Origin of the sequence: Edaphobacillus lindanitolerans (assembly GCF_900156305.1) — a bacterium.
GTDB classification, from domain to species: domain Bacteria; phylum Bacillota; class Bacilli; order Bacillales_A; family Planococcaceae; genus Bhargavaea; species Bhargavaea lindanitolerans.
Genome location: NZ_FTPL01000001.1, coordinates 288,358 through 344,992, shown reverse-complemented (window position 1 = coordinate 344,992; position 56,635 = coordinate 288,358). Strand labels below are relative to the sequence as shown.

Sequence of the window (56,635 nt, the reverse complement as noted above, 5' to 3'; positions counted from 1 at the left end):
TGTGTCGCCGATCGTCAGGAGGCAGAGGATGTTATACAGGTCGGACAGCTCCACTTCGATGTTCGCCTGTTCCCTCAGCCATACTTCCGCCTGGCTGCCCGTGATGGACAGATCCTTGACGCTGATGAGCAGCTTCGTCGGATCGGTATCATGTGAAGCCGAGCTGTGGATCAGTTCCTGACCGGGACACCAGAGCCCCGGAATCTTGTTGATGCGCTTCCGGGTGTCGCGGGCGAGCCGGATCGTTCCGTCGAGCAGTTCCCGGCCGTCCACCGCAAGCTGCCTGCGTGCACAGTCGATGGAGGCGAGGATCGGATAGGAAGTGGAAGTCGTCGTCAGCATGGAGAAGATCGACTGGACGCGCTTGCGGCTGACGAGGCCTTCTTTCAGATTGAGGACCGAGCCCTGCGTCATGGCCCCGCCGAGCTTGTGGACGGAGGTGGCGGCCAGATCCGCGCCGGCCGCCATCGCGGAAACCGGGAGCCGGTCATGGAAATGGATATGGACGCCGTGCGCTTCATCGACCAGTACGGGCACGCCGTATGAATGGGTGATTTCCACGATCCGTTCCAGGTCCGCGCATACCCCGTAGTAGGTCGGATTGATGACGAGGAGGCCTTTTGCATCCGGATGGGCGGCGAGCGCCTTTTCTGCAGCTTCTGCAGAAATTCCGTGGGAGATCCCAAGATCCGGATCCACTTCCGGATGGATGAACACAGGAATCGCTCCGGCGAAGACAATGGCGGACATGATGGATTTATGGACATTCCGCGGCACGATGATCTTGTCGCCCGGCTCGCAGACGCTCAGGATCATCGTCATGATCGCCCCGCTCGTCCCCTGCACGGAAAAGAAGGTGTAATCGGCGCCGAAAGCCTCGGCGGCCAATGCCTGGGCCTCCTGGATGGGGCCTTTCGGGGCATGCAGGTCGTCGAGGGGCGAGATGTTGATCATGTCAATCGACAGGATGTTGTCTCCCGCAAACTCACGGAAAGCGGGATCCATGCCCCGGCCTTTTTTGTGCCCGGGTATATGAAACTGGACCGGGTTCCGGTCCCGATGTTTTAACAACGCTTGAAATAACGGAGTGTCGTGCTGGGACAATCGTCTGCCTCCTCATGGTGATGCGAGATTCAAGGGGAATTATAGCACCGCCCGAACCCGTTGTCATCGACAAATTGCACGGCGGTTCAACTTCCGCGGCGAGTGCGATATGATGGGGGAAAGGGGGAATGTTCATGGATTGGAACACAAGGGTGTCCGGACTGCTCGGGATTCGGTATCCGATTGTCCAGGGGGGACTGGCATATCTGGCCTACTCGGATCTCGCGGCGGCCGTCTCGGAGGCGGGGGGCCTCGGCCAGATTACGGCAATGAGCCTGCCTGGGCCGGATGAGCTCAGGGAGGAGATCCGGAAAGTCAGGCGGATGACGGACAAGCCGTTCGGTGTCAACTACGCCATCGGCCAGCACGGCAGGCCATACGAGCACATGCTCGAAGTGGCGGTCGAGGAGAACGTCCCCGTCGTCACGATGACGGGCGGGAACCCGGCGCCCATACTTGAACGGCTCGCCGGGACAGGCATCAGAAAGCTCGTGCTCGTGGCGGCAGTCCGCCAGGCCCAAAAAGCGGAAAGTCTCGGAGCGGACGCGGTCATGGTCGTCGGCCAGGAGGGGGGCGGGCACCTGGGAAGGGACGATGTCGGCACGATGGTGCTTATCCCGAGAGTTGCCGACAGCGTGAACATCCCGGTCATCGCCTCCGGGGGCATCGGCGACGGCCGCGGATGGATGGCCGCACTGGCGCTCGGCGCGGAAGGAATCGAGATGGGCACCCGGTTCATCGCCACCAAGGAATGCGTCCATGCTTCGGACGTGTATAAAAACGCCCTGCTTGAGGCAAAAGAAACGGGAACGGCCGTCATCAAGCGCCGGATCGGAACCCCTGCACGGGCACTGTCCAATGAATGGACCGACAAAATCCTCCGGACCGAGGAGGAGACCCCGACCTACGAGGCGCTCAAGGACCTGATCAGCGGCGAGGCGAACCGGCGCTATATCCATGACGGCGACACGGCCCGCGGATACGGCTGGGCCGGGCAGGTGGCCGGCCTCATCGAAGACGTACCGAGCGTGGAAGGCCTGATCGGGCGAATGGTGGAAGAAGCGGAGGGAATCCGCACAAGATGGTGCCCGGGCACAAATTGAGGAGGCGGTCAAAGTGGAATATTCTTATCCGCTCGAACCAGACTGGACGACCGAAGAGATCATCGGCGCGGTGAAATTCTTTGAGTCTGTCGAGAAAGCGTACGAAAAAGGAATCAGGCGGGACGAACTGATGGACGCCTACCGGAGATTCAAGGAAATAGAACCGTCGAAGGCAGGAGAAAAACGGATTTTCAACGAATTCGAAGAAGTCAGCGGCTATGCGCCCTGGCCGGTCATCCGGCAGCTGAAGGACGCTCCGGATGACCGGATCATAAAAGGAGCGGGGGCATGATGCCCGCCGCTCCTTTCATTTCCGTCCGGTGAGTGACCGGTAGACCGGCAACAGCCGGTCGAACGTATCTTCCGCCAAAGCAAGGAATTCTTTTTCGCTCATTCGCACCGCTTCTTCACGGGGGATGTGCCTGCCCACGAGGAATTCCCCTTTTTTCACGGTCTTGAGCCGCTCCAGCAGCCGGATGACTTCATCCCCGCCGTCCTCATGGACCGGAGAAGCTTCCGGGGACATGTGGTCGCCCGAAACGATGAACTGCCCAGGCAGGCTGTCAAACAGCTCCGTATCTTCCAGCAGCCGGTCCGCCATCATCTCTTTCCCCGGCAATTCATAGACGAGGGCCAGGATGACGAACACTTTGGAGCCGAACAGGCCGATCTGGAAATGCGGCAGCGACTTGTAGCCGCGGCTGCTCGTCGACCAAGCGACCCAGGTGTCCTTCGGCGGATTCACCTTCCTCCTTGCATGCCTGGCCACGTGGGGATGGAACTCTTCGCCGAGCACCGAGGAGAAGTAATGTTCAAAATGGCCGCCGAGTGCTTCCAGCTTCGGACGGACCGTAGAAATCAGCGCTTCCATCCGCGGTTCCAGGCCTTCTATGGAAAATACCTCGAAGTCTTTTTCATCCCATTTCATTCCGTTCATGGGTCCACTCCTTTCCTTCTACACGTTTATTGTAGCAAAAAACGGGGAACAATCTTTGCAACAGGGCATCTCACCAGCCGGACCCGAAAGCGGCTGCATAGATTACAGTGAGGTGACCGAAAATTCCGTGAAAGGGTGCATACACCATGAAACAAGTCATCCACGTAATCCGCAAGGCAGACGTTGAAAAGCAGTACGTGAATATGCTGACGCTTGAACTGGACTATGAACTCGCGACCCTCTATGATGCGATGAGCCAGTCGGATTCGGAACAGCAGGAAAAGAGCAAAAAACGTCTAAAGGAGATCCACACCGAGCTGGAGAAATACGATGCATTTGCTGCAAATTGAATCAGTCAGTGAGCGGGGGGATCCGGATTCATCCGAGTGTTTGATTGGATGAAGCGGATCCCCTTTCGGTATAATCGACAATGATGCGCGTGTGATCGGAGAACGTGCCGGAAGGGGGAGCCAAGTGGACTGGGGAATGATTGACCGGTATTCCAAGTCACTGATCAAGGAGGCGGGACACAGGATCCGCGTGTCGTTTGCCCGTGAGATACACATCGACACGAAAGATGACGCCAACGACCTGGTGACCGACATCGACAGGGACATTGAGCAATTTTTCATTTCAAGGATCCGCAGGGACTTCCCTGATCACCGGATTCTCGGAGAAGAAGGCTTCGGTGACAAGGTGGAGACAAACGACGGGGTCATCTGGATTCTCGACCCGATTGACGGGACGATGAATTTCGTCCATCAGAAACGGAATTTCGCGATTTCCCTCGGCGTCTACGCAGACGGCATCGGGATGCTCGGATACATCTATGATGTGATGGCCGACGATTTTTATCACGCGGTCCGCGGCGGCGGGGCATATCGGAATGACGAGCGGCTTCCGCAGCTGGAGCCCACGCCGCTAGCCGAGGCGGTCATCGGCGTGAACGCCAGCTGGGTGTGCCCGAACCGTTATGTCGACCATGAGCCGGTCATCCGGCTCGTGCAAGACTGCCGCGGCACCCGTTCGTACGGATCGGCGGCGATCGAGCTTGCCCATGTGGCTGCCGGCCGCCTGGATGCCTATCTTTCCATGAGGCTTGCACCGTGGGACATTGCCGGCGGCTCCGTCATCGTCGGCGAAGTCGGGGCAGTGACGACGGACCTCCGGGGAGAGGAGCACGACATGCTGACGAAAGGGACGTTCATCGCTGCCCGGCCGGGACTGCATGAGACGATCCTCGGCGATTATGTCAGATTGAAAGAATGAAAAAGAGCGAGCGCAGCGGACCTCTCAGCCGGTCCGTGCGCCGCTCTTTTTTGCGAGCTGCCGATCTTATAATAGTCCCTTCTCGCGCATCGCTTTTTTCGTCTTGAAGCCGAAGCCCATGACGGCGAACAGAAGCACGATGGCCCCGATGAAGCCGAGGATGCTTTTCGCACCGATCGCAAAGCCGATGGCGATCATCGATGCCAGTGCGGCAAGGGCGTAAAGGACAAAAACCCATTTGACTTTATTCATGGCCTACCCTCCGGAAAACGGACATTGCCGTATTTAAAAGATGACAAACGGCCATCATGTGTTATAATAACACAGTTATAAATCCGGCAACAGAAAAGTGAGTGAAAATATGACAACGCTTCGTCAAGATATACGCAACATCGCCATTATTGCACACGTTGACCACGGGAAAACGACATTGGTCGACCAGCTTTTGAAACAATCCGGCATCTTCCGGTCCAATGAACATGTCGATGAGCGTGCCATGGACTCCAATGACATCGAGCGGGAGCGGGGCATCACGATCCTCGCAAAAAATACAGCCGTCCAGTACCAGGACGTGAAGATCAACATCCTGGACACGCCCGGACACGCCGATTTCGGCGGGGAAGTCGAACGGATCCTCAAGATGGTCGACGGTGTGCTCCTCGTTGTCGACTCTTATGAAGGCTGCATGCCGCAGACCCGCTTCGTACTGAAAAAAGCGCTTGAGCAGAATCTCAAGCCGATCGTTGTCGTGAACAAAATCGACAAGGACGCCGCACGTCCGGCGGAAGTCGTCGATGAAGTTCTCGAACTCTTCATCGAACTCGATGCAAACGACGAACAGCTTGAATTCCCGATCATCTATACTTCCGGCATCAACGGGACGGCGAGCCTCTCCCCGGATCCGGCAGACCAGGAAGAGAACATGCAGGTGCTGTTCGAATCCGTTCTGGAACATATCCCGGCACCGGTCGACAACCGCGACGAGCCGCTTCAGTTCCAGGTTTCCCTTCTTGACTACAGCGACTACGTCGGCCGGATCGGCATCGGCCGGGTTTTCCGCGGCAGCATGCACGTCGGCCAGCAGGTCGTGCTCATGAAGAACGACGGCACGCAGAAGAATTTCCGGATCACGAAAATGTCCGGATTCCTCGGCCTGAAGCGTGTGGAGATCCAGGAAGCCTTCGCGGGCGACCTCGTTGCCGTTTCCGGGTTCGAAGACATCGATGTCGGCGAAACGGTCTGCCCGGTCGATCATCCGGAAGCTCTTCCGGTGCTCCACGTGGACGAGCCGACGCTCCAGATGACGTTCCTCGTCAACAACAGCCCGTTCGCGGGACGCGAAGGGAAATGGATCACTGCCCGAAAAGTCGAGGAGCGTCTCGAACAGCAACTCCAGACGGACGTTTCCCTCCGTGTGGATCCGACAGACTCTCCGGACGCCTGGATCGTCTCCGGCCGCGGTGAGCTCCACCTCTCGATCCTGATCGAGAACATGCGCCGTGAAGGCTTCGAGCTCCAGGTTTCCAAGCCGGAAGTCATTGTCCGTGACATCGACGGTGTCCGGTGCGAACCGATCGAACGGGTCCAGATCGACACGCCTGAGCAGTACACGGGCTCCGTCATCGAATCCCTCGGCGAGCGGAAGGGCGAAATGCTCGACATGGTCAACAACGGCAACGGCCAGGTCCGGCTCGTCTTCAACGTGCCGGCACGCGGACTCATCGGCTATACGACCGAGTTCATGACGATGACCCACGGCTACGGGATCCTGAACCATACGTTCGACTCCTACCAGCCGATGTCGAAAGGCCGCGTAGGCGGCCGCCGGCAGGGCGTCCTCGTCTCGATGGATAACGGCACGGCGACCACCTATGGTATAATGCAGGTGGAAGACCGCGGCACCATCTTTGTCGAGGCGGGAACCGAAGTGTATGCCGGTATGATCGTCGGCGAGCACAGCCGGGAAAATGACCTCACCGTCAATGTTACGAAAATGAAGCAGCAGACGAACGTCCGTTCCGCAACGAAGGATCAGACCGCATCGATGAAGAAACCGCGCATCATGTCTCTTGAGGAAGCACTGGAATATCTCAATGACGACGAATATTGCGAAGTCACGCCGGAATCGATCCGCCTGCGCAAAAAGCTCCTCGACAAGAACGAACGGGAGCGGAGCGCCAAGAAAAAGAAAATGGCTGAATCCGAGGCGTAATCGCATCCGAAAGGAAGATCCGTCTTGAAAGATTCGAAAGTGTACGAGGCGATGTCGCCCATCGCCCGTGCAATTTATGAAGGGATGCCCACGACCGATTCAGCGGGCTATGTCCTGCTGCTGGTCGTGTTCGCCCTGTCCGCCTTCGTTTATCACCTCGGATTTGCGAAGAAGCTGAAGTTCTGGCAGAATGCCGTCATCTATGCATTTCTGTTTGTCGGCTGCCTGGTCCTCACCTTCCTGGCATTTTTCCTTCCGATCGTCGAAGGCCTGATTGTGGCGGCGCTCATCCTCATCATCTATAAGGTCCGGAGAATCTCCGACCGCAAACACGAACAGGGAAAATCCACGTCCGCATGAGACGTGGATTTTTCTTTTTGCAGGGACCGAAGTTGTGTTCCGCAGGCCCGGGCGGCACCTTAAAGCGGGACCGGATGAGATTCCGCTGCGGACAGGGGGTCCGCACCCGCTTGGCACCATTTCGGACCCGCTTCGCACCATTTCGGACCCGCTTCGCCGCTTTTCAAACCCGCTTCTCCGGCCCCAACAATTTCTGACCCCGCTTAAGTCTATTTTGCACCCGCTCGGCCGTTTTTCGAACCTGCATCCCGGTGTCGTCCCCAGTCAGATACAACCGCGGGATCCCCCATCTGCGTGCGCCCACTGAGAAATAAAAAGAGCCGGCACCCTGGAAAAGCAGTGCCGGCTCTTGATGTTTTTCCCGCGGCCTTACGGGCGCAGCTTTTTGGATGGAGCCGTGACGGAGGGACGGATCAAAATCGCTCTTCCGTGCTGGCGGATGTCCTGCGGAACCGGAATTTCCCGGTCGCCATCCGCTGTGCGGTCCGTGCCGAGATGCGTTCATGGCATTCCGGGCACATATACGTATGGATCGGACGGTTCCTCAGCTGTTTGGCCTCCGGGCAATCATCCGGCAGTTCGCCTTCGCGGTCGCAGAGAACACACTTCACTAGCATGGCGGCGCCTCCTCAGACGATGGTGATCGATTGGACGGCTTTGATCGGATTGTCGAGGTTTGAACCGTCCGGGAACAAAAGCCAGGCAGGGCCGTCCTCTTTTAGCGGCTGGCCCGTCACGGAAAATTGGAAGATCAGCGAACCGGCTTCTTCGACGGGGAAGCGGTGTTCTTCGCCGCCGGCAGTTCCGAAGACGACTTCCTTTGCGTCTTCGCGGATGCCCGCATTTTTCAGGAAGGGGTCGAGGACGATGCCGAATGTGCCGTTCAGCAACTCGGTCTTCTTGAACTTCCGTTCCGTCTTGAGTGTCGGGGGATAGGTCGCCCCCTCCATGATTTCACGGGACCAGTGTTTGGATGTGGCTTTGACATAGTCGCCGAGTTCATCCTTTTCCTCCCGTCCCTCCGTGAAATAAGTGGTCAGGTCAATCTTCCGGTCATCGAAGATCCACGTGCCGGGGTCGAGCGTTATCGTATAATCCACATTTCCCTTAATCGGAATGATCATTGGTATTCCTCCTCTAAAATGTCGCATGTCCAGTATACAGTTTTAATGATGCCGACAAAAGGGGATTGTCCGGCAAACTTGGTTGACCGCTTGCATTTTGTCCGTTGAAAAGATACACTTTAGAAGATATACGATAGAAGATAACCTGCTGATGGGGGCGGTTTCATGGATACTAATGTGCAACCGGCGGCGTATCATGAAAAGGCATTGGAACTTCTTCAGGCGGACGCGGAAAAGATCGCTCAGCTGATCAAAGTCCAGATGGACCACTTGACGATGCCGCAATGCCCTCTTTATGAAGAAGTGCTGGATACACAGATGTTCGGACTTTCCCGGGAGATCGAGTTCGCTGCGAAGCTCGGACTGATCGACAGGGAGCAGGGCCGGGAGATCCTGGCTTCGCTTGAAAGGGAATTGTCTGTCCTGCATGATGCATATACGAAGAAATAAGGCAAAAAACTCAAACACATACAGCGGTTTGAGTTTTTTGTTTAATGAAAGATTGGAGTTTTTCAATGCGTGAATATATAAGACGGTATGCCAGGAATTTCGACTTCCCGCTCTTTTTCACCTGGCTTGTCCTATGCCTGTTCGGGCTCGTCATGATTTACAGTGCAAGCATGGTCTGGGCGGTCAACCGCTACGGATGGGAAGCGGACCATTTTTACAGAAAGCAGCTCCAGAACCTGCTGGTCGCCGTACCGGCCCTGTTCGTCGGCGCCTTCATCCCGTACCGGCACTACAAGCGCACCGGATTCATGGTGCTGTCCCTGGCGGTGACGGGCCTGATGCTCATCGTCGTCCATTTTATCGGATTCGGGGATGATGTCGGGGCCAGGAGCTGGATGAAGGTCGGGCCGATCAACGTGCAGCCGTCCGAAATCGCGAAAATTACATTCATCCTGTACTTTGCGGGTGTCTTCTCCAAGAAATTCGAAAAGGGCACGATCAACGACTTCAACAATTCGGTCATGCCGCCGGTCTTCCTGCTGGCTCTGGCGCTGTTTTCGATTTTGACCGAGACGGACCTCGGAGCGACGATCATCCTGTTTGTCATCGGCGTCTCCGTCATGGCTGCGAGCGGCATGAAGCCGAAGGTCTTTCTTAAATTCTCCGGGCTTGTCACGTTGGCGGTCGGCATCTGCGTGGGCGTGATGCTCCTCGCCGGGAAAAAAGTCCTGACGGATGGCCGCCTGAGCCGGATCACCACTTTCCTCGATCCGTTCAATGACCCGCTCGGAGACGGCTTCCAGCTCATCAACGGCTACCTTGCCATCGGCGCCGGCGGTCTCAAGGGGCTCGGGCTCGGCGAGTCCGTGCAGAAGATGGGCTATCTGCCGGAGCCCCAGACAGACTTCATCATGGCGATCATTTCGGAGGAACTGGGGGTGTTCGGGGTCGCGATCGTCCTCGGCGGCCTCGGGTTCATCGTGCTCCGTGCCATCGTGGTTGCACTGAAGACGAAAGATCCCCAGGCGCGCATGATCGCGGCGGGCATCGGGAGCCTGTTCGGATTCCAGACGTTCGTCAACCTCGGGGGGATGACCGGGCTCATGCCGCTTACGGGGGTTCCGCTTCCCTTTATTAGCTATGGCGGAACTTCTCTAATCCTGCTATCCTTTTCTTTAGGGATACTGCTAAATGTATCCATGTTCGTCAAGAGCGAATCAAGACTGAAGTGAAGGAGATGGGGAAATGGGGAAAATCCAGAAAATCCTTGTGGCAAACCGGGGGGAGATTGCCATCCGGATCTTCCGGGCTTGCACGGAGCTGAAGATCCGGACGGTCGGAATCTATTCTGCGGAGGACAACGGTTCCTTCCACCGCTACAAGGCGGATGAGGCCTATCTCGTCGGCAAGGGGAAAAAACCGATCGATGCCTATCTGGATATCGAAGGCATCATATCAATCGCGAAGGACTCGGGGGCGGATGCCATCCACCCGGGGTACGGGTTCCTCGCGGAAAACCTGGAATTTGCCAGGCGCTGTGAAGAAGAAGGGATCATCTTCATCGGGCCGCGCTCTTCCCATCTGGATATGTTCGGTGACAAGGTCAAGGCGCGCGAACAGGCGATCCTTGCCGGACTGCCGGTCATCCCGGGAAGTGACGGCCCTCTTTCTTCACTTCAAGAAGTCGAAACATTCGGCGAAACACACGGCTATCCGATCATCATCAAAGCGGCACTCGGCGGCGGGGGACGCGGCATGCGGGTTGTCCGGTCCGCAGAGGAGACGGCGGAAGCCTTTGAGCGCGCCCAGTCGGAGGCAAAGGCGGCATTCGGATCATCCGAAGTCTATGTCGAGAAGTTCCTCGACAAGCCGAAGCACATCGAAGTCCAGGTCCTGGCCGATACATACGGCGAAGTCGTCCATCTGTACGAACGTGACTGCTCGATCCAGCGCCGCCACCAGAAAGTGGTCGAAATTGCGCCGTCCACCGCGATTGATGACGGACTCCGGATGGACATCTGCAACGCCGCTGTCCGGCTTATGAAAAAGGCGGACTACGTCAATGCCGGCACAGTGGAATTCCTCGTTGACGGCGACCGGTTTTACTTCATCGAAGTGAACCCGCGCATCCAAGTGGAGCACACGATCACGGAAATGGTGACCGGCATCGACATCGTCCATGCCCAGATCCATATCGCGGAAGGCAGGGCCCTCCACGATCCGGAGACCGGCATTCCCTCACAGGACAGCATCCCGCTCTTCGGCTATGCCATCCAGTCGCGCGTGACGACGGAGGATCCGCTCAATCATTTCATGCCGGATACGGGCAAGCTGATGGTCTACCGCTCCGGCGGGGGCTTCGGGGTCCGGCTCGATGCGGGGAACGGGTTCCAGGGGGCGGTCATCACACCGCACTATGATTCCCTTCTCGTCAAAGTGTCCACATGGGGGATGACTTTCCGTGAAGCCGCGGCCAAGATGGACCGGAACCTGCAGGAATTCCGGATCCGCGGGATCAAGACAAACATCCCGTTCCTGGAAAATGTCGTCAAGCATCCCGACTTCCTGAGCGGGAACTACAATACGGCGTTCATCGATGAAACACCGGAACTTTTCCTCTTCCCTGCACGCAAGGACCGGGGGACAAAGCTGCTCAGTTACCTCGGGAATGTGACGGTGAACGGTTTCCCGGGCATCGGCAAGGCGAAGAAACCGGTGTTCCATTCGCCGAGGAAGCCGGCCGCCGATCTGTCCCTCCCGCCTGCGCACGGCACGAAACAGATCCTTGACGAAAGGGGCGCCGAGGGGCTTTCGGACTGGATCCTGAAACAGGAGGACGTGCTGCTCACCGACACGACGTTCCGGGACGCACACCAGTCTCTGCTGGCCACCCGGGTCAGGACGCATGACCTGCTGGAAATCGCGGATGAAACGGCGAGGCTCATGCCGGATCTCTTCTCGCTGGAAATGTGGGGCGGCGCGACATTCGACGTCAGCTACCGCTTCCTCGGGGAAAGCCCGTGGGACCGCCTGCTGAAACTGAGGGAGAAGGTCCCGAACGTGCTGTTCCAGATGCTGTTCCGCGGCTCGAACGCCGTCGGCTATAAAAACTATCCCGATAATGTGATCCGGGAATTCATCAAAAAATCTTCGGATGCGGGAATTGACGTGTTTCGGATCTTCGACAGCCTGAACTGGATCAAGGCGATGGAAGTCGCGATCGACCAGACGCGCCTGTCCGGCAAAGTCGCGGAGGCGGCCATCTGCTATGCAGGGGATATTCTGGACGACGGACGGGACAAGTATACGGTCTCCTATTACAAGGAGATGGCAAAAGCCCTTGAAGATTCCGGTGCTCACATCCTGGCCATCAAGGACATGGCCGGATTGCTGAAACCGGAGGCCGCCTACCGCCTTGTCTCGGAACTCAAGGACACCGTGTCGGTTCCCATCCATCTGCACACCCACGATACGAGCGGAAACGGGATCTACCTGTATGCACGCGCCATCGATGCCGGCGTCGACATCGTGGACACCGCCCTCGGCGCCATGTCGGGCCTGACTTCGCAGCCGAGTGCATCCGCGCTTTACCATGCGGTGGAAGGGGGCAGCCGCCGGATCCGCACGGATGTCGGCTCTCTCGAAAAACTGTCCCACTACTGGGAAGACGTCAGAAAAATGTACGGCCACTTCGAAAGCGGGATGGTCAGCCCGCACAGCGAGATCTATTTTCATGAAATGCCGGGTGGCCAGTACAGCAACCTGCAGCAGCAGGCAAAGGCGGTCGGGCTCGGCGAGCGCTGGGATGAGGTCAAGGAAATGTATGCACGCGTCAACATGCTGTTCGGCGATGTCGTCAAAGTGACCCCGTCATCGAAGGTCGTCGGGGACATGGCGCTGTTCATGGTGCAGAACAACCTGGACGAGCAGTCGGTCATCGAGCGGGGCCGGTCAATCGATTTCCCGGATTCGGTCATCGAATTTTTCCGCGGGGACATCGGTCAGCCGTACGGCGGATTCCCGGAGGAGCTGCAGGAAGTCATCCTGAAAGGCCGGGAGCCGATCACGGTTCGCCCGGGCGAACTGCTGGAGCCATACGATTTCGAGAAGGCGCGGGAAGAACTGTTCAACCGACTCGGACGTCCCGTCTCAAGCCATGAGCTGCTTGCACACGCACTCTATCCGAAAGTCTTTGAAGATTACAGCACCCAGCACGAAAAGTTCGGGGATGTCTCGGTGATTGATACGCCGGCCTTCCTCTATGGATTGCGGATCGGTGAAGAGATCGAAGTGGAGATCGAGAAAGGGAAGACACTCATCGTCAAGCTTGTGTCGATCGGGGAAGTACAGTCTGACGGTACCCGGATCCTCTACTTTGAGCTGAACGGCCAGCCGCGGGAGATTTCGGTGACGGACGCATCCGCAGAAGTGGATACCGTCCAGAGGAGAAAGGCGGAAAAAGGCAACGCACGGCAGATCGGCGCAACGATGCCGGGGACCGTCCTGAAGGTCGCCGTCGACCGGGGAAGCCGGGTCAAGCGCGGGGAGCACCTCCTCATCACGGAAGCGATGAAGATGGAGACGACCGTCCAGGCACCATTTGACGGGACCGTCGAGGAAATCCTCGTATCGGCGGGAGATGCCATTTCCACGGGTGACCTGCTGATAGAGATGAAGGAAGACTGAACAGCCGCAAGTTTATTTGCACAGAGGAGTTTTTATGAGGCAAAAACAGGGAAGCTGACAAGAGAACGTCAGCTTCCTTTTTCTGTGTGCTGAGAAACCTTACAATTAAATGGCCGATCTCTTCAGTCTGCACGGTTAAGCCGGCGGCCGGAAGAGAAGACTGGGAGACATGTGTTCGGCCCTTTTCGGGCACTGCGATCATTGTCCGCATTGATTCTGTCCGCGTCCTGAGTGCAAGAGGAACGCACCGCGGCCGTGTTGTGGTCCGTCAAAAGTGCCGAAGATAAAAAAGAAGAAGCTGTCCGGTGATGGACAGCTTCTTCCGGGTATTGCACCGGTCATACTTCCGGGCGTCCCCCGTCCCGCATCTGCCTGTGCCTGCTTCTGGATACGAGCAGGACCATATAGCAGAGGAGGCCGAAGAGGAGGGAGATGATGAGTGAGTGAACAAGTGCGGCGGCCAGGTTCAGGCGCGTGAATACGACTGTCGCACCGGTCGTGGCCTGTGCAAGGACCAGGATGAATGCGGCGAGCCAGCCCCGGCTGACGACTTTCTGGTCCTGATAGTTTCTCCATGCATGGAAGGCGATATAGCCGATCCAGACGATGATCAGGAAAGCGGCCGCCCTGTGGCTCATCTGCACCCACTCATGCATGTTCGTCGGGAGGCCGATGTCGTTGTTCCGGCAGAACGGCCAGTCCCGGCATACGAGGCCGGAATCCGTGTGCCGGACGAGGGCCCCCGTGTATACAACGGCGTAGGAGTAGAGTGTCACGCCGAGCGTATGCCATTTCAGTTTCGGACCGATCCGGACTTTGTCGGCGTCAAACTTCCTGTCGACTTCAAAAATGAGAAGTGTAAGGAGGAAAACTGCGGCAAAGGATATGAGCGAAATGCCGAAGTGGAGGGCCAGGATGAAATCTCCCTGTCCCCACTTGACCTGGGCAGCCCCGATGAGTGCCTGGAGGATGAGGAAGAAGAGCGCCATAAATGACAGGAACTTTGTTTCCCGGATATGGCCGAGCGCCTTCCATGACCAGACGGAGAGGATGACGATGAGAATTCCGACCGCTCCGGTCACGAGCCTGTGTGAAAACTCGATCAGCACTTCAGCGGTGATTTCGGTCGGGATGAGCTGGCCGTTGCATCCGGGCCAGTGCCTGCCGCATCCCATTCCGCTGTCCGTCTTCGTCACGAGGGCACCGCCGAGCAGGATGGCGAGCATGCCGATCGTTGAAGCGACGGCGATCCATTTTAAATTCTTGCTGTAACGCATGATGACACCTTCTTTATGTGTTCTGACCCGCCCCGGAGACGGTGTCCGCTTTTTTGATGATATCGGAAATGGAATGCAAATACAACGCCGGGCCTGCGGCCTTCCCGGACAAGTGGGACCATTTCACAATTTGTTCATAAAAAAGCCCTATTGGCTTCACAAAAGAAAAATTGAAATGCTTTACTATAGATATGTTGTGAATTTATGACCGACGTTCCGCTTCCATTCGACAAATTTGGGTTAAGTATAGAATTGGGCCTGAATTTCCGATATAGTAAACGTTAGCGGGTGTTGCCGGCAGTATGAAAGGAGGGGTTTCATGACAAACAGTCGCACAATCACGGCCGATCAGGCGGAGACGGAATCCGCCACTTTCCTAAAAGATTTTCTGGCACTTATCAAGATCGGCATCGTTAATTCGAACGTGATTACGGTGTTCACGGGCTTCTTCCTTGCCGTACAGTTCTCCGGCAGGCACTTTCTGCATGAATTGGATTTGATGATCTACGCGGTTTTCGGTTCCGCACTGATCGTGGCGGGAGCAGCTGCGATGAATAATCTGATCGACCGCGACATCGACCCGATCATGTCCCGGACCAAGTCCCGGCCGACGGTGACCGGCCGCTTCAAAGCGACGTCGGTTTTCACCATGTCGGTCGCGTTCATGCTGGCGGGGGAGATTCTCCTGTTCTCGGCTTCCACGAACGCAGGTCTGTGGGGCCTCGCCGGGATTTTTGCTTATGTCGTCCTTTACTCGATGTGGTCAAAAAGGCGTCATGCCGCAAACACGGTCGTCGGGGCCATTTCGGGGGCAATCCCGCCTCTGATCGGCTGGGCGGCCGCAGAGCCGTCTCTCGGCATGGGCGCCTGGGCGCTGTTCCTCATTATGTTCGTATGGCAGCCGCCCCATTTTTACGCGATCGCCATGAGAAGGACAGAGGAATACCGGGCAGCCGGCATTCCGATGCTCCCGGTAGTGAAGGGCTTTAAACGTACAAAGCGTTCGATGCTCGGCTGGGTGCTGGTGCTCTTCCCGCTGCCGTTCCTGCTTCCGCAGCTCGGCACGGCATTCTTGATCCTCGCCACCTTGCTGAACCTGGGCTGGCTATTCATAGCCCTGAAAGGATTCAAAACAGGCGATGAGATCAAGTGGGCAACCCGGATGTTCGTCTATTCCCTGAATTACATGACGATCCTGTTCGTCTCGATGATCATCTTCTCGGTCATCGCATGATCCCGGAATTCTTTCTTATCAAGAATTCATCATAAAAGGGCATCACGGTCCTCATACTTAAAAAACAACTATGAAAGAGAGGTTTGGTTAATCGATGATGAAAGGACTTAAGAAATGGCGCTTTCCGGCAATGCTTGCCGCACTCGCACTCGTCCTGTCGGGATGCGGTGAAAATTACCTCTCGACACTGAGGCCGGCGGGCGAAGTGGGCCGCGAGCAGTTCAACTTGCTCATCCTCACTTCCTTGATCATGTTGCTCGTCATCCTGGTCGTCGTGGTCATCTACGTGGCGGCGCTCGTGAAATTCCGCCGTTCCCGTCTTGGCGAAGACCATATGCCGCAAGATGTCGAAGGCAGCCACAAGCTCGAGTTCATCTGGACGGCCATCCCGATCGTCCTCCTGCTGATCATCGCAATCCCTACAGTTTACTATACGTACAAGCTCGGGGACGTATCGGCAATGGAGAAAGCGGATGAAGAGGGCAACCCTGAACACCTCGTTGTCGATGTGACAGCGAAATTGTACTGGTGGGAGTTCGAATATCCGGAATACGGAATCGTGACTGCCCAGGAGCTCGTCGTGCCGACAGACGAAAAAGTGTACTTCAACCTGAAAGCCGCAGACGTCAAGCACTCCTTCTGGATCCCTGCCATCGGCGGCAAGATGGATACGAACGTGGACAACCTCAACAAGTTCTACCTCGTCTTTGATGAAGAGTCCAAAGACCTGAAAGACGGCGTGTTCTACGGTAAATGTGCGGAGCTTTGCGGACCGTCCCACGCGCTCATGGACTTCAAGGTCAAGACGATGAACCGTGATGACTTCGATGGCTGGGTCGCAGCAATGAAAGATACGGAGAACCAAGTGGCCGACAAAGATTCCTCTGACGCAGGCGAAGCCGCATTTGCCCAGAGCTGCATCGGCTGCCATGCCACATCTGCAGTAGGCTCCACCGGTGCCGCAGGTCCAAACATGGCAACTTTCGGTGACCGTAACCGTGTTGCGGGCTACCTTGACCATAACAAGGAAAACATCGTCAACTGGGTCCAAGATCCTCAAAAATACAAGCCGGGCAACCTGATGCCTGCTTTCGACAGCCTTTCGGATGAAGATCTGGATGCGATTGCGGATTATCTGCTCGGACTGAAAGTCGAAGAGTAAGGTAAAGGAGGCTACAACTGTGACAACTGCTGCGAATACAGTCGCACAAAAGAAAGGGTTCGGCGCCACGCTGTGGGACTGGTTGACGACAGTCGACCATAAAAAGATCGGCATCCTTTACCTGATCGGGGGCGGATTCTTCTTCGTCCTCGGCGGGATCGAGGCTCTCATGATCCGCCTGCAGCTTCTCGTGCCGAACAACGACTTTGTAAGTGCAGGTTTCTTCAACGAACTGATTACGATGCACGGTACGACCATGATCTTCCTGGCGGCGATGCCATTGCTGTTCGGCTTCATGAACGCCATCGTGCCGCTGCAGATCGGGGCGCGCGACGTTGCGTTCCCGTTCATCAACTCTCTTGGTTTCTGGATGTTCTTCTTCGGCGGCCTCTTCCTGAACCTCAGCTGGTTCATCGATGCGGCACCTGATGCCGGCTGGACATCGTATGCATCCCTCTCGCTCGCTTCCACGGGCCACGGGATTGACTTCTATGCGATCGGTCTCCAGATTGCCGGGGGCGGCACGCTCATGGCGGGGATCAACTTCCTCGTCACGATCATCAACATGCGTGCACCGGGGATGACCTACATGCGGATGCCGCTCTTCACATGGACGACATTCGTCGCTTCGGCACTCATCCTGTTCGCATTCCCTCCGCTGACGGTCGGCCTGTTCTTCCTGACATTCGACCGGATGTTCGGCGGTAACTTCTTTGATGTGGACTACGGCGGGAACACGATCATCTGGGAGCATATCTTCTGGATCTTCGGGCACCCTGAAGTTTACATTCTCGTTCTTCCTTCGTTCGGGATCTTCTCGGAGATCTTCACGATCTTCTCCCGGAAGCGCCTGTTCGGTTATTCGGCAATGGTCTTCGCGACCGTGCTGATCGGGTTCCTCGGCTTCATGGTATGGGCCCACCACATGTTCACGGTGGGCCTCGGGCCGACCGCCAACGCAATCTTCGCGGTTGCCACGATGGCGATCGCCGTTCCGACAGGGGTCAAGATTTTCAACTGGCTCCTTACGATGTGGGGCGGAAGCATCCGCGTCACGACCCCGATGCTGTACGCGCTCGGGTTCATCCCGTCGTTCGTCATGGGCGGTGTCACAGGGGTCCAGCAGGGTGCTGCGCCGCTTGACTATCAGCTCCATGACTCGTACTTCATCGTCGCCCACTTCCACTACGTCATCGTCGGCGGTGTGGTCCTGGCCATCCTGGCAGCGACTCATCTTTACTGGCCGAAGATGTTCGGTACAATGCTGAGCGAGAAACTCGGCAAGGTAACGTTCTGGTTCTTCTTCATCGGGTTCCACATGACGTTCTTCCTTCAGCATTTCCTCGGTCTCATGGGGATGCCGCGCCGTGTCTGGACGTATAATGCGGACCAGGGCTGGGATCTGTTCAACATGATCAGCTCGGCGGGTGCGCTTCTCATGGCGATCGGCGTCATCGTCATGGTGATCAACATCATCATGACAACAGCGAAAAACGAGCGCGTCGGCAACGACCCTTGGGAAGACGGCCGCACACTCGAGTGGGCGATCCCTTCGCCGCCGCCGTTCTACAATTTCGCGCAAACGCCGCTTGTACGCGGTCTTGACACGTACTGGATCGAAAAGCAGGACGGCAACAAAAAAGGCTACATTCCGGCTGAACCGCTTTCCGACATCCATATGCCGCATGGCTCGTTCATCCCGTTCGTCATGTCGCTCGGCCTGTTCATCGCCGGGTTCGGCGCCATGTTCCGCGTCGAACACAGCTGGGGACTACCGGTTCTCATCGCCGGCCTTGTGCTGACATTCCTGTCGATGTCCCTGCGTTCCGTCAAGGATGACCTTGGCTTCTACGTGACGAAAGAAGAAATCCTCCGCACTGAAAGGGGGAGCAAATAATGGATCTGAACACTAAATTCACGCCGAAGTCGTGGCCTGACCATCCGGAAACGGCGACGATGGAAGCAAAAAACAAGTTCGTGGGCTTCTGGCTCTTCCTCGGCGGGGAGACCATCCTGTTCGCAACATTGTTCGCGACTTACCTGGCCCTTCGGAATTCGGTTCCGAGCGGCAACGATTTCTCGACCCAGACACTGTTTGAGCTTCCGCTCGTCTTTGTCATGACGATGCTGCTCCTCACTTCGTCCCTGACAAGTGTCTATGCGATGTACCACATGAAGAACTACAACTTCAAGGCCATGCAGGTCTGGCTCGCCATCACCGGCTTCCTGGGCCTCGGCTTCCTCGGCTTTGAGGTATATGAGTTCCACCACTATATCAGCCTCGGCTTCACTTACGGCAACAGTGCGTTCAGTTCGGCGTTCTATACGCTCGTCGGAACACACGGACTGCACGTGGCGATCGGCCTTGTCTGGCTCTCGCTGCTCATCCTGCGCAATGCGCGACGCGGTCTGAATCTGTACAACGCGACGAAGTACTATACGTTCTCGCTGTACTGGCACTTCATCGACGTCGTCTGGGTATTCATCTTCACGGTAGTCTACCTGATGGGAGTGGTCGGTTAAGATGGCACACGATATCGAGATCATTGAAAAGACGCCGGCAGAATATAACTACAAGAAACGGAATGCCGACCGCGCCATGCGCGGCCAGCTGATGATGTTCGCGCTCATGATCTTCATGACGCTCATCTCCTTCACGGCAGTCCAGGCAGGTTTTTCGCCGCTGTTCGTCATTCCGGTCATCTTGCTTCTTGCAGCAGTCCAGGTCGGCCTGCAGCTGTATTACTTCATGCACATGAAAGAAGAGGGCCACGGCCTTCCGGCCATGTTCATGTACACGGGTGTGCTGATCGCATTCCTGACGGTCCTGACGTTCGTCACCATCGTCTGGTGGTAAGCACCGGAAACGCCATGAGAGCTTTTGCTCCATGGCGTTTTTGTATGTCCCGGCGATGAATGTGTCATACTTCGTTCATTGATATGGCCACAGGCTCCACTTATAATAAAAGGAGTCAATCTAAAAGGAGCGATCGCAATGGTGCCTATCAGCATTTTTGGCTTTGTGGCTCTTTGGAGTCCGTATTTCTTTGCATCTCTCGTTGCATTGTTCCTGCTCTATCTTCTGATCACCGTCAAATGGCGGGACCGTTTCTCGGGCAGTGAACCGCTCAAGAGAAGCGAACTCATATCGTTTTCGGTCGGCATGATTCTCGTCTACGCGACAAAGGGTTCGCCCGTGGATCTGCTCGGACATATCCTGTTCACGATGCATATGGTCCAGATGGCCATTCTCCTGCTTGTCGCCGCACCATTCCTGATCATGGGGATTCCGGGATGGATCTGGAAAAAGGTGTTCAGCGTTCCGGTGCTCGGATCGGTGCTCCGTGTCATGACGAAGCCGGTCATCAGCCTGCTTTTGTTCAGTGCCATGTTCTCCGTGTATCACCTGCCGCTCATCCTGGATACGATCAAGCTGAGCCTGCCGCTGCACGCCGTGTTCACGATCACCCTGTTCATCTCGGCGCTGTTCCTCTGGTGGCCGATCGTCAACACCATCGGCGTTACGGCAAAGCTGCAGGGTCTTCATAAGGTCGCCTACATCATTGCGAGCGCCATCCTCATCACGCCGGCCTGTGCACTCATCATCTTCGTGGATACGCCCGTGTATGCAACATACCAGAGCGGGGAGTCCTGGCTGCAGGCAATGGCGCTCTGCGTGCCGGCCTCCACGCTCGGCACATTGGCCAGTGCAGGATTGTCAGGTCCTGAAGTCTTTACCAAAATGCCGATCTTGTACGATCAGCAACTCGGCGGTGTCATCATGAAAGTGCTGCAGGAGATCATCTACGGGGTCGTCCTCGGCCGGATCTTCATCAACTGGTTCCGACATGAGCGCGACAATGCCGATGAACTAACCAAAAAACAATTGCTGGAACGGGAACGGCTTTCGATGTATAGCTGATCCCGGCAAGCCATAGGGGGAAAACTTCCGATGACCGTTCCGTTTCTGCCCACACTCAGCACCTTCTTTATCGTGCTCAGCGCCGTTCTCGTCGCGGTGGGCTGGTGGCTGATCCGCCAAAGAAGAATAGAAGCACACAAAAAAACCATGCTTGCGGCGGGAGTGTCCGCGCTCCTGTTCTTCATCATCTACCTCTCGCGGACCGTCTTTATCGGCAACACATCTTTCGGGGGACCGGACAGCCTGAAGATCTACTACACGGTCTTTCTGGTCTTCCATATCTTCCTTGCCACGGTCGGTGCCGTGTTCGGCCTCGTGTCCATCTGGACGGGCCTGAAAGAGGTTCTTCCGAGACACCGGAAAATCGGGCCGGTCACGAGCATCATCTGGTTCTTTACCGCCATCACCGGTGTCGCGGTGTATCTGCTGCTTTATGTGTTTTATAAAGGCGGAGAGACCACTTCCGTTTTCCGGGCCATCCTCGGATATTGACAGGATAGGAAAATGAATCATCAAGCAAGGCCGCCGGAGAACATCTCCGGCGGCCTTGTTTTTTCTGTCCGTCCGCCTGACGGAGCAGACTCGGCGCAAAATCCTGTCCCCAAAAAGAATGGCGCCTGGCTGGCATCTGTGCGAATGAAAAGCCCGCAGACGGCGGACCGTCTGCGGGCAGGGATGTAAAATCAGACTTTAAAGTTGAACCGGATGATCCCGGCTTCCTTTGCGGCATTGAACAGGATGACGACAAGGGGCCCTGCAAACAGGCCGAGGAACCCGAACAGCTTCAGACCGAGGAACATGGCGATCAGGGTGGCGAGAGGGGACAGGCCGATCTGCGATCCCATCACTTTCGGCTCGACGGTCCTGCGGACGATGAGGAGGATGACGGCGAGAATGGCAAGCTTTGTCCCCTCCGCGACGTCGCCGCTCGCAAATTGATAAATGGACCACGGGGCCAGTATGATGATCGACCCGAGAATCGGAATGATGTCGATGATCCAGATGACGAGCGACATGACCACGGCGTACTGAGGCGTGATGATGAGCAGGCCGACGAACGTGATGGCGAGGATGATGAAGGAAACGAGCACCTGCGCCTTCATGAAGCCGAAGATCACCGAGTTGATCCGGTCGAGCAGGAGCCTGACCTTTTCGCCCGTTGCATCCGACATGTACTTGAACATCATCAGGCGCAGGGCCGGAAGTTCGAGCATGAACATGAACAGGGCGATCAGGTAAACGATCAGGCTGACGAGGAAGTTCGGGATCCCGGTCAGCAGGCCGGTGATCGTATCATAGTTGACGAATGAGAGGAGGGAATCCCTCAGAGATTCGATGAGCCGGTTCATCTCATTCTGAATCGCCTCGACCGCCTCCAGCGGCATTCCCTCTGTGTAATTGAACAGCTTGTCCTGCATGTCGATCCAAACGCCCGTCGCATTGTTGAATTTCTCGGGGGCGGATTTGGTGAACTCGATCAGCTTGCCGAACAGCCGGGTGATGCTGAAGTAAAACAAGAGGACCAGCAGCCCCATAAAGGAAATGAATGTGGTGATGACAGTCGTCTTCCGGCTCCACTTGAACCGGATCATCACAATCTTGACGAGCGGCTCAAGGAAGATGGCCGTGATCAGGGCGAACAGGAGGGGAAGTGAGACGGGCAAAATGAAAACGGCAAACACGATTGCAGCCGCGATGAGGAAAAAGAGTGTGATTGTACGGCGGTTGAGCCATCTGGACATGCAGCAGTCGCTCCCGGAAACATGATATGTCCATTATATCCAACAGCCAACTGTTTGAATAGGCGATTCTTTATGAAAAATGCAAGGAAGAATACCGATATCAATAAAAAACGGCCCGCCTCCGATTGGAGACGGGCCGTTGCGGTGCCTTATTTGGTCAGGTTATACGGCTTGAGGTCCTCCTGGACTTCAAGAAGTGTTTTCGTGCAGCTCTTGACGAGGGAATCCGGGAATACTTCATCTTCCCCGTATTCCACGCCGTGCGGGTAGTAATGCTTGCCAAGCACCGGCTTTTTCAGGTGCATCGTCGCGTGGCCGGAGCCGACATCCCCATCGGTCGTGTAGCCGAAGACGCGGAGATAATAAGTGCCTTCCTTGAGGACGATCTTTTTATCGTAGCTGACGCGTTCGTAGTCCCACTGTTCGGCGCGGATCAGCCCGTGCTTGTGCATGATTTCGTCCAGAAGCGTGAGTTCGGCTGTCACGCCTTCGATCCCGGTGTTCTCAAAGTACATGATTCATTTGCCTCCTTTGGGCCGGTCTGCCCTTGTCCCTATACCCTCTTATGATAGAACAAGTGCCAATCGGTTGCAATGACAACATTGTGTCCGCGGATCGCCGACTGGTATAATGGACCTAAACCAATCGGATCAAGGAGTTTTTGCATTGAAATTTGCGCTTCGTGTCATCTTCGTTCTCCTGATCGTCGCAGGATTCATCCTGTTCACTTCAAGGGGGCCGAGCGAGAATGAGATGCTTGTGTCACCGGTCGGCCCGAATACCGCACTTCCGCAGGACACGGCCGTGCCGGGCAGCCAGAAGACGCTGGCCCGTCCGGAGTCGGGTCTGTCCGTCTTTGTCGGAGGCCCGTCCAAATCGCTGGCGGATGAATACGGCAAGCCGGACCGGATCGAGCCGTCCGCCTACGGTTTCGAATGGTGGATATACAGCGAGCCGGTGGAAGAATATTTGATGGCGGGCGTCAAAGACGGGAAGATCAATCAGATCTTCACCGCAGGCAAGGAAAGGGACGTCGCTCCCTTTTCAATCGGCCAGCCCGTCGAGGATATTCACAGGTCCACGATCCTTGAGTCGGAAGTGAATGTGGAAATCGGGACGAACCAATACGTGTTTACCCTGAACGGCGACGATATGCAGGAACGCATGCTGGTTTCGTATGACGGGCTTTACGCGCAGCTGTATGCCGACATGGATACCGGAACGCTGTTCGCGGTCCGGTTCATCTCGCCCGAAACGATCGTGCTTCAGCAGCCCTATGAAATGACGTACAGCGGCGACCTGCTGATGCCGCCTGCCTTGTCGTCTTCCCTCCAGAAGGCGGTCGACCGGGCGAACGGACAGCAGGTGATGGACCTGGCGAATTTATATCGGAAGAGAAGCGGCCTTCCGGAGCTGGATGAAGATCCGGGCGCCGACGCGGTCGCCCGCACACGGGCCATCACGGCGAAAAAAGCGGGGACCCAGCAGAAAGAAGAACTGCCGCCCCTCTCGGATGACCTGGAACTGGCACAGATCAGCTACAGCAAGGCGGGAGAGAACAAAGCGGCGGATTATGTAGATGCCCCTGCCACTCTCCATGGTTGGATCAACTCTCCGGAGCACCGCGAACTCCTCAGAAAGCCGGGATACAACCGGCAGGGGGCGGGTGTATCTGGAAGCAGTTATTCTCATATCCTGTTTGAGCAGCCTGATCCGGCAGGTTCTGCAAATTAAAAAGATCAGGGGAGGATCCAAGTCCCCTGATCGCACCCGGAATAACTTCGGATATGAAGCGGCACTTGCGCCCTGGCGGCGTACAGTGCCGCTTTTTTCTGTATGACGGGCCGGCGAACCGAGAGCAGGGGAACCAGTTCCGAGTATGACATGGAGCCGATCATCTCCGCATCGGGGTCCTGGCCGGGATCTGCAGTCATAATGCCCGGGACATCCTTGAAAAATTCTGCTGCATCCGCATCCAGCGCCTTCGCCAGCACGACTGCGGTGAGATCGCTGCCTCCACGGCCGGTTGTGCGGATCAACCCGTCCGCCCCCATCCCGAGAAAGCCGGGCACGACTCCGACGCTCGCGTCACCAAGGGAGGCGAGCAGGCGATGAGGGTCCGCCCGGAGTCCTGCCGCGCCGAACGGGCCCTCGGACGTGATGCCGGAACGCGTGCCGTACAGCAACTCGTTCCGGATGCCCGCAGCCGCCAGTTCGGCCGACAGCACAGCGGAGGAAAGCAGCTCTCCGCATGCAGCCGCCACATCCGAGGCGTGGGGGGTTTCCTTCAGCGCGGAGCTGACGCAGAGCAGGCTGTCGGTTGAATGGGGATCCCCCGCCCGCCCCATTGCAGACACGACCGCGATGACCCGGCCATGTTCCTGTATGCCCCTGATGATGTGCCGGATGCAGTGCTTCCTCGCGGCACTGTCCCTGACCGCGATCCCCCCGAATTTTTGGATGATCATCGTCCGGTGCCACCTTCTTTCCGCGTGTCAAACATGATTTGGTCCACATACGATAAATGGACTCCAACTTAATGTATTCGTCCGAAGAGAAAATGTTCGGGAAGGGGCTGTGCATGATCTTATTATGCGAGCTGCTAAAAAACTGGCCATGCCTCGCTGCAGGGGGCAATATCCGTACGGAAATACACGGAGTGACGGACCACTCCGCGGAAGTGATCCCCGGTTCACTCTTCATCGCCAGGAATGGCAAGGCGTCCAGAGGGGCGGACCATATCCCTGAGGCCATCCGGAAAGGCGCCGTGGCGGTGGTGACAGACATCCCGGATCCGCCGGACTTGCCGGCAACCGTTGCCTCCATCTCCGTGCCGGATGCGGCGGACTTCCTCGCTTACGCCTGTTCGGCTTTCCACGGGCATCCGTCGGAGGAATTGACGGTCATCGCGGTTACCGGCACGAACGGAAAGACGACTGTGACCCATTTCATCGGACAGATCATGAAGGAAGCCGGCATCAAAACGGCGGTGCTCGGGACGCTTGGACTGTGGATTGACGGGAAGAAGACCGATTATCCGCTGCCTCCGCTGACGACCGTCCCGCCAGCCCATTTCCACAGGGCACTCAGGTATTGCGCAGACGCCGGCGTCACGCATGTGGCGCTGGAAGCGTCGTCACTCGGGCTGGAAGGGGGCCGGCTCAGACATTGCCGCATCCGTCAGGGGATCTTCCTCAATATCGGAAAAGACCATTACGGGGAACATGGCGGAAAAGAGGCCTATCTGAAGGCGAAGGCCCTGCTGCTGAAGCTGGCGGACGGGATGATCGTCAACAAGGATGATCCGGCTGTGCTCGGGCTGTGCGAGGGGACGGTGCCTCTTCGTACCTTTGGAGGGACTCCGGGCGGGCCGGACCATTTTTGGATCTGCGAAGCGGGGGACAGGAACTGGATCGCCGGCTGGGAAGGCGGGGAAGCGGCGCTGCGGGCATCCGTCGACGGCAGACATAACCGGCTGAATGCGGCGGCTGCATTTGCGGCGGCTGTCTCTGCGGGCCTCGATCCGCTGAAATGTGCCGGAACGTTGGAGCGGCTTCGGCTGCCTCCGGGGAGGATGCAGGAGATCAGCCGAAACGGCGTCCGGGTCGTCATTGATTATGCGCATACGCCCGATGCGCTCGAGGCGGTCCTGGAAGCGCTTGTGCGGACCGTTTCGGGGCGGGTCATTACGGTTTTCGGATGCGGGGGGGACCGTGACAAGGAAAAGCGGCCTGAGATGGGGGAGATCGCCGCCTTTTATTCTTCTTCAGTCTGGGTGACGTCGGACAATCCGAGAAGCGAGGACCCGGAGCTCATCATCCGGGATATCTTCTCGGGAATCGGGGAGGAGACGGCACGGTACCATGCTGAGCCGGACCGGGATGCGGCGATCCGGAAAGCGATAGAAGAAGCCGCTCCCGGGGATGTCGTCCTCATCGCGGGAAAAGGGCATGAATCCGGACAGACGGCGGCTGGGGTGACGCGGGCGTTTTCTGATGAGGAAGCGGCCGGGCGGCATCTCGGCAGGATCCATGGAAGCCGTCTTGAAGAAACTGGTGCAGACCCGGTGCAATCCGCTGACGGAATCTGGTATGATGGAGGAGAAATGGAGTGATGCCGATGATGATGACCGACGAATGGCTCCGCGTCATCGATGAATCAGAACTGCTCAGCCGGATGATCGCTTCTTCTGAACAAGCGACCGCCTACCGGCTTGCCCATAAAGATGTGTACACAGATCCGCAGCTGCTGGAGGAAATCCGTGAATTCACCGGACTGAAGGAACGGTATGAAGAAGTCCAGCGGTTCGGCCGCTATCACCCGGATTATTCCACGGTGATGAAGCAGATCCGCGTGAAGAAACGGGAACTGGACCTGAATGACAAGATCGCCTCTCTCAAAGTGGCGGAGAATGACCTGCAGGACCTCCTGGATGAGGTAAGCCTCATTGTCGGGAAGACCGTTTCCGAATCCGTGAAGGTGCCGGTCAGCAATCCGTTCTTCTCCAAGGATTCATCCTGCGGCGGCGGGTGCGGATCAGGCGGTGCCTGTTCCTGCAGTGCCTGACGAAGGGAACTTGAATAGTGCACGCCATCAAAACAGGCCAGCCCGGCTGCGAAACCAGGGGCTGGCCTGTTTTATATTTCTCCGTCGGGAAATTCGGCAGAGACGGCTTCGATGGCGATGTCCGGCCGGTCGGTGATGATGCCCTTCGCTCCTGCACGGATAAGGCGGGTCATTTCCGTCCGGTCGTTGATCGTCCAGTAATGCACGGGAATGTTGCGCCGGCCGAGGAACCGGATGAACGGACCGAGATCAAGCGGGAATACTCCTGAGCTGACCGGTATCTGGACCACATCGGCTCCGGGCTGATACAGATGACCGAAGCCGCTTGCAAACGCAAGGTAGGCCCGGCGGACTTCCTGCTCCCCGGCCCCGAGTGCGACCTGGTTCCGTGCGTACAGATTAAATCGGTCGATCTGGCTGTCGAAGAAACTCGTCACGACGACCCGGCTGTGTGCACCGGATTCGTCGATCACTTTCCATAACTTTGAAGGCACAATCCCGCCTTCATACGTATCCGGGGCATCCTTCATGTCAATATTAACTAGCATATGCGGGAATTCATCCAGCAATTCCTTGAGTGTGACGGCACCGCCGCATCGCCCCCTGAATGGATAGGTCCCGTCGCTGATGGAAAACTGGTGTCCGAAGTCCGCTTTCCGGAGTTCCGCTAGCGTGTAGTCGCCCGGCTTCCCCCGGAGGTCCGTCGTCCGGCTGAGGTCTCCGTCATGGAAGATGATGATCTCCTCGTCTTTCGTCAGGTATACATCGACCTCAAACCCGTGGACGCCCAGCTCTGCCGATGTCCTGAAGGCGGTCATCGTATTTTCGGGTGCCAGGCCGGCGCCGCCCCGGTGGGCAAGCACGATCGGCCGGTCATAATCGAGTGCAGGCAGCAGATTTCTGGTCTGCGGCCTGGCGATGAGTCTGGAGCCGGCCCAGGCTGCCGCTCCGGCTGCTGCTACGGTCAAGGCAACTTTCTTTTTCTTATCCATGGTGGCCTCCCTTGTATCCGGTTACACGAATTATAAAACAACGGGGCTCCGGTGTCAGCAGGAGCCGGTTGCCCGATTTTTCTGGTGTGTGGTATTCTGTATGGTAGGAAATGAGGGATTTCAATGATTGATCGGCGCGGTATCATCGTCTATCTGTCTCATCTGAAGCAGGCAAAGTCGCTGAGGAAATATGGGCATATCCAATACATCTCCAAGCGGATGAAGTACGCCGTGCTCTACTGCAACATGGAAGACGCGGACCGGACGGCCGCCAAGCTGGAGAAGCTTCCCTACGTCAAGTCCGTCTCCCTCTCGATGAAGCCGTTCATCAAGACGGAATATGAGAATGCCAAACCTGACAAGGCGAAGGAATACGATTACAAAGGCGGCATCTGACGCCGGGCCCGGAGCATCAGTTCCGGTGCGGGAAGAAGCCGGTTGGCACGGAGGACTCCGGTCAGATGGCGGTAATACTCTTCCGGGCTTCCGAACACGGACGACGGACGGACCTTGAGCGTGACCGGACCGGCGCCGGCCTCGTCAAGGGCGTCTGTGAACATGCGCTGCCGTGCGCTCCCCGCCCTGATCCCTTCCCGGCAGATGTAGACCGGCATGAAATGGCCGCCGCCGGCAGGGAACAGGGCGACCGCCAGCGAAACGGCTTCTTCCGCGGCATCCTTCTCCAGGATGAATGCCCGGCAGATCCGGCTGCGGTTCGTCCGGATGAGTTCGCACAGTTCGAAAACATCGCCGAACCCTTCGCCGAGTTCGATAAAGCGTTGGGTATCCATGAAAATAAATGCAACCCCTTTCTCTTGCCCATCCTACCACAGGGCGGGGAATCAGGGGAAGGAGTGTGAGCACGGTGAGAGTCATTTCCGGCGAAAGAAAAGGGACCCAGCTCAAGACGGCGACGGGCATGGGGACCCGCCCCACCTCGGACAAGGTGAAGGAGTCGCTGTTCAACATGATCGGCCCCTACTTCAGCGGAGGGACCGTCCTTGATCTGTTCGGCGGAAGCGGCGGGTTGGCGATCGAGGCGCTGAGCCGGGGGATGGACAGGGCGGTCATTGTCGAGAAGGACGGACGGGCGCTTTCCGCCATCCGGGACAACCTTGAGAAATGCAGGTACACGGATCGCGCGGAACTTCACCGGTCCGATGCGGCAAGGGCAGTCCGTGCACTGATCAAGAAGGGGGAGGCGGTCGACCTTCTGTTCCTCGATCCCCCCTATGCAAAAAATACATATTACGGCCTGGCGGGGGAGCTTGAAGAGGCCGGCCTCATCCGCGGGGACGGCCTGATCGTCTGCGAGCATGACAAGACGGTCGACCTGCCGGAGCGGTACGGCTCTTTCCAAAAAAAGAAAGAGCAGACGTACGGAAGCACCGTCATCACGATTTTCAGCAGGAGCGGAGAGGGGAAGGACAATGGGTAAGCTGGGGGTAGTGCCGGGCAGTTTCGATCCGGTCACTTACGGTCATCTTGACATCATCAAACGGGCATCCCGGGTATTTGCGGAGATCCGCGTCGTCGTGCTCAACAATTCATCGAAGAATCCGCTGTTCACCGTGGACGAGCGGATGGACCTGATCCGGAAGGTCACACGTGACCTTCCGAACGTGAAGGTCGAATCGTTTTCCGGTCTGCTCGTCGACTACGCCAAGTCGGTGGGGGCGACTGCGATCGTCCGCGGGCTGCGGGCCGTCTCAGATTTTGAATACGAGATGCAGATCACTTCAATGAACCGGGTGCTCGAGGAAGAGATTGAAACATTCTTCATCATGACGAAGAACCAGTATTCATTCCTGAGCTCGAGCATCGTCAAGGAAGTCGCAAAATACGGGGCCGATACAAGCGAGCTTGTCCCGGCGGAAGTCGGATCCGCGCTCCGGAGAAAGTTTGCGATCGAAGAAGCGGCATCCGCCGAGGAATGAACCACACATTCGGGCATACTGAAAAGGCAGATGGACCGGGTACCTTACAGGCCCCGGACTTCTGCCTTTTTTTCGGGAGGTCATTGAGCTTCTCCGGCGGGCCGGTGCCGGCCGGAAATGAAACTGTGGACGGACCGGTTCAAGCGACCAGTACAAAGAGGAGAGGCACGGCGACCACATGGATGAGCCGTGCTGCGACATACGGCCGCAATCCGATGCCGGCTCCCCTGGCGATGACTGCCACCTGCAGGTGTATGCTAAGCCCGTTCATCGAAAGGATCAGAGCCGTGACTGCCCCGTGTGCCGGAAGGCCGGCCAGCGCATCCGCAGCCATCCGGAGCCCCGCCGTCATCTCAAACACGGGGTAGACCGCCAGGCCTGCGCCCGTGCTGCCCATCCCGGTGATGGACGAGAGAAGTTCCGCCGCCACGGTCCCGACTGCCGAGAAGAAGATGACCGACGTCGCCACCAGGACGATCGTCTGGGAACTCTCCTTCAGGCTGGCCGTCAGCGGAGAAGCCCGGACTTTATGGACAGGCGGGTCCGGCGTCCTGCCTGCCGGGCGTGACCGGAAATAAAGCGTGCCGGCGACGAGGAGGACGAGATTGACGCTATGGATGACCCCCATGAGCAGCCAGCCTTCCTTCGCATCCCCGAACAGTTCATGTCCGACGAACCCGACAAGGAGCATGGAACTCGGCGCATGGCAGACGGCTGTCAGGAACCCTCCTTCCGATCTGGACAGGCGTCCGTCCTTGACGAGATGGGCGACCGACGCGGCGCCGACCGGAAAGCCCCCGAATGCACCGAGAACATAGGTCTTCCAGTAAGTGCCCGTCCGGCCTTTCGGCTCACGGCCGGGAAGGCGGAGCAGCCATTGGGTGAGGATCAGGTAAGGAAGAAGATACGGGAGAAGGGCGCCGGCAAACAGTTCGATGCCAAATTCTGCGCCTTCGCGTGCAAGTGCGGGCCGGAAGAGGAACAGGAGGATCATGCACCAGATCATGGCGGTGTTCAACATGGGCATCGGATTGAATCGGCTCCCTCATTTGGTATGGATCGTTTCCCGGTGCTACACTTAAGATGTATATGCCGGCCGGTTGGAGGCTATTTTGGGAGGTAGCTGGATGAAGAGAGGAAAAGGAACCGCCGCGCTCATTGCGGTGCTGCTCATCGCAGCAGCGGCGTTCATGCCGATGGATATGTATATCTCCAAGCCGGGAGGCGCCTACGATCTCACACCGCTCGTGACGGTCCAGGGCGGTGACGAGGACGACAAGGGGACGATGAGCCTGATGACCATCGCCCTGTCCAAGGCCACACCCCTTACCTATGTGTTCGCCAATTTCATGGACAGCCGGAAAATCATGAAGGCTGGCCAGGTGAGGCAGGACGGGGAAACCGAACAGGAATATGAAGTCCGGCAGAAAAAGATGATGGGTGACTCACAGTTCAACGCCATCCTTGTCGCATATCAAAAAGCGCAGAAACCGGTGGATGTTGCATTTGAAGGGGTCCTGGTCATGAGGGTCCTTGAAAAGGCGGCGGCGTCCGGGATCCTGGAACCCGGCGACATCATCACGGGATTGGACGGCGAGACGCTCCGGTCAGCCGAAGAGTTTTCGGATTCGCTCTCGTCGCTTGGGGAAGGCGAAAAAGTAAGGCTTGCCGTCCGGAGGGACGGAGAGCGCCTCGAGGAAGAAGTGGGCCTCGCCCCGATTCCCGGAGGGGACGGCCGGCTCGGGCTCGGCATCTCATTTACCGAGGAGAGATCAATCGAGACGGACCCTGAAGTTGAAATCCATACAGAAGATATCGGCGGCCCTTCCGCAGGCCTCATGTTCACACTTGAGATCATGGACCGCCTGCTTGATGAGGATCTGACGAAGGGTTACCAAGTCGGCGGCACGGGTGAAATGAACGAAGACGGGACGGTCGGCCGGATCGGCGGCATTGATTTCAAGATCATGGCCGCGGACAGGGACGGGATCGAGGTGTTCTTTGCCCCGGATGACGAAATCACCGATGCGATGAGGAAAGTCAGCCCGGGCATCCGGTCAAACTATGAGGAAGCGGCCGAAACGGCAAAAAAAATCGGCACGGACATGAAAGTCGTGCCGGTCAAGACGGTGGATGATGCACTGGAATACTTGCGCGAGCTGAAGCAAAAGAAATAGACGGCGGCTCAATCCCCGATGAGGATCGGCGGCGTCCGGTAATCGCTGCCCGGCCCGCGGCCGCCGATGCCGAGCCAATAAATATCGGCGGCCCGGATGTCTGCCCTGAGCATCGGATCATCCGATGCCGCCGCCCTTGTGACAAGCGGCAGGCCGAGCGTTTTCTTGTTTTCATTGAGATACTGCCGGCCGTCCGGTGTCATCCCGAGCAGGCGGAGATAGCGGGGACTCCGGAGCGAACGGTAGTCCTCCCATTCCATGCCGCAGAGGATATGGGTGAGGAGGCGCTGGATGCGGGTCCATGTGTACCGTTTCGTCTTCAGCCGCTCCATGAAGCCGGGGAACGAGGCAGCTTCTGCGGCCGCGCCGAAGATCCTGTTCTCGAATCCTTCCGACATCTCGGCGATGCGCGCAAGTTTTCCGGAGCCTTCCCGGATGATCGAATAGCGGAGGAGCGGCCAGAATTCATCCCAGCTGCCGAACGGCCTGCCGGCTTCGCGCCATCTCTGCAGGGCGGCTGCCGTCGCGGGCGGGACGGCCCCGGTGATGCCGTCCATCGTGCCGGCGGAAAGGACAACACGCCGGATGCCCGTCGCGCTCATGATCCCCGTTCCTGCATCCGGCGCGAGATCATGATGTCCCGAACCGCTGCGCCCGATCGTATATGCCTTCATGCCGGTCCCGAGCTCGCGGGAAGCCCGGAGGTAATGATAGCCGAGAATGTTGTTCGGCCGAGTCAGGTCGGCGGCAGGCACCCCGTCCGGCTGCGGCAGTGCGGAATAGGCCCCGCTGAGCGCAGCCGGATAGCTCATGCCGGTGCGGACAAGGCGCCGGACGTCCGATTCGTAGCGGTCCCGGTGCTTTCCGATCAGGTCCGCTGCCTGTTCAAAGGCGAGGATGTCCCCGTCTTCGGATCCAAAACAGAACGAGCTGCAGCCGGCAGCCGATAAAATGGTAACGGCCCCTTCCGCAAACTCGGACGCCTGGGCCGTAGCGAACCGGTACGGCAGTTCAAAGACGAGATCGGCGCCTGATCGAAGCGCCAATTCCGCCCGTTCCCACTTGCCGAGAAAGGCGGGTTCCCCCCGCTGCAGGAAATTCCCGCTCATGGCGGCGATGATGACATCGGCTCCGGTTGCCTTCCGGGTCTCCCGCAGATGGTGGACATGGCCGTTGTGAAGAGGATTATATTCGACCACGACGCCTGCAGCTTTCATGTGCCCCACTCCTTTGATACAATATAGACGTATTATAGCGTTCAGTACGGGAAAAACCCAGCGGCCGTTGCCGGCGGGTGACAAGAAAATATCTTGACATCGTATTTTGGGCATTATATAATCTACTTTGTTGTCTTGAGGTGATTCCTGATGAAATGGACCATCCGGCAATTGCTGAAACACCGGCAGGGTGGGATGCAGATAGACGGTACAGCCGATCTGTCTGCGGTCAAAGAGCGGAACCCTGAAATCCGCGGGATCTCCCCGGTCAGGGTGACGGGTTCCTGTTCAGTCGGCTCCGGCAGCATGACTTGCCGATTCCGGCTCGAAGGGACGATGACGCTTCCCGAGTCCAGAACCTGGGAAGACATCGACTTCCCGTTCGAGATCGAGACGGACGAGCAGTTTGTCTGGGAAGGCTACGTGGCGTCCGATGACGACTCGGTCCATGAAGTGACCGGGGAAGTCGTCGATCCGACACCTGTCTTTGAGGAACTCGTCCTGCTGGAAGTACCGATTCAGATCCTTTCTGATGAGGCGGCCAAACCGATGGAAGGGAAAGGCTGGGCCTTCTCTTCCGAAGAGGAATTCACCGCCAAGCGTGAAGAAGAAAAACCGAAAGTTGATCCGAGACTCGCAGGGCTGGCAGATTTACTCGGCCGGTCCGAAGATGAATCGGAAGACGAATAGAACCGTAAGGAGGTGCCCCGCATGGCAGTACCGAAAAGAAGAACATCCAAAACGGCCAAGCGCCAACGCCGCACTCACTTCAAGCTCCAGGTGCCAGGCATGGTTGCTTGCGATAACTGCGGTGAACCGAAACTCGCTCACCGTGTTTGCAAAGAATGCGGACATTACAAAGGGAAACAAGTCGTCGGCGAATAATTCCGACGCTGCAAAGGCGACCGGGCCCATGAGGCCGAGGTTGCCTTTTTCCGTTTTTCAGAAGAAAACAGAAGGGGGATTGCAGGGATGGTGCATCATGTTGAACATGTGGGGGGCGGAGCGGTATTTACGATCGACCGGCAGGAAAAGCGGAATGCGGTTAACGATGAATTAATGGAAGCGTTGTCTGCAGCCGTCGATCTTGCGGCAAGCGACGGGACGCTCCGGTTCTTTGCCGTGACGGGTGCGGGGGACGCCGCTTTCTGCTCCGGAGGGGATCTGTCGGAATTCCATCTGCTGAAGACGGCAGAGGAAGCGGCACCGATGCTCGGCAAGATGGCGGATATCCTCTTGCGGATGAGCCGGCTTCCGATGCCGGTCATCGCGCTCGTCAACGGACACGCGGTGGGCGGCGGCTGCGAAATCGCAACGGCCTGTGATTACCGGCTTGTGCGGAATACCGCCCGTTGCGGTTACATACAAGGGACGCTCGCCATTACGACCGGTTGGGGAGGGGCCTCCCACCTGTTCGTGAAGACGGGGAACCATGCAGGGGCGCTCCGCATGCTGACAGAGTCAAAAGTGCACACAGCCCAGGCGCTTCTGGAAACCGGCTGGGCGACCGAAACGTTTGACGGGGACCCCGAAGCTGCGCTCAACCGCTTCACAGAACGGCTCGGTGCCATCCACCCTACCGTGCTCCGTGCATATAAGCAGGCGGCAGTCCGGAAATGGGATGCCCTGGGCCTTGAATCGATGATCCGGGAAGAAGTGGCCGAATGTGCGCGGCTTTGGGCCGCGGATGCACACCACGAGGCGGTTGACCGGTTCCTGAACAAGAAAAAATGAAGTCTATTTCCCCCGCGCTCCGCATATAGTTTTCAAAACGGGGGTGGTAGAGTGACGGGGAACACACGAAAAGACAGATGGACGGCGGAAGATGACCGGGTTCTCGCGGAGACGGTGATCGCATCCGTCAGGAACGGCGGCACCCAGCTGGAGGCATTCGAAGATGCGGCAGGGAAGCTGGGCCGGACGAAACAGGCATGCGGCTTCCGCTGGAACAAAAATCTGCGCAGGTATTATGAAGGCGAGCTCGAAGCCGCCAGGAAAAAGCCCGAGCATCACCTGAAATCTCATCTGAAGCAGGCGATGACCGGTTTTGATGAACTGTCGGAATCTTATCTTGCACTCAAGAAAGAGCATGAACTGCTCGCAAGGGAGCATCACAGGCTGCTTGCCTGGCTGTCAAAGGGAGTCACGTTCATTGAGAAAAAAGAATCTTGAGCCCGGGCGGGGCCGACCCGCTCTGCGCGGATCATTGGCTTGAAGAGGCCGGAAGAACGGATTCCCCTTCTTCACGGCCTGTTTCCGCGTCTTTTTTCGCCCCGCACTTGAAAACGGTTTCAATCTTCATATAGACTAATAGGGAAAGGGGTCAAATTTTGTTACACGGAGGGGAACCGCATGGAGAAGATATTGATCGCAAACCGCGGCGAAATCGCATCCCGGATCATCCGGACGTGCAAAAGGCTCGGCATCCGGACAATCGCCGTCCACTCGGAGGCGGACGCCGGACTGCCATTCACGAAAGAAGCCGACGAGGCGTTCCTCATCGGTCCCGGACCTGTTCCGCAGTCCTACCTCAAAGGGGACGAGATCATCGCGCTTGCTTTGAAGGAAGGGGCGGACGCCATCCATCCGGGCTACGGGCTGCTGTCCGAGAACGCGGAATTTGCCCGCAAGGTCTCAGAAGCCGGACTGGCCTTCATCGGGCCCAAACCCGATGTGATCGAGAAAATGGGGGATAAGATCGCATCGAGGAAGACGATGATCAAAGCGGGTGTCCCGGTCGTCCCGGGCACGGACGAGGGGGTCTCGTCGCTTGAGGAAGCGCTGGAGGCTGCAGAGAAGATCGGCTATCCGGTCATGATGAAGGCGAGCGCCGGAGGGGGCGGCATCGGCATGATCCGCTGCGAAAGTGAGCAAGCGCTCAGTCGGAACTTCGAGTCGGTCAAAAAACGGGCCAAATCCTACTTCGGCGATGACCGCGTGTTCCTGGAGAAGTTCATCGATGATGCCCGCCATATCGAAGCACAGATTTTCGGCGATGAAGAGGGGAACATCGTCCATCTGTTCGAACGCAACTGCTCGGTGCAGCGCAGGAATCAGAAAGTGATCGAGGAATCCCCTTCTCCGTGCTTCCCCGACGCCGCGCGCGAGCGGCTGCTCAAGGCCGCCGTGGAAGCCGGCAGGGCCGTCGGCTATACGAATGCCGGAACGGTCGAGTTCATCGTGGGGCCGGACCATGAGTTTTACTTCCTCGAGATGAACACCCGCCTGCAGGTGGAGCACCCGGTGACGGAAGAAGTGACCGGACTTGACCTCGTCGAATGGCAGCTCCGCATCGCATCCGGCGAACCGCTCCCGGTGAAAGAGCAGCAGAAGATCAGCACAACGGGGCATGCGATTGAATACAGGATCTATGCGGAGGATCCCGACAGATTCCTCCCGTCTCCTGGCAAGATCGCTTCGCTCAGGCTGCCCGAAGGCAAAGGGGTAAGGATCGATGCCGGTTACGCCGAGGGGGATTCGGTGACGCCGTATTATGATCCGATGATCGCGAAAGTGATCATCACGGGAGACAGCCGGGAAGAGGCAATCAGAAGGTCGGAGGCTTTCTTTGCGGAAGCTTCTGCGGAGGGCCCCAAGACGAACCTTCCGCTGTTCGCCCGGTTCACCGCCTCGGAATTGTTCCGGGCCGGTGATTACGCTACGAATGTGCTGGACAAATGGAAAGAGACCGAAAAGGAGGAAATCAAATGAACGAATTGAAATCCACGATGGCCGGAACGGTGTTCACCGTAGACGTGACGGCGGGAGACGAAGTGGCACAGGGCCAGGCGGTCATCGTCCTCGAATCAATGAAGATGGAAATCCCGGTTGAAGCGGAAAAAGGCGGCAAGGTTAAGGAAGTGCGGGTGGACGTGGGCGACTTCGTCAACGAGGGCGACGTGATCCTGACATTCGAATAATCCCGTTCTGCGGGACCGGTCCGGTTCCGCTGCTTGCCGGCTGACCGGCAAGCAGGGAAGCGGAAAACACAGGGAGGGGAACGGAAATGACGGTTAAACCGACAGGCGACGGCCGGCTTGAAGAAAAGCTCGAGCAGATTTTCGCGGGGGGCCAGCCGAAGTATCACGAGAAACTGAAGGAACAAAATAAGATGTTCGTCCGGGATCGTCTCAAACTTCTGTTTGACGGGGGAGAATATACGGAAGACGCCCGTTTCGCCAATGCGGAGGCGGGAGACCTTCCTGCGGACGGTGTCGTCACGGCCACCGGCAGAATCGGCGGCAGGACGGTGTGCGTCATGGCTAATGACTCGACGGTGAAAGCAGGCTCATGGGGAGCCCGGACGGTCGAAAAGATCATTCGCATCCAGGAGACGGCGGAGCAGTTGCGTGTCCCGCTGCTGTATCTTGTCGACTCGGCAGGCGCCCGGATCACGGACCAGCTGGACATGTTCCCGAACCGCCGGGGAGCGGGCAGGATTTTCCACAACCAGGTCCGCCTGTCCGGCGTCATCCCGCAGATCTGCCTGCTCTTTGGCCCGTCCGCGGCAGGCGGTGCGTACATTCCCGCATTCTGCGACATTGTCATCATGGTTGACGGCAACGCCTCGATGTATCTTGGGTCGCCGCGGATGGCGGCCGAAGTCATCGGAGAGAAGGTGACGCTTGAAGAGATGGGCGGGGCCCGGATGCACTGCACCGTCTCCGGCTGCGGTGATCTCCTTGCAGCAGATGAAAAGGAAGCGATCGAGGCGGCGAAGCGATACCTCGGTTATTTCCCCCAGAACTTCGGGGAAAAGCCGTCGATGGCCGAATCCGTGGAGCCGAAGGAAGGACGTCCGCTCGGCGAGATCGTGCCGCAAAACCAGAATGCGCCGTTTGACATGTACGAGGCGATCGACACCCTGATCGACGAAGGGACCTTCTTTGAAATCAAAAAACTATTCGCTCCCGAGCTGATCACCGGACTGGCCAGGATCGAGGGCCGGACGGTCGGCATCATCGCAAACCAGCCAAAAGCGAAGGGGGGCGTCCTGTTCGTCGACTCGGCGGACAAGGGAGCCAAGTTCATCTCGCTGTGCGATGCATTTTCGATTCCGCTCCTGTTCCTTGCCGATGTGCCGGGCTTCATGATCGGGACGAAGGTTGAACGGGCGGGGATCATCCGCCACGGGGCCAAATTCCTGTCGGCGATGAGCTCCGCCACCGTCCCGAAAATTTCCGTCGTCGTCAGAAAAGCATACGGCGCCGGCCTCTATGCAATGGCGGGACCTGCATTCGAACCTGATGCATGCATCGCACTCCCGTCGGCACAAATTGCCGTCATGGGGCCCGAAGCAGCCGTCAATGCCGTCTATTCCAACCGGATCCAGGCAATCGAGGATCCGAAAGAGCGGATTGAATTCATCAAGGAAAAGCGGCGTGAATACCAGGAACAGATCGATATTTACAAGCTGGCTTCCGAGATGATCATCGATGACATCGTGGCACCGGATCAACTGCGCGGTGAACTCGCCAGGCGATTTGAGATTTATTCGACAAAAGAAAAGACGGCACCCCTTCGCAAGCACCCGGTCAATCCGGTATAATCAACCTATCAGGGGGCTGTCCGAAAAGTTTGATGCAAAAACGAACATGCGGCAGGCAGGAACTCTGGTCACTCACTTGCAGACCTTCGCCTGGCCTCTTCCGGCCCGGGGCCGGGGAAGCCAGGCCGGTCGGCTTTTTGCGGGAGGCCGAAGGGGTTCCTGTTTTTTGTTGCCGCCGGCCGGCCAGGTGCGGTCAGGCAAACCCGCCCGAATAAGAAAAAAGGGGTGTCCGGCAACGATGAAACTGAATATTGTAGGAGCGGGTGCCGTCGGCCTGCTGCTGGCGTCGGGATTTGCCGATGCCGGCTTCAAAGTCCGGATGCTCACCCGGACCGAAGAACAGGCGGCACTCCTGCGCAAAGAAGGGGTCTGCGTGGAAAGGGACGGGATCCGGCACCGCTTCCAAGTCGATGCCTCTGCGGATCCCGCCGATTGGAACGGGGAAAATCCGGCCATCCTGGCCATGAAGTCATATGACTTAAAGGAGTTCCTGGACTCACACGCAGCCGCGTTGGAGAAGTCCCCGCTCCTGTTCGTCCAGAACGGAGTGGCCCACCTCGAGTGGGCAGGCAGCCTGCAGAACCCGGAAATTGCGTTTGCAACGGTGGAGCACGGCGCGATGCGGATCGACGGGCGGACCGTCCGGCACACGGGAACGGGACCGCTCAGGATGGCGGCCAATCGGGGCGCCTCCTTCCTGGAACCGCTCGCGGCCGCGGATTCTCCGTGGTTTCCCGTCCGGATCGAAGAAGACCCGGAGAAGCTCCTGTTTACAAAAGCGATGAAAAATGCCGTCATCAATCCGATCACTGCCATCCTCGGTGTCCCAAACGGAACGATCGCCTCAGACCCGGGGCTTTCCCGGCTGGCGGGCCTCGTCCACGGGGAGCTTTCGGCCGCATTCCCGGAATTGTCCGGGTCGGTCCCGCTGGAAGATGTGCTGGATCTGTGCCGCAGGACGGCAGGGAATGAATCATCGATGCTCGCCGATCTCAGGAACGGGCGGCGAACCGAATCCGACGCCATTCTCGGCGGCCTGATCCGCGAAGCGGAACGCAGGGACTGCCCGGTGCAGCTCCTGGCGGGACTGGCGGAGATGGTGGCATTCAAGGAACGGAGGGGCAGGCATGTCTGAAGTCCTCTATGCGTCGGCGGGTTTTTTGATCTCGTTTCCTCCCCTTCTGTTCATGATGCTCTTTACACTGTTCACCCGGATGCTGAAGGACCCGGCCAGAGGGCTGAGCCGGGCAGCGGACGTCACGACTGTTTTCCTGCTCCCCGCCGTGCCGATCGTGTTCCGGTCCATCACCGGGATCCATGCCGGCTTCCCGTTTGCGATGGCCGTCACATTGTTTGCCCTCGCCATGACCTGGCGCGAGCGGGAAACCCGCCGCGAACTGGAGATCCTGCCGCTGCTCCGCAAGATCTGGCGGCTCCTGTTTCTCCTCTGTTCTGTCCTTTATATGGTTCTCCTCATCTCCGGGGCAGGGATCGCGGTCTGGACATATACGGCCCGTTGAGCGGAATTTTTTAATTCAGGCACGAGGTAATGCTATAATCGGTGACGATTAAAAAGGAAAATGGGGTCTGAATCATGGAAATCGAATGTCTCGACATCCCGACGGCCAGTCCGGTCATGAAGGCATATGCCGGCGATGGTGAATTCATCAATACATATTTTGACTACCCGCTCAGCGATGACGGTTACCGGCAGCGGCTCCTGGAGCTGGAGACCCGGGAATATGACCGGGAATCGCTTGCGGATGCGATCCGCGCCTTCATGGAGCCGCTCGGGATTTCCGACCGGACCTCCGGGCATCTCGAGGAGCTCCGGCAGGGCGCACAGGTTGTAATCGGCGGCCAGCAGGCGGGCATCCTGTCCGGTCCGCTTTATTCGCTCAACAAGGCCATCACGGTCATCCTCGAAGCCGGACGCCTCAGGGAACTGCTGGATGTGCCGGTCGTCCCGGTGTTCTGGATTGCCGGTGAAGACCACGACCTGGCGGAGATCAATCATGTTCACGCCATCACCGGCGGCAGGCCGGCCAAGCGGCAGTTCCCGATGATCCCGGGACTGAAGACGATGGCGTCAACAACCGGTTTTGACAAAGAGGAAATGAGACAGTTCATCAGGGGAATCTTCCGGGATTACGGAGAAACCGCCCATTCTGCCGGACTGCTCAGACTTGCGGAAGAATGCATGGAAGGGAACGAAACGTTCACGGCATTCTTCGCTGCGATCGTCAACCGGCTGCTCGGAGAAGAGGGCCTCCTGCTCGTGGACGCGGCCGATCCCCGGATCCGCCGGCTGGAGCGCAGCCACTTTGCCGAAATGATCCGCTGCTCGGAAGAAATTGCAACCGGCGTGGCGGAAAGCGAGCGCCTGTTCTCCGGACAAGGATACGGAAGCCCGGTCAACGCCGAGGAAGAGGCCGCCCACCTGTTTTACGTGCGGGACGGCGAACGGATCCTCCTGATGCGTGACGGCGACCGCTTCTTCAACGAACAGGCCGGCGTCTCCTTCAAGACGGATGAGCTTCTCGGACTCGCAGAGTCATCCCCGGAATGCCTGAGCAACAATGTCGTCACCCGTCCGCTCATGCAGGACCTCATCTTCCCGGTCCTTGCCTTCGTCGGGGGCCCGGGGGAGATTGCGTACTGGTCGCTGCTGCGTCCGGCCTTCCGGGCACTCGGCATCCGGATGCCGGTCGTCGTTCCCCGGTCCTCTTTCACGTTCGTCAGCCGGCGTGCCGCCTGCCTGCTTCAGGAAACCGGCCTCACGGCAGAAGCCGTCCTTCAGGGGGCCGTCGGAGAAGAGCGGACGGAGTTCCTCGGGAAAATCCACGGCCACGGCGCGGAAGAAGAGATCGATCATCTCGAGGAACAGCTTGCCGCCGGCTATGCCGGACTTTCCAGGCTGCTTGAAGGGAAAGGACGTGGGCTTGCCGCCCTTTCCGAAACGAACATGGAGTACCACCGCCGGCAGTTCGACTGGCTGAAAAACCAGATCCATGATTCCCTTCTTCTCGAACATGAGACGACTCTTGCACGGTTCGATCTCCTCGAAGCGGAGCTTCTCCCGGAAGGCGGTTTCCAGGAGCGGAAGTACACGCCGTTCCAGTTCATGAACGAATACGGACCCGGGCTCTTCCGTGATCTGCTCGGATCCGTGCCGGAGCAGGCGGGGGTCCACCTGCTCATCCGGCTTTAAAAGGAACAACTCTGATGTAAATGGCCCGCTCCGGGCGGCAGACTGCAGACAACATGGGGACACCCCTCCTTGTCTGCGGTCTTTTTGTTTTGATCGGGGCCTGATCGTTTCTTCCGTCTCTATGCCCGGACTGCCGCAGGGCGGATCACACGGGCATGGAAAGATTCCCGTGCGGCACAAGGGGAAGTCGGGGGAGCCATTTTTTCCGCCCGGCACTCTTTGTGCGTTAAACAGATCGCCGGCAGTTCTGCGGTGTGGGGAGTTCAAAAGGGGCATCCCTCGGCCGGAAGCCATGAGGCCGGATGGCGTTTTCTGCGGCCGCCCGTCCCAGGCGGTTTTTTCTTTTTGGAAAGAAGGCGTCTGCCGGATCTGTCCGGCGGGCGGGAATCCGCGGTGCCTCCGTATGGCCAGAACCTGCCGGCAGTCGGCAGGCCGTGGGGGAAAGACGCCGAAAAACAAAGGAACCGCACGGATTGTGACGGCAATATCTCAAAAGCCGCCGCCGCGCGGAGAATTTATTGAGACGGGGGAAAAGTTTTTTAAAAACGGGTGGAGGAAAGTGGGGGGATGTGGTACATTAAGTTTACGATGTGGGGTGAATCCGATGTTCATGGGAGAATATCAGCATACGGTTGATTCCAAAGGCCGCATCATCATTCCGGCCAAGTTCCGCGAACACCTTGAGGACGGTTTCGTCGTCACGCGCGGACTTGATCAATGCCTGTTTGCCTATCCCATGGACGAATGGAAGCGGCTCGAGGAAAAGCTCAAAGCCCTTCCCGTCACGAAGAAGGATGCCCGCGCATTCACCCGGTTCTTCTTTTCCGGGGCTACCGAAGTGGAACTTGACAAGCAGGGACGCGTCAATATACCTGCAACCCTGCTGGGCTACGCAGGGCTGGAGAAGGACTGCATCGTCCTCGGAGTCTCCAGCCGGATTGAAATCTGGTCGAAGACGGCATGGGAAGACTACTTTGAGGAATCCGAAGAATCATTCAACGAGATTGCTGAAAACATGATTGACTTTGACATCTGAAATGATGGTGGAAAGAGGGGACGGGCATGTTTGACCATGTGACCGTGTTGCTGAAAGAGACGGTCGACGGGCTGAACATCCGCCCGGACGGCCTATACGTGGACTGCACGCTCGGCGGAGGCGGTCACAGCGAATACCTGGCGGGACAGCTCGGGGAAGGCGGCAGGCTCATCTGCTTTGACCAGGACCCGGAAGCGATCCGCCATGCCGGCGAACGCCTTGCCCCCCACCTGGACAAAGTTACATTCGTCCGGGAGAATTTCCGGAACCTGAAACAGGAGCTGGACAGGCTCGGCATCCGGGGCATCGACGGGATCCTCTACGATCTCGGCGTATCGTCTCCGCAGTTCGATACGCCCGAGCGGGGCTTCAGCTACCGCTTCGATGCACCGCTCGATATGCGGATGGATACCGATGCGGACCTGACCGCCAGGGATGTCATCAATGATTGGCCGTATGAGGACCTTGTCCGCATCTTCTTCCGCTACGGAGAAGAGAAGTTTTCCAAGCAGATTGCCCGGAAGATTGAAGCGGCACGAAAAGAGCGGCCGATCGAAACGACATTCGAACTCGTCGAACTCATCAAGGCCGGCATTCCCGCTGCCGCCAGGAGAACCGGGGGCCATCCGGCCAAACGGATTTTCCAGGCAGTCCGCATTGCGGTGAATGATGAGCTCGGGGCAGCGGAAGAATCCATCTCCGACGCCATTGAGCTTCTGAATCCCGAAGGGCGGATCAGCGTCATCACGTTCCACTCCCTCGAGGACAGGCTCGTCAAGACGATGTTCAAGGAAGCCTCGTCGATGCCGGACCTCCCGCCGAACCTCCCGGTCATCCCGGAAGGCATGGAGCCGGTCCTGAAGCTGATCACACGCAAGCCCGTCCTGCCGACCGAGGAAGAATTAGAAGTCAATAAACGCTCCCATTCCGCCAAGCTGCGGATCGCCGAAAAAAGGTAAACCTGCCGGCGAAGGGCTGTGAAGAATCGTAAAGACCAAAGACTAAAAAGATAAAAGAGAATGTACCGACAAAATACAAGGGGGACCAGATGAATGGCGCTTGAAGCACGCAAATTTGACTACGCATACATACAGGAACCCGACATCACCCGCGTTCCGGAAACAGAGCCGGACGCCCGCCCCTCGAGAAAAAGGAGACTTTTCACGAAGGGCGAAAAGGTCCTGTTTGTTGTAGCCGTTGCAGCGGCCGCTCTGTTTGCCGTATTCCTGCTGCAGGCTCAGTCCGCGATCAACGCGACGAACAAGGAAGTCCAGCTCATTCAACAGGATATTGCGGAAACGTCCAAACAAAATACGGATTTGTCCATTCAAGTGAGAGAGAAATCGACCTACGAGCGGATCTGGGGCAAGGCGCAGGAGCTCGGTTTGACTCTCAATGAAAAAAATGTGAAGGTCGTGCCTGGACAATGAAGAGAAGATTTCGTTTCCAATGGGGAGCCTTCCTGATGTTTTGTGTCTATGGAGGGCTCTTTTTTCTATTATTCGGCAGATTCCTGTACATTCAGGTGACCGGAGAAGTGGAAGGGCGTCCGTTGGCTGCGATGGCGCAGGCGAAGTACGAACGGGAGAATGTCCTCAGTGCGGACCGCGGCCGGATTCTTGACCGGGACGGTCAGCCGATAGCGGAAGATACGCTCAGCTATAACCTGGTGGCCATCCTCAGCAAAAAAGCGAGTGACGGCGTCAAGGACAAGACGAAGATGCGGCATGTCACTGACCGTGAAAAGACGGCGAAGGCCCTTTCGGAGCATATTGACCTCTCCTACGAGGAAATCTTGGAGCTCCTAAACCGGCAGGATAATCCGGACGTCTATCAGGTGGAGTTCGGTTCTGCGGGCCGAAACCTCAGCCACGAAAAGATGAACCAGATCAAAGCGCTCCACCTGCCCGGCATCCAGTTCGTAAAGGACAAAAAGCGCTTTTATCCGAACGGTATGTTTGCTTCCCACCTGATCGGATTCGCACAGAAGGAAACACAGAAAGACGGAACGACCAAGACGGTCGGTCAGATGGGGCTTGAGAAGACATTCGACGAGATCCTGACCGGCGAAAACGGGAAAATGGAGTACGAGAGCGATACGTGGGGGTTCCTTCTTCCCGGCACGGAAGAGAAAGTGACGCCCGCCGTCGACGGGTCGGATATCCGCCTGACGCTCGACAAGACGATCCAGAACTTTGTCGAGGACGCAATGAACCGGGTCCAGAAAGAATATTCGCCTGAGCGGATGTCCGTGATCGTCGCAGACCCGAAGACCGGCGAGATCCTGGCCATGAGCCAGCGTCCGTCATTCAATCCGGAGACGAAGGAAGGCCTGTCGTCCAACTGGCTGAACGAAGCGGTGCAGTACACGATCGAGCCGGGTTCAACGATGAAGGTCTTCACGCTCGCATCCGCCATCGAAGAAGGCGTCTGGGCACCGAATGACCACTTTAAATCCGGCAGCTATACGATGCACGACACGACCATCTATGACCACAAGCGGGCGGGCTGGGGCTATATCAGTTTCCTGGAGGGTTTCCAGCGATCCTCGAACGTCTCGATGGCCTACCTGCTTGAGAGAATGAAGGACGAAGCCTTCATCGGCCACCTGCGTGATTTCGGATTCGGCGAGAAGACGGGCATCGATCTTCCGGGCGAAGCGGCCGGCGTGCTCAATGACGTGGGGCCGGTCGAGCGCCTCACCACTTCGTACGGCCAGGGGTCGACCGTCACGCCGATCCAGATGGTCCAGGCGGCGACCGCCATCGCGAACGGCGGCACCATGATGAAGCCGTATGTGATCGAAGAGATCCGAGACCCGAATACGGACAAAGTCCTCAGAAAAGGGGAGCCGGAGGAAAAGGGCAAGCCGATCTCGGCCGAGACTGCCAAAACCGTTCTGGACGTAATGGAATCGGTTGTCACATCAGAGAAGGGGACAGGGAAGATTTTCGACCTCGAAGATTATTCTGTCGCCGGAAAGACGGCAACAGCCCAGATCCCGAACGGGAAGGGCGGATGGCTCCATGGAACGAACAACCTCCTCTACGGATTTCTCGGGATGGCACCTGCAGATGATCCCCAGCTGATCGTCTACGTCAATGTCCACCGGCCGAAGCTGCCTCCGGGTGAGTATGGGGCGATCCCCGTCTCCAAAATCTTTAAGCCGGTCATGGAAAACAGCCTGAAGCATCTGAATATCCGACCGGATGAAGAAAAGGAAGCGAAAGAACAGATCACGCTTTCCGATTTCGAAGGCACGGCAGCGGACACGGTGATAAAAGACCTTGAAGCCAAAGGGATCAAGCCCGTCGTGACCGGGGGAGGCGGGGAAGTGACCGGACAGTTCCCGCAATCCGGAACGTCCATCCTGCCTGGAGGCCTGGTCATCCTGAAAACGGAGGGAGAGTCCGTGCTCCCCGATTTCACCGGGTGGTCCAAACGGTCCGTCCTGGCGTTCGCCTCGCTGTCCGGACTGACGATCGAAGTGCACGGGGAAGGCTTTGCCGCCTCGCAGAGCGCGTCACCGGGCTCATCACCCGGAGGAGGTGCACCGACCGTCGTCAAATTCGAGAAACCGGACCGTCTGCACGCCACTCCGGAGGAACCATCGGATGAAGAAGAGGAATACCCGCTCGACTGAAACTGAATAGCGCCCGGCCGGCACTCATACGCTAAAAGAAAAACGCAAGGTGGGAGAACGTGCGCCGCTTCATTGAATCAAAGATGAGGAAAAGACTCCGGCTGGCTTTCCTCATGCTCGCATTGCTATTCGCTGCGCTCGTCGTGAAACTGTTCCAGGTGCAGATCATCCGAAATCCCGAACTCACTGAAAAGGCGATGGAAAACTGGGACCGCGAGCTGCCGTTCGCGGGTGTCCGGGGAGAAATCCTGGATCGCAGCGGCAGGAAGATCATCGGCAACAAAGTCGCACCGACTTTATATTTCATGCCCTCCCAGAACCGGGATATCCCGGCTGCGGCCGCGGCGCTGGCCCCGCTCATCGGGGCGGACAAGAGCCGTCTGGAAGAACAGATGTCCAAGAGGGCATCGATCATCAAGCTGGCGCCGGAAGGAAAGAACATCCCGTATGACACGGCCATCCAGATCGGCAGGCTCGGCATTCCGGGCCTCTATACAGGGGTCGACTACGTCAGGGATTATCCGTACGGCAACATGCTTTCCCGCCTCGTCGGCTTTACCGGGTACGACAATCAGGGTCTGGCGGGCATTGAATACGAGTACGAAAAGGTCTTGACCGGCAAGGGAGAGAAGATCCGGATGTTTACCGATGCGCGAGGAAATCCGCTGCCCCATGTCGGGGACGGCTGGATCCGCGGAAAGGCGGGGGCGAACATCGAGCTGACGATCGACCTGCGCATTCAAGAGATCGTGGAGCGCGAGCTCAGCCAGGCGATGTTGAAGTATGATGCCGACCAGGCACTCGCCATCGTGATGGATCCGGGCACAGGGGAAATATTGGCGCTCGCTTCCGCACCCAATTTTGACCCATCGGACTATGCATCTGTCGATCCGTCCATTTATAATAGGAACTTGCCGGTATGGATGACCTTCGAACCCGGATCCACATTCAAGATCATCACCCTGGCGTCTGCGCTTGAAGAAGGGGTTGTGAACCTGAAGGAGGACAGCTTCTTCGACCCGGGACATGTGACGGTCGGCGGGGCCCGCCTCCGCTGCTGGAAGCGTGAGGGCCACGGCCCGCAGACATTCCTTGAGGTGGTCGAGAACTCATGCAACCCGGGATTCATCGAGCTCGGACGGCGGGTCGGACCGGACAAACTCACCGAATATATCCGGAACTTCGGATTCGGATCGACGACCGGCAGCGGAATAGCCGGCGAAGCTTCCGGGATCTTGTTTTCCAAGGAGGCATATGGTCCGGTCGAACACGCCACCACCTCGTTTGGGCAGGGCATATCCGTCACGCCGATCCAGCAGGCACAGGCGGTCGCGGCCGCCGTGAACGGGGGCCGGCTCATGCAGCCGTACATCGTCAAGCGGATCGTCGACCCGGAAACCGGAAAAGAGATTGAACGGTCCGAGCCGGTCGTGAAACGGCAGGTCATCAGCGAAGAGGCTTCCGGCAAGGTCCGCGAAGCGCTGGAATCCGTCGTGGCCAACGGGTCGGGCCGGAACGCGTTCACGGACGGCCTGAGGGTCGGGGGCAAGACGGGGACGGCACAGAAAGTGGAAGAAGGCCGTTATAAAGACGGGGACTATATTGTTTCATTCATCGGCTTCGCCCCTGCAGACGATCCGGACATCCTGGTGTATGTGGCGGTGGACGGGCCGGAAAATGAAGTCCAGTTCGGCGGCGTCATTTCCGCGCCGATGGTGGGCCGGATCATCTCGGATATTGCGCCGCTCCGCGGCATCGAGCCGCGGGACGGCCAGATGGAACGCGAATACAGATGGGGGGATCCGGTCCAGATCCGCGTGCCCGATCTGACCGGCCGAAGCCGGGACGAACTCGTCAAGATGTTCCACACGATCAGGATCGAGTGGAACGGGCCCCCGGAAGGACAGGTGATCAGGCAACTCCCGGCACCCGGCACCATGATGGAAGAATCGGGGATCATTCACCTGTATGCCGGACCGGCCGACTAAGAAAAATGATTGACATGCCGATAACGGCATTCGTTTTAAAGGAGATTTCTATCATGACACTCGCCACAACGATCACGATCATCGCGGTCGCATTCATCCTGACTGCGCTGCTGGCCTTTCCGCTCATCCCGATGCTCCGCCGTCTGAAGTTTGGCCAGAGCATACGGGAGGAGGGGCCGAAAGCCCACCTCAAGAAGGCGGGCACCCCGACAATGGGCGGACTGATCTTCATCGCCGCCATCATCGTCACTTCTCTTATTCTCGGTTTTGTATTTGATCTTCTGACAACACAGACCGTCGTGCTTCTCCTCGTGCTTGCAGGATTCGGGCTCATCGGATTCCTTGATGATTTCATCAAGGTCGTACTGAAACGCAATCTCGGCCTGACCTCCCTCCAGAAGCTGATCGGCCAGATCGCCATCGCGGTCGTTTCCTATCTGCTTCTGAAGCTGGGTCCATTTGAGACGACGATCGGGCTGCCGTTCAGTTCGTGGGAAATCGACCTTGGGCCGCTGTATGTCCTGTTCCTGATCTTCTGGCTTGTCGGCTTCTCGAATGCCGTCAATCTGACGGACGGGCTGGACGGCCTCGTTGCCGGAACCTCTTCGATCGCCTTTGCGGCGTTCGGGGTCCTCGGCCTCGTGTACGGCCAGGAAGACCTGGCCCTTGTCGCCTTTACGATCACCGGGGCATTGCTCGGCTTCCTCCTGTTCAATGCCAACCCGGCAAAAATTTTCATGGGGGACACCGGTTCGCTTGCGCTCGGCGGTGTGCTCGCCATGCTTTCCGTCCTCATGAAGCAGGAGATTCTCCTCCTGCTGATCGGAATCGTGTTCGTCATTGAAACGCTGTCCGTCATTTTGCAGGTCGCTTCGTTCAAGACGACCGGCAAACGGATATTCAAGATGAGTCCGATCCACCACCACTTTGAGCTTTCCGGCTGGTCGGAATGGAAAGTCGTGCTCGTATTCTGGTCCGCAGCGCTTGCTGCGGCGCTCATTTCCGTACTGCCGGAGGTGCTTTGACATGAAACAGACGGATCTATTCACTAATAAGCGCGTTCTCGTGCTCGGCCTTGCCAAGAGCGGATCGGCCGCGGCGCGCCTGCTCGGCTCGCTCGGTGCAGAAGTAACCGTCAATGATGCCAGGGAAGAAGACCCGGAAGCTGCACCGCTTTCGGCGCTCGGCATCGAGGTCATCCTGGGCGGGCATCCGGACGGGCTGCTCGAACGCGGATTTGACTTTGTGTTCAAAAATCCGGGCATCCGGTACGATCATCCGGTCGTTTCCGAAGCGCTGGAGGCCGGGATCCCGGTTTGGACGGAAGTTGAGCTGGCCTGGCTCGTGAGCGAAGCGCCGTTCATCGGAGTGACCGGCTCGAACGGCAAGACGACGACCACCACCTTGATCCACCACATGCTCCACATGGGCGGGAAGAACCCGCTCATCGCGGGCAACATCGGCACACCTGCCTGCACGGTCGCGGCCGCCGCAGAGCCGGACCAGATTGTCGTGATCGAACTGTCCTCGTTCCAGTTGCTCGGGACGGAGAAGTTCCGGCCGAAGATCGCCATCTGGACGAATTTGTATGAAGCGCACATCGATTACCACGGAACGATGGAAGAGTACGGCGGGGCAAAGTTCGCCATCACCCGCAACCAGGGGCCGGAAGACTTCCTGATCTACAATGCCGACCAGGAGTCTGTTGCCCGGTATGCCAGCCTTTCCGAAGCCAAGAAAATCCCGTTCACGCTTGCGGGCCGCTCGGAAGCCGGGATCAGCGCAGACGGGGACTCTGTCTACTGGCTCGGAGAGAAGCTGTTCGATCGGTCGGACATCGTCCTGCCGGGGCGGCACAATCTGGAGAATGTCCTCTCGGCGACGGCCGCCGCAATTCTCTCCGGGTGTCCTGCCGAGGCGATCGTGGATGTCCTGTCCTCGTTTGCCGGTGTCCGGCACCGCACCCAATTCGTCAGGGAGTGGAAGCGGCGCAAGTTCTACAATGACTCGAAGGCGACGAATACACTCGCCACGAAAAGCGCCCTGGAAGCATTCCGGGGTCCGATCTGCCTGCTCGCAGGCGGACTGGACAGGGGGCACTCCTTCGAGGAGCTCCGGCCGTTTATGGACCGGGTGAGCAGCGCGGTCGTCTTCGGCGAAACGGCCTCGCGCTTCCGGGAATTCGCAGCATCCTGCGGGGTCCCGATCATCAGGGAGGCGAACGAGATCGAGGATGCGGTCAGAACGGCCGCGGAGATCTCGTCCGAAGGGGACACCATCCTGCTGTCGCCCGCCTGTGCAAGCTGGGACCAGTACCCGAGCTTTGAAGTCAGGGGCGACCGCTTCATCGAGTCTGTTCAGAAACTGTAAGGTCCGCCGCTTACGATCTGCCAACACCACCAAGGAAGGATGCATGCTCTGGAAAAGAGGCTTGTCGCCGTCTTCTTCATTAGCGCTGTTGCACTGAGTCTTCTTGGCGTCGCATTCGTCCATTCGGCAGGCTCCTACTGGGGGGAAATCCACTACGGGGACTCGCTGCCATTTGCGGCCAAACAGGGGATTTATCTGGCGGTTTCCGCAACGGCTGCCGTCTTCATACTGAAAACCCGCCAGATCGGGAACCCGAAGCTATGGACGGCCGTCTACATCGCGTCTGTTCTTCTTCTCGCCGCTGTCCTCATCCCGGGGATCGGGGCTGTGCGGAACGGTTCCCAGAGCTGGATCGCGCTCGGTCCGTTCAGCCTGCAGCCGGCGGAGTTTGCGAAGATCGCCGTCATCGGCAAGCTCGCTTCGATGATGTCGGAAAGACGCGGTCGGAAAGTGTTCAGCCCCGGCCACTTTGTCGTCATCCTGCTGCCGGCTGCGCTGATTATGCTGCAGCCCGATTTCGGATCGATGATGATCATGGTCGTTTCGGCGTTTGCGATCCTGCTCGTCGGCGGCTACCCCCTGAAATTCTTCTTCGGACTTGCGGGGGCCGGGGCTGCCGGCATCGCGGGACTCATTGCTGCGGCTCCTTACCGGCTTGACCGGATCAAGGCATACCTCGATCCATGGAGCGACCCGCTCGGCACCGGTTTCCAGGCGATCCAGTCGCTGATGGCCACAGGACCGGCGGGCCTCACTGGATTCGGTTACGGGCAGAGCCGGCAGAAATTTCTTTACCTGCCCGAGCCGCAGAACGACTTCATCTTCGCCATCATTGCAGAGGAGACTGGATTCATCGGTGCCGTCGCGGTGATCGCCCTTTTCTTCCTGCTCGCCGCGTCTGCCATCGGGCTCGCTGCCCGGCAGCGGGAGCCGCTTTCTTTCTACATGATTTCCGGCATGGCCGCCATGCTCGGGTTTCAATCATTCCTGAACATCGGCGTCGTCTCGGGGCTGCTCCCGGTGACGGGCGTCACGCTGCCGTTCATCAGTTACGGCGGATCATCCCTGCTTGCCGCGTGGATCGCGGCCGCCCTTGTCCTGAGGTTCGCCTCCGGCGCGGGAATGGCTAAAAGGAGGCCTGGCGATGGACAAAGTTATCGACATTGAAGAACGAATCCCCTCGCTCAGGGAGAAGAGGAAGAGGAGGACGAACCGCAATTTCATCTTCCTCCTCATCCTGTTCCTCCTGGTTCTTGCCGTGCTGCTTTATTTCCAGTCCCCGCTCAGCAAAATTGAGTCCATCGGGGTGAGGGGAGCCGTCCTGAACAGCGAGGAAGACTATATCCGGGCTTCAGAGATTTCGGAGGGGGATCCCCTCTGGGGCTTCAGGAAATCCGAGGCCGGGAAAAGAGTGTCCTCCATGCCGGGGGTGAAGGAAGCGCGGGTGGAACGGACAGGCCTCCGCTCTGTGGTCATCAGGGTGGATGAATGGGAACCGGCTGCACTGATTGAAAAGGACGGGCGCTTCCTTCCGGTCCTCGCAAACGGCGACATCTTTTCGGAGCCTGCACCGGGACCGGTTCCCGCTCCGATCCTGACCGGATTCGAATCCGGCAAGACGATGAGCAGGATGGTCAGGGAACTCGATTCTTTGCCGGATAACGTCCGCTCCCTCATCTCCGAAGTGCTGAGCGGCGGGGATGAAGAAGACCCGGATGCCATCACTGCCTATATGGCGGACGGCTATGAAGTGAGGGGGGTCATCCCCGACTTTGCGGAAAAGATGGCGTACTATCCTTCGATCGTGTCCCAGCTTGCCGAAGAGGGCAAAGGGGTCATCGACCTTGAGGTCGGCCTCTATTTCCGTCCATATGCGGAGGTGTACGGAGACGGCGTGCCTCCTGCCGGAGAAGGGAAGGGGGGCACCGCGGTGGAGGATCCTGCCGGAGAGTAGGATCTTCCGGGCGGCCCCCCCCGGAGTGCATGGGACGTCTGACGGGCCTGCCGCCCGTCGCATACATAATGTGCAGCCGGCCACACTCCACTTTCACGTCGCCGGACAGCGTCAAACCGGCCGGATCGGGAGCGTCCGCAAAGGAATTGAGGTATAATTAACGAATATACTTAACATTGAACTGATAATGAAATAGAATGAGTTTAAGAGGATCAGAAGGAGGTGCCGTCCGTTGAGTCAAACCGATATGTATGTGTCATTGGACATCGGTTCTTCCTCCGTAAAAGTGCTGATCGGGGAGATGACGGATCGCTCGCTGCACGTAATCGGAGTCGGAAATGTAAAATCGGAAGGCATCAGAAAAGGTGCCATTGTAGATATTGATGCCACTGTGCAGTCCATCCGGAAGGCAGTGGAACAGGCGGAGCGAATGATCGGGATGTCGATCCGCGAGGTTGTGCTTGGAATACCCGCAAATCAGGTCATGCTCCAGCAAGTGAAAGGGGTCGTCGCGGTGAACAGCGAAAACCGCGAGATCACGGATGATGACCTTGACCGGGTCATGCATTCTGCGGAAGTGATGATTCCGGCGGAGCGGGAGCTTGTCAACATCATTCCGCAGCAGTTCATCGTCGATGACCTGGACGAAATCAAAGATCCCCGCGGCATGATCGGCGTCCGTCTTGAAATGGATGCCACCCTTGTCACGACGTCAAAGACGCTGCTCCACAATATTCTCCGCTGCGTGGAACGGGCGGGGCTTCAGATCCGGGAAATCTATCTCCAGCCGCTCGCAGCCGGCTATTTTGCTCTCACCGAAGACGAGAAGAGCCACGGAACGGCGTACATAGACATCGGGGGCGGATCGACTACGGTCGCCGTCTTCGGTGACGGTCGCCTCATTTCCGCGAGCGCGCTGCCGGTCGGCGGTGACAATATCACGAAAGACCTGTCCATCATCCTGAAGACGACAACCGGCCAGGCCGAACAGATCAAACATCAGTACGGCCATGCCTATTACGATGATGCATCCGAGGACGAATTGTTCGAAGTCCCGGTGGCCGGAGTGGATACAAAGGACCAGTACAGCCAGAAGTACATCTCCGAGATCATCGGCGTCCGTCTTGAGGAACTGTTCGAGATGGTGCTGGACGAGCTGTACCGGTCCGGCGTGCGAGATCTCCCGGGCGGGGTCGTCATCACCGGCGGCGTCGCAAAGCTGGAAGGGGTATCGCAGCTGGCACGGGAAGTGCTGCAGACCCGGGTCCGCCTGTACGTGCCTGAATTCATCGGAGTGCGCGAACCGGGGTATTCCTCGTCGGTCGGCCTCATCCGCTACGCCAAGCTGGAAGACGAGTTCTTCGGCAACCGCGGTGAATCGCCGTTTGGTGAAGCGATGGAACCCGCGGCAGCCGCTGCCGCGCCGGCCAAGAAGAAAAAAGCCGAACGCAGCCGAGACGGGCAGGAGAAGACCGTCAGCCGGATGAAAAAAATCTTTGACAAATTCTTTGAATAATCGCGGTCAACCGTATACCCATAGGAGGAGAAAGCATGCTGGAATTTGATACGAACATCGATGCGCTCGCCGTCATCAAGGTCATCGGCGTCGGCGGCGGGGGCAATAACGCGGTGAACAGAATGATCGAGCACGGTGTCCAGGGGGTCGAGTTCATCGCCGTCAATACGGATGCCCAGGCGCTCAAGCTCTCAGAAGCTGAAGTGAAGCTCCAGATCGGTGAAAAGCTCACCCGCGGACTGGGTGCTGGTGCGAATCCGGAAGTCGGCAAGAAAGCGGCCGAAGAAAGCAAGGAACAGATTGAAGAGGCGCTGCGCGGCGCGGACATGGTGTTCGTCACTGCAGGGATGGGCGGAGGCACCGGAACCGGTGCTGCCCCTGTCATTGCCCAGATTGCGAAAGACCTCGGGGCCCTGACGGTCGGCGTCGTCACTCGCCCGTTCACTTTCGAAGGCCGCAAACGGGCCACACAGGCGATCGGCGGGATCGCGGCCATGAAGGAGTCGGTCGACACCCTCATCGTCATCCCGAACGACCGCCTTCTGGAGATCGTTGACAAAAACACGCCGATGCTCGAAGCGTTCCGGGAAGCCGACAACGTGCTCCGGCAGGGCGTCTCCGGCATTTCCGACCTGATCGCCGTCCCGGGTCTCATCAACCTGGACTTCGCGGACGTCAAGACGATCATGCAGAACAAAGGCTCCGCCCTCATGGGGATCGGGATTTCCTCGGGAGAGAACCGCGCGACGGAAGCTGCTAAAAAGGCCATCTCGAGCCCGCTTCTTGAAACTTCGATCGACGGGGCGAAAGGCGTGCTCATGAACATCACGGGCGGCTCCAACCTGAGCCTGTTCGAAGTCCAGGAGGCAGCGGACATCGTTGCATCCGCTTCCGATGAAGAAGTGAACATGATTTTCGGTTCCGTCATCAATGACGACCTGAAAGACGAGATGGTCGTCACGATCATCGCGACCGGATTCACGGAAGAGCAGCTCACCCAGCGCCCGACACGCGGCGGCTTCGGTTCTTCCCGGCAGCAGCAGGCCCAGCAGCCTGAACCGCGCCAGCAGCACCAGGCACCCGCACGCGGCGAACGCGAGCGGCGTGAGGATCACGGATCGCAGTTCCGCCAGGAGCCGGCACCGCGTCAGAACCAGACTCAGCAGGAAGATGCGCTGGATATTCCGACATTCCTCCGCAATCGCCGCAGAAGATAATCATTAGCCAGACCCCGGCAGCACCTGTACCGCAAATATTGCGGTGCAGGTGTTTTTTTTGTCGGTTTGACCCGGAAAGTTTTGCATTCCGCCCGCCAGGCTTTGACATTTCGTGCTTTCGGCCCGTGTTAAATTTGGGACAAGGGGGAGATGCGGTGTACGGAGAAGTGGCCATCGCCGTCAACTCGGCATTCAACTATGTACTCCTTTCGTTTGCAGGAAAAGTCTCAAGGCGTCCTTGCCGGCGGCCGAGGATCATGCTCGCCTCGCTGGCCGGTGCCGTGCCGGTCGTTTTGTTCGGCGGACAACCCGTGATCACGGCGGCGGCATTTGCCGTGATGGCGGTATCCGCGTTCGGCGCAAACCGCAACACCCTTTGGAAAGGCGCGGCCGCAACGATCGTGGCGGCGCTGTTTGCAGGCGGGCTGTTGACCGTGTTCTCGCCGTCCGCCTTCGGAATGCGCGGGGGGGCGGCGGTGATGCTCTCATGCGCGGCAGCCGTCGCCGGCCTCGGTATGCTGGAACGTCGCTGGAGGGGGGCCGAAGCGGATTCGGCTTCGGCTTCGTTCAAGGCCGAGACGGTCCTTCAGCTTTTTGACGCCCGGATCCGCCTCGCCGCCTTTGCCGATACGGGAAACGGCTGCACGGAACCTTTGTCTGGGAAACCGGTGCATTTCATTT

At 58.0% G+C, this 56,635-nt stretch carries 58 protein-coding genes (2 of these 58 running past the window's edge); 45 read left to right on the top strand and 13 right to left on the bottom strand.

All coding sequences use genetic code 11. From position 1 onward, the window contains the following. A protein-coding gene (locus B0B07_RS01655; protein WP_076756633.1) for an aminotransferase class I/II-fold pyridoxal phosphate-dependent enzyme crosses the window boundary here: on the bottom strand, positions 1-1,104 show its 5' portion. The gene continues 369 nt to the left of window position 1, outside the view; the window shows 1,104 of its 1,473 coding nt (coding positions 1-1,104); the start codon lies at positions 1,102-1,104; the stop codon falls past the left edge of the window. A 134-nt stretch (positions 1,105-1,238) separates the two neighbouring features. Here B0B07_RS01655 and B0B07_RS01650 point away from each other — a divergent pair, with 134 nt between their 5' ends. Together B0B07_RS01650 and B0B07_RS01645 are read left to right on the top strand one after the other, a co-directional pair. Beyond that, positions 1,239-2,207, top strand: coding sequence for an NAD(P)H-dependent flavin oxidoreductase (locus tag B0B07_RS01650; protein ID WP_076756632.1), 969 nt, complete (start codon positions 1,239-1,241; stop codon positions 2,205-2,207). A gap of 13 nt (positions 2,208-2,220) precedes the next feature. Then, entirely contained in the window at positions 2,221-2,499 is a 279-nt protein-coding gene (locus tag B0B07_RS01645) for a UPF0223 family protein (protein WP_076756631.1), read from the top strand. A 15-nt stretch (positions 2,500-2,514) separates the two neighbouring features. On the opposite strand, the gene B0B07_RS01640 is transcribed toward B0B07_RS01645, so the two are convergent. Then, positions 2,515-3,144 (bottom strand): YktB family protein, encoded by a 630-nt coding sequence (locus tag B0B07_RS01640; protein ID WP_076756630.1) that lies wholly within the window; start codon positions 3,142-3,144, stop codon positions 2,515-2,517. Between the two features lie 146 nt (positions 3,145-3,290). Between B0B07_RS01640 and B0B07_RS01635 the strand changes: the two genes are divergently transcribed. Together B0B07_RS01635 and B0B07_RS01630 are read left to right on the top strand one after the other, a co-directional pair. After that, entirely contained in the window at positions 3,291-3,494 is a 204-nt protein-coding gene (locus B0B07_RS01635; RefSeq protein WP_076756629.1) for a hypothetical protein, read from the top strand. Between the two features lie 124 nt (positions 3,495-3,618). Then, positions 3,619-4,413 carry an inositol monophosphatase family protein gene (locus B0B07_RS01630; protein WP_076756628.1) on the top strand — a complete coding sequence of 265 codons (795 nt, stop codon included), beginning with the start codon at positions 3,619-3,621 and terminating at the stop codon, positions 4,411-4,413. A 66-nt stretch (positions 4,414-4,479) separates the two neighbouring features. On the opposite strand, the gene B0B07_RS01625 is transcribed toward B0B07_RS01630, so the two are convergent. Then, positions 4,480-4,665 carry a YlaF family protein gene (locus B0B07_RS01625; RefSeq protein ID WP_076756627.1) on the bottom strand — a complete coding sequence of 62 codons (186 nt, stop codon included), beginning with the start codon at positions 4,663-4,665 and terminating at the stop codon, positions 4,480-4,482. 109 nt (positions 4,666-4,774) lie between these two features. Here B0B07_RS01625 and typA point away from each other — a divergent pair, with 109 nt between their 5' ends. Then, positions 4,775-6,625, top strand: coding sequence for a translational GTPase TypA (typA, locus tag B0B07_RS01620; protein WP_076756626.1), 1,851 nt, complete (start codon positions 4,775-4,777; stop codon positions 6,623-6,625). A gap of 24 nt (positions 6,626-6,649) precedes the next feature. Continuing rightward, the gene (locus B0B07_RS01615) at positions 6,650-6,985 is read left to right on the top strand and encodes a YlaH-like family protein (protein WP_327078151.1); all 336 of its coding nucleotides are present in this window, start codon (positions 6,650-6,652) and stop codon (positions 6,983-6,985) included. Positions 6,986-7,398: 413 nt separating this feature from the next. On the opposite strand, the gene B0B07_RS01610 is transcribed toward B0B07_RS01615, so the two are convergent. Together B0B07_RS01610 and B0B07_RS01605 are read right to left on the bottom strand one after the other, a co-directional pair. After that, positions 7,399-7,602 (bottom strand): YlaI family protein, encoded by a 204-nt coding sequence (locus tag B0B07_RS01610; RefSeq protein WP_076756625.1) that lies wholly within the window; start codon positions 7,600-7,602, stop codon positions 7,399-7,401. Between the two features lie 12 nt (positions 7,603-7,614). Then, entirely contained in the window at positions 7,615-8,109 is a 495-nt protein-coding gene (locus tag B0B07_RS01605; RefSeq protein WP_076756624.1) for a hypothetical protein, read from the bottom strand. Between the two features lie 165 nt (positions 8,110-8,274). Between B0B07_RS01605 and B0B07_RS01600 the strand changes: the two genes are divergently transcribed. The 3 genes from B0B07_RS01600 to pyc all read left to right on the top strand — a co-directional run bounded on the left by B0B07_RS01600 (position 8,275) and on the right by pyc (position 13,245). After that, the gene (locus tag B0B07_RS01600) at positions 8,275-8,559 is read left to right on the top strand and encodes an Fpa/YlaN family protein (RefSeq protein ID WP_076756623.1); all 285 of its coding nucleotides are present in this window, start codon (positions 8,275-8,277) and stop codon (positions 8,557-8,559) included. A 65-nt stretch (positions 8,560-8,624) separates the two neighbouring features. Then, a complete protein-coding gene (locus B0B07_RS01595) occupies positions 8,625-9,791 on the top strand; it encodes an FtsW/RodA/SpoVE family cell cycle protein (protein ID WP_076756622.1) in 1,167 nt (388 codons plus the stop codon). A 13-nt stretch (positions 9,792-9,804) separates the two neighbouring features. Next, positions 9,805-13,245 (top strand): pyruvate carboxylase, encoded by a 3,441-nt coding sequence (gene pyc, locus B0B07_RS01590; protein ID WP_076756621.1) that lies wholly within the window; start codon positions 9,805-9,807, stop codon positions 13,243-13,245. Between the two features lie 338 nt (positions 13,246-13,583). Here pyc and B0B07_RS01585 read toward each other — a convergent pair whose 3' ends face one another. Next, the gene (locus B0B07_RS01585; RefSeq protein WP_076756620.1) at positions 13,584-14,522 is read right to left on the bottom strand and encodes a COX15/CtaA family protein; all 939 of its coding nucleotides are present in this window, start codon (positions 14,520-14,522) and stop codon (positions 13,584-13,586) included. 319 nt (positions 14,523-14,841) lie between these two features. Between B0B07_RS01585 and cyoE the strand changes: the two genes are divergently transcribed. From cyoE to B0B07_RS01550, 7 genes are all read left to right on the top strand, one after another. Beyond that, positions 14,842-15,756, top strand: a complete 915-nt coding sequence (gene cyoE / locus B0B07_RS01580) for a heme o synthase (protein ID WP_076756619.1) — start codon at positions 14,842-14,844, stop codon at positions 15,754-15,756. 94 nt (positions 15,757-15,850) lie between these two features. Continuing rightward, on the top strand, positions 15,851-16,918 hold the full coding sequence (coxB, locus tag B0B07_RS01575) for a cytochrome c oxidase subunit II (RefSeq protein ID WP_076756618.1): 1,068 nt from the start codon (positions 15,851-15,853) through the stop codon (positions 16,916-16,918). A 19-nt stretch (positions 16,919-16,937) separates the two neighbouring features. Then, a complete protein-coding gene (ctaD, locus tag B0B07_RS01570) occupies positions 16,938-18,815 on the top strand; it encodes a cytochrome c oxidase subunit I (protein ID WP_076756617.1) in 1,878 nt (625 codons plus the stop codon). After that, positions 18,815-19,441, top strand: coding sequence for a cytochrome c oxidase subunit 3 (locus B0B07_RS01565; RefSeq protein WP_076756616.1), 627 nt, complete (start codon positions 18,815-18,817; stop codon positions 19,439-19,441). Before ctaD ends, B0B07_RS01565 begins: the two co-directional genes overlap by 1 nt. A gap of 1 nt (position 19,442) precedes the next feature. Continuing rightward, a complete protein-coding gene (gene ctaF, locus B0B07_RS01560) occupies positions 19,443-19,775 on the top strand; it encodes a cytochrome c oxidase subunit IVB (protein ID WP_076756615.1) in 333 nt (110 codons plus the stop codon). Positions 19,776-19,916: 141 nt separating this feature from the next. Next, positions 19,917-20,840 carry a cytochrome c oxidase assembly factor CtaG gene (ctaG, locus tag B0B07_RS01555; protein WP_076757458.1) on the top strand — a complete coding sequence of 308 codons (924 nt, stop codon included), beginning with the start codon at positions 19,917-19,919 and terminating at the stop codon, positions 20,838-20,840. A 30-nt stretch (positions 20,841-20,870) separates the two neighbouring features. Next, on the top strand, positions 20,871-21,332 hold the full coding sequence (locus B0B07_RS01550; protein ID WP_076756614.1) for a DUF420 domain-containing protein: 462 nt from the start codon (positions 20,871-20,873) through the stop codon (positions 21,330-21,332). Positions 21,333-21,523: 191 nt separating this feature from the next. Here the strand turns inward: B0B07_RS01550 and ytvI are convergent, their stop codons facing one another. Both ytvI and B0B07_RS01540 read right to left on the bottom strand, forming a co-directional pair. Further along, on the bottom strand, positions 21,524-22,582 hold the full coding sequence (gene ytvI, locus B0B07_RS01545) for a sporulation integral membrane protein YtvI (RefSeq protein ID WP_076756613.1): 1,059 nt from the start codon (positions 22,580-22,582) through the stop codon (positions 21,524-21,526). A 149-nt stretch (positions 22,583-22,731) separates the two neighbouring features. Then, complete coding sequence (locus B0B07_RS01540) at positions 22,732-23,097, bottom strand: YugN family protein (RefSeq protein ID WP_076756612.1); 366 nt, start codon at positions 23,095-23,097, stop codon at positions 22,732-22,734. Positions 23,098-23,248: 151 nt separating this feature from the next. Between B0B07_RS01540 and B0B07_RS01535 the strand changes: the two genes are divergently transcribed. Continuing rightward, positions 23,249-24,316, top strand: a complete 1,068-nt coding sequence (locus tag B0B07_RS01535) for a CAP domain-containing protein (RefSeq protein WP_076756611.1) — start codon at positions 23,249-23,251, stop codon at positions 24,314-24,316. Positions 24,317-24,321: 5 nt separating this feature from the next. Here the strand turns inward: B0B07_RS01535 and B0B07_RS01530 are convergent, their stop codons facing one another. Beyond that, positions 24,322-25,050 carry an amino acid kinase family protein gene (locus B0B07_RS01530; protein ID WP_076756610.1) on the bottom strand — a complete coding sequence of 243 codons (729 nt, stop codon included), beginning with the start codon at positions 25,048-25,050 and terminating at the stop codon, positions 24,322-24,324. Between the two features lie 113 nt (positions 25,051-25,163). On the opposite strand from B0B07_RS01530, the gene B0B07_RS01525 reads away from it, so the two are divergent. Next, entirely contained in the window at positions 25,164-26,696 is a 1,533-nt protein-coding gene (locus tag B0B07_RS01525) for a UDP-N-acetylmuramoyl-L-alanyl-D-glutamate--2,6-diaminopimelate ligase (RefSeq protein ID WP_159438407.1), read from the top strand. Positions 26,697-26,701: 5 nt separating this feature from the next. After that, the gene (locus tag B0B07_RS01520) at positions 26,702-27,148 is read left to right on the top strand and encodes a YlbF/YmcA family competence regulator (RefSeq protein WP_076757457.1); all 447 of its coding nucleotides are present in this window, start codon (positions 26,702-26,704) and stop codon (positions 27,146-27,148) included. A 71-nt stretch (positions 27,149-27,219) separates the two neighbouring features. Here B0B07_RS01520 and B0B07_RS01515 read toward each other — a convergent pair whose 3' ends face one another. After that, positions 27,220-28,140, bottom strand: a complete 921-nt coding sequence (locus B0B07_RS01515) for a glycerophosphodiester phosphodiesterase family protein (protein WP_076756608.1) — start codon at positions 28,138-28,140, stop codon at positions 27,220-27,222. A gap of 123 nt (positions 28,141-28,263) precedes the next feature. Between B0B07_RS01515 and B0B07_RS01510 the strand changes: the two genes are divergently transcribed. After that, positions 28,264-28,536 (top strand): YlbG family protein, encoded by a 273-nt coding sequence (locus B0B07_RS01510; RefSeq protein WP_076756607.1) that lies wholly within the window; start codon positions 28,264-28,266, stop codon positions 28,534-28,536. Here B0B07_RS01510 and B0B07_RS01505 read toward each other — a convergent pair. Next, on the bottom strand, positions 28,518-28,931 hold the full coding sequence (locus B0B07_RS01505) for a DUF7147 family protein (protein ID WP_076756606.1): 414 nt from the start codon (positions 28,929-28,931) through the stop codon (positions 28,518-28,520). The two genes, B0B07_RS01510 and B0B07_RS01505, sit on opposite strands and share 19 nt — an antisense overlap. Positions 28,932-29,005: 74 nt before the next feature. Between B0B07_RS01505 and rsmD the strand changes: the two genes are divergently transcribed. Both rsmD and coaD read left to right on the top strand, forming a co-directional pair. Continuing rightward, positions 29,006-29,578, top strand: coding sequence for a 16S rRNA (guanine(966)-N(2))-methyltransferase RsmD (rsmD, locus tag B0B07_RS01500; protein ID WP_076756605.1), 573 nt, complete (start codon positions 29,006-29,008; stop codon positions 29,576-29,578). Further along, positions 29,571-30,077, top strand: a complete 507-nt coding sequence (gene coaD / locus B0B07_RS01495; RefSeq protein ID WP_076756604.1) for a pantetheine-phosphate adenylyltransferase — start codon at positions 29,571-29,573, stop codon at positions 30,075-30,077. The genes rsmD and coaD overlap by 8 nt, the downstream gene beginning before the upstream one ends. A 139-nt stretch (positions 30,078-30,216) precedes the next feature. On the opposite strand, the gene B0B07_RS01490 is transcribed toward coaD, so the two are convergent. Further along, complete coding sequence (locus B0B07_RS01490; RefSeq protein WP_076756603.1) at positions 30,217-31,104, bottom strand: hypothetical protein; 888 nt, start codon at positions 31,102-31,104, stop codon at positions 30,217-30,219. Between the two features lie 100 nt (positions 31,105-31,204). On the opposite strand from B0B07_RS01490, the gene B0B07_RS01485 reads away from it, so the two are divergent. After that, the gene (locus B0B07_RS01485; RefSeq protein ID WP_076756602.1) at positions 31,205-32,254 is read left to right on the top strand and encodes a SepM family pheromone-processing serine protease; all 1,050 of its coding nucleotides are present in this window, start codon (positions 31,205-31,207) and stop codon (positions 32,252-32,254) included. Between the two features lie 8 nt (positions 32,255-32,262). On the opposite strand, the gene B0B07_RS01480 is transcribed toward B0B07_RS01485, so the two are convergent. Further along, positions 32,263-33,471 carry a nucleotidyltransferase gene (locus B0B07_RS01480; RefSeq protein ID WP_076756601.1) on the bottom strand — a complete coding sequence of 403 codons (1,209 nt, stop codon included), beginning with the start codon at positions 33,469-33,471 and terminating at the stop codon, positions 32,263-32,265. Between the two features lie 150 nt (positions 33,472-33,621). Between B0B07_RS01480 and B0B07_RS01475 the strand changes: the two genes are divergently transcribed. From B0B07_RS01475 to B0B07_RS01370, 22 genes are all read left to right on the top strand, one after another. Then, positions 33,622-34,161: a YceD family protein gene (locus B0B07_RS01475; protein WP_076756600.1), complete on the top strand. Its 540-nt coding sequence runs from the start codon at positions 33,622-33,624 to the stop codon at positions 34,159-34,161. A gap of 21 nt (positions 34,162-34,182) precedes the next feature. Beyond that, on the top strand, positions 34,183-34,356 hold the full coding sequence (gene rpmF / locus B0B07_RS01470; protein ID WP_076756599.1) for a 50S ribosomal protein L32: 174 nt from the start codon (positions 34,183-34,185) through the stop codon (positions 34,354-34,356). 87 nt (positions 34,357-34,443) lie between these two features. Beyond that, positions 34,444-35,205: an enoyl-CoA hydratase/isomerase family protein gene (locus tag B0B07_RS01465; RefSeq protein ID WP_076756598.1), complete on the top strand. Its 762-nt coding sequence runs from the start codon at positions 34,444-34,446 to the stop codon at positions 35,203-35,205. A 51-nt stretch (positions 35,206-35,256) separates the two neighbouring features. Then, on the top strand, positions 35,257-35,643 hold the full coding sequence (locus tag B0B07_RS01460) for a transcriptional regulator (RefSeq protein WP_076756597.1): 387 nt from the start codon (positions 35,257-35,259) through the stop codon (positions 35,641-35,643). Between the two features lie 180 nt (positions 35,644-35,823). After that, positions 35,824-37,182 (top strand): acetyl-CoA carboxylase biotin carboxylase subunit, encoded by a 1,359-nt coding sequence (locus tag B0B07_RS01455; protein ID WP_076756596.1) that lies wholly within the window; start codon positions 35,824-35,826, stop codon positions 37,180-37,182. Further along, positions 37,179-37,391, top strand: a complete 213-nt coding sequence (locus B0B07_RS01450) for an acetyl-CoA carboxylase biotin carboxyl carrier protein subunit (RefSeq protein ID WP_076756595.1) — start codon at positions 37,179-37,181, stop codon at positions 37,389-37,391. Before B0B07_RS01455 ends, B0B07_RS01450 begins: the two co-directional genes overlap by 4 nt. Before the next feature lie 86 nt (positions 37,392-37,477). After that, on the top strand, positions 37,478-39,019 hold the full coding sequence (locus tag B0B07_RS01445; protein ID WP_076756594.1) for an acyl-CoA carboxylase subunit beta: 1,542 nt from the start codon (positions 37,478-37,480) through the stop codon (positions 39,017-39,019). 238 nt (positions 39,020-39,257) lie between these two features. Continuing rightward, positions 39,258-40,154: a ketopantoate reductase family protein gene (locus B0B07_RS01440; protein WP_076756593.1), complete on the top strand. Its 897-nt coding sequence runs from the start codon at positions 39,258-39,260 to the stop codon at positions 40,152-40,154. Then, positions 40,147-40,539, top strand: a complete 393-nt coding sequence (locus tag B0B07_RS01435; protein ID WP_076756592.1) for a DUF3397 family protein — start codon at positions 40,147-40,149, stop codon at positions 40,537-40,539. The genes B0B07_RS01440 and B0B07_RS01435 overlap by 8 nt, the downstream gene beginning before the upstream one ends. 74 nt (positions 40,540-40,613) lie before the next feature. Then, on the top strand, positions 40,614-42,230 hold the full coding sequence (bshC, locus tag B0B07_RS01430) for a bacillithiol biosynthesis cysteine-adding enzyme BshC (protein WP_076756591.1): 1,617 nt from the start codon (positions 40,614-40,616) through the stop codon (positions 42,228-42,230). A gap of 604 nt (positions 42,231-42,834) precedes the next feature. Then, positions 42,835-43,266, top strand: a complete 432-nt coding sequence (gene mraZ, locus B0B07_RS01425; protein ID WP_076757456.1) for a division/cell wall cluster transcriptional repressor MraZ — start codon at positions 42,835-42,837, stop codon at positions 43,264-43,266. A 26-nt stretch (positions 43,267-43,292) separates the two neighbouring features. Beyond that, complete coding sequence (rsmH, locus tag B0B07_RS01420; RefSeq protein WP_076756590.1) at positions 43,293-44,225, top strand: 16S rRNA (cytosine(1402)-N(4))-methyltransferase RsmH; 933 nt, start codon at positions 43,293-43,295, stop codon at positions 44,223-44,225. Positions 44,226-44,318: 93 nt separating this feature from the next. Beyond that, on the top strand, positions 44,319-44,696 hold the full coding sequence (gene ftsL, locus B0B07_RS01415; RefSeq protein WP_076756589.1) for a cell division protein FtsL: 378 nt from the start codon (positions 44,319-44,321) through the stop codon (positions 44,694-44,696). Between the two features lie 35 nt (positions 44,697-44,731). Beyond that, positions 44,732-46,909: a penicillin-binding protein gene (locus B0B07_RS01410; RefSeq protein WP_234982227.1), complete on the top strand. Its 2,178-nt coding sequence runs from the start codon at positions 44,732-44,734 to the stop codon at positions 46,907-46,909. 83 nt (positions 46,910-46,992) lie between these two features. Beyond that, positions 46,993-48,897 (top strand): penicillin-binding transpeptidase domain-containing protein, encoded by a 1,905-nt coding sequence (locus tag B0B07_RS01405; RefSeq protein WP_076757455.1) that lies wholly within the window; start codon positions 46,993-46,995, stop codon positions 48,895-48,897. 53 nt (positions 48,898-48,950) lie between these two features. Further along, positions 48,951-49,922: a phospho-N-acetylmuramoyl-pentapeptide-transferase gene (gene mraY / locus B0B07_RS01400; RefSeq protein WP_076756587.1), complete on the top strand. Its 972-nt coding sequence runs from the start codon at positions 48,951-48,953 to the stop codon at positions 49,920-49,922. A 1-nt stretch (position 49,923) separates the two neighbouring features. Next, the gene (gene murD, locus B0B07_RS01395; protein WP_076756586.1) at positions 49,924-51,267 is read left to right on the top strand and encodes a UDP-N-acetylmuramoyl-L-alanine--D-glutamate ligase; all 1,344 of its coding nucleotides are present in this window, start codon (positions 49,924-49,926) and stop codon (positions 51,265-51,267) included. A 39-nt stretch (positions 51,268-51,306) separates the two neighbouring features. Continuing rightward, positions 51,307-52,434 carry an FtsW/RodA/SpoVE family cell cycle protein gene (locus B0B07_RS01390; protein ID WP_076756585.1) on the top strand — a complete coding sequence of 376 codons (1,128 nt, stop codon included), beginning with the start codon at positions 51,307-51,309 and terminating at the stop codon, positions 52,432-52,434. Further along, positions 52,412-53,221, top strand: coding sequence for a cell division protein FtsQ/DivIB (locus B0B07_RS01385; protein WP_076756584.1), 810 nt, complete (start codon positions 52,412-52,414; stop codon positions 53,219-53,221). The genes B0B07_RS01390 and B0B07_RS01385 overlap by 23 nt, the downstream gene beginning before the upstream one ends. A 232-nt stretch (positions 53,222-53,453) precedes the next feature. After that, on the top strand, positions 53,454-54,737 hold the full coding sequence (gene ftsA, locus B0B07_RS01380) for a cell division protein FtsA (RefSeq protein WP_076756583.1): 1,284 nt from the start codon (positions 53,454-53,456) through the stop codon (positions 54,735-54,737). Positions 54,738-54,772: 35 nt separating this feature from the next. Next, positions 54,773-55,954, top strand: coding sequence for a cell division protein FtsZ (ftsZ, locus tag B0B07_RS01375; protein WP_076756582.1), 1,182 nt, complete (start codon positions 54,773-54,775; stop codon positions 55,952-55,954). A 155-nt stretch (positions 55,955-56,109) separates the two neighbouring features. Then, positions 56,110-56,635 carry the 5' portion of a sigma-E processing peptidase SpoIIGA gene (locus tag B0B07_RS01370; protein WP_076756581.1) on the top strand. Its footprint extends 311 nt past the window's final position, so only the first 526 of its 837 coding nucleotides appear in the window; the start codon lies at positions 56,110-56,112; the stop codon falls past the right edge of the window.

Excerpts from the sequence above, each read along its gene's own strand:
- B0B07_RS01390 (WP_076756585.1), top strand. The coding sequence starts at position 51,307 with ATGCATGCTCTGGAAAAGAGGCTTGTCGCCGTCTTCTTCATTAGCGCT.
- B0B07_RS01605 (WP_076756624.1), bottom strand. The coding sequence starts at position 8,109 with ATGATCATTCCGATTAAGGGAAATGTGGATTATACGATAACGCTCGAC.
- cyoE (WP_076756619.1), top strand. The coding sequence starts at position 14,842 with ATGACAAACAGTCGCACAATCACGGCCGATCAGGCGGAGACGGAATCC.
- B0B07_RS01475 (WP_076756600.1), top strand. The coding sequence starts at position 33,622 with ATGAAATGGACCATCCGGCAATTGCTGAAACACCGGCAGGGTGGGATG.
- mraY (WP_076756587.1), top strand. The coding sequence starts at position 48,951 with ATGACACTCGCCACAACGATCACGATCATCGCGGTCGCATTCATCCTG.
- coaD (WP_076756604.1), top strand. The coding sequence starts at position 29,571 with ATGGGTAAGCTGGGGGTAGTGCCGGGCAGTTTCGATCCGGTCACTTAC.
- B0B07_RS01515 (WP_076756608.1), bottom strand. The coding sequence starts at position 28,140 with ATGGATAAGAAAAAGAAAGTTGCCTTGACCGTAGCAGCAGCCGGAGCG.
- B0B07_RS01595 (WP_076756622.1), top strand. The coding sequence starts at position 8,625 with ATGCGTGAATATATAAGACGGTATGCCAGGAATTTCGACTTCCCGCTC.
- B0B07_RS01485 (WP_076756602.1), top strand. The coding sequence starts at position 31,205 with ATGAAGAGAGGAAAAGGAACCGCCGCGCTCATTGCGGTGCTGCTCATC.
- B0B07_RS01650 (WP_076756632.1), top strand. The coding sequence starts at position 1,239 with ATGGATTGGAACACAAGGGTGTCCGGACTGCTCGGGATTCGGTATCCG.
- murD (WP_076756586.1), top strand. The coding sequence starts at position 49,924 with ATGAAACAGACGGATCTATTCACTAATAAGCGCGTTCTCGTGCTCGGC.
- B0B07_RS01530 (WP_076756610.1), bottom strand. The coding sequence starts at position 25,050 with ATGATCATCCAAAAATTCGGGGGGATCGCGGTCAGGGACAGTGCCGCG.
- ftsZ (WP_076756582.1), top strand. The coding sequence starts at position 54,773 with ATGCTGGAATTTGATACGAACATCGATGCGCTCGCCGTCATCAAGGTC.
- B0B07_RS01505 (WP_076756606.1), bottom strand. The coding sequence starts at position 28,931 with ATGGATACCCAACGCTTTATCGAACTCGGCGAAGGGTTCGGCGATGTT.
- B0B07_RS01600 (WP_076756623.1), top strand. The coding sequence starts at position 8,275 with ATGGATACTAATGTGCAACCGGCGGCGTATCATGAAAAGGCATTGGAA.
- typA (WP_076756626.1), top strand. The coding sequence starts at position 4,775 with ATGACAACGCTTCGTCAAGATATACGCAACATCGCCATTATTGCACAC.
- B0B07_RS01450 (WP_076756595.1), top strand. The coding sequence starts at position 37,179 with ATGAACGAATTGAAATCCACGATGGCCGGAACGGTGTTCACCGTAGAC.
- ytvI (WP_076756613.1), bottom strand. The coding sequence starts at position 22,582 with ATGTCCAGATGGCTCAACCGCCGTACAATCACACTCTTTTTCCTCATC.
- B0B07_RS01385 (WP_076756584.1), top strand. The coding sequence starts at position 52,412 with ATGGACAAAGTTATCGACATTGAAGAACGAATCCCCTCGCTCAGGGAG.
- B0B07_RS01465 (WP_076756598.1), top strand. The coding sequence starts at position 34,444 with ATGGTGCATCATGTTGAACATGTGGGGGGCGGAGCGGTATTTACGATC.
- B0B07_RS01610 (WP_076756625.1), bottom strand. The coding sequence starts at position 7,602 with ATGCTAGTGAAGTGTGTTCTCTGCGACCGCGAAGGCGAACTGCCGGAT.
- B0B07_RS01585 (WP_076756620.1), bottom strand. The coding sequence starts at position 14,522 with ATGCGTTACAGCAAGAATTTAAAATGGATCGCCGTCGCTTCAACGATC.
- B0B07_RS01565 (WP_076756616.1), top strand. The coding sequence starts at position 18,815 with ATGGATCTGAACACTAAATTCACGCCGAAGTCGTGGCCTGACCATCCG.
- B0B07_RS01640 (WP_076756630.1), bottom strand. The coding sequence starts at position 3,144 with ATGAACGGAATGAAATGGGATGAAAAAGACTTCGAGGTATTTTCCATA.
- B0B07_RS01510 (WP_076756607.1), top strand. The coding sequence starts at position 28,264 with ATGATTGATCGGCGCGGTATCATCGTCTATCTGTCTCATCTGAAGCAG.
- B0B07_RS01550 (WP_076756614.1), top strand. The coding sequence starts at position 20,871 with ATGACCGTTCCGTTTCTGCCCACACTCAGCACCTTCTTTATCGTGCTC.
- B0B07_RS01410 (WP_234982227.1), top strand. The coding sequence starts at position 44,732 with ATGTTTTGTGTCTATGGAGGGCTCTTTTTTCTATTATTCGGCAGATTC.
- rsmH (WP_076756590.1), top strand. The coding sequence starts at position 43,293 with ATGTTTGACCATGTGACCGTGTTGCTGAAAGAGACGGTCGACGGGCTG.
- B0B07_RS01525 (WP_159438407.1), top strand. The coding sequence starts at position 25,164 with ATGATCTTATTATGCGAGCTGCTAAAAAACTGGCCATGCCTCGCTGCA.
- rpmF (WP_076756599.1), top strand. The coding sequence starts at position 34,183 with ATGGCAGTACCGAAAAGAAGAACATCCAAAACGGCCAAGCGCCAACGC.
- B0B07_RS01445 (WP_076756594.1), top strand. The coding sequence starts at position 37,478 with ATGACGGTTAAACCGACAGGCGACGGCCGGCTTGAAGAAAAGCTCGAG.
- B0B07_RS01625 (WP_076756627.1), bottom strand. The coding sequence starts at position 4,665 with ATGAATAAAGTCAAATGGGTTTTTGTCCTTTACGCCCTTGCCGCACTG.
- B0B07_RS01435 (WP_076756592.1), top strand. The coding sequence starts at position 40,147 with ATGTCTGAAGTCCTCTATGCGTCGGCGGGTTTTTTGATCTCGTTTCCT.
- B0B07_RS01455 (WP_076756596.1), top strand. The coding sequence starts at position 35,824 with ATGGAGAAGATATTGATCGCAAACCGCGGCGAAATCGCATCCCGGATC.
- ftsL (WP_076756589.1), top strand. The coding sequence starts at position 44,319 with ATGGCGCTTGAAGCACGCAAATTTGACTACGCATACATACAGGAACCC.
- B0B07_RS01540 (WP_076756612.1), bottom strand. The coding sequence starts at position 23,097 with ATGTACTTTGAGAACACCGGGATCGAAGGCGTGACAGCCGAACTCACG.
- B0B07_RS01520 (WP_076757457.1), top strand. The coding sequence starts at position 26,702 with ATGATGATGACCGACGAATGGCTCCGCGTCATCGATGAATCAGAACTG.
- bshC (WP_076756591.1), top strand. The coding sequence starts at position 40,614 with ATGGAAATCGAATGTCTCGACATCCCGACGGCCAGTCCGGTCATGAAG.
- pyc (WP_076756621.1), top strand. The coding sequence starts at position 9,805 with ATGGGGAAAATCCAGAAAATCCTTGTGGCAAACCGGGGGGAGATTGCC.
- ctaF (WP_076756615.1), top strand. The coding sequence starts at position 19,443 with ATGGCACACGATATCGAGATCATTGAAAAGACGCCGGCAGAATATAAC.
- B0B07_RS01490 (WP_076756603.1), bottom strand. The coding sequence starts at position 31,104 with ATGCCCATGTTGAACACCGCCATGATCTGGTGCATGATCCTCCTGTTC.
- B0B07_RS01480 (WP_076756601.1), bottom strand. The coding sequence starts at position 33,471 with ATGAAAGCTGCAGGCGTCGTGGTCGAATATAATCCTCTTCACAACGGC.
- B0B07_RS01440 (WP_076756593.1), top strand. The coding sequence starts at position 39,258 with ATGAAACTGAATATTGTAGGAGCGGGTGCCGTCGGCCTGCTGCTGGCG.
- coxB (WP_076756618.1), top strand. The coding sequence starts at position 15,851 with ATGATGAAAGGACTTAAGAAATGGCGCTTTCCGGCAATGCTTGCCGCA.
- mraZ (WP_076757456.1), top strand. The coding sequence starts at position 42,835 with ATGTTCATGGGAGAATATCAGCATACGGTTGATTCCAAAGGCCGCATC.
- B0B07_RS01635 (WP_076756629.1), top strand. The coding sequence starts at position 3,291 with ATGAAACAAGTCATCCACGTAATCCGCAAGGCAGACGTTGAAAAGCAG.
- B0B07_RS01405 (WP_076757455.1), top strand. The coding sequence starts at position 46,993 with ATGAGGAAAAGACTCCGGCTGGCTTTCCTCATGCTCGCATTGCTATTC.